At 73.7% G+C, this 57,671-nt stretch carries 43 protein-coding genes (1 of these 43 only partly in view); 20 read left to right on the forward strand and 23 right to left on the reverse strand.

Annotated features, from left to right (window positions below):
- Positions 1-518: the 5' portion of an anchored repeat ABC transporter, substrate-binding protein gene (locus ACZ7GX_RS19945; RefSeq protein ID WP_498778532.1), read on the reverse strand. Its footprint begins 1,009 nt before the window's first position; the window shows 518 of its 1,527 coding nt (coding positions 1-518); the start codon lies at positions 516-518; the stop codon falls past the left edge of the window.
- Positions 519-712: 194 nt separating this feature from the next.
- Here ACZ7GX_RS19945 and ACZ7GX_RS19950 point away from each other — a divergent pair, with 194 nt between their 5' ends.
- Together ACZ7GX_RS19950 and ACZ7GX_RS19955 are read left to right on the forward strand one after the other, a co-directional pair.
- Positions 713-1,363, forward strand: coding sequence for a choice-of-anchor M domain-containing protein (locus ACZ7GX_RS19950; RefSeq protein ID WP_498778533.1), 651 nt, complete (start codon positions 713-715; stop codon positions 1,361-1,363).
- The gene (locus ACZ7GX_RS19955; RefSeq protein ID WP_498778534.1) at positions 1,360-1,992 is read left to right on the forward strand and encodes a choice-of-anchor M domain-containing protein; all 633 of its coding nucleotides are present in this window, start codon (positions 1,360-1,362) and stop codon (positions 1,990-1,992) included. Before ACZ7GX_RS19950 ends, ACZ7GX_RS19955 begins: the two co-directional genes overlap by 4 nt.
- Before the next feature lie 128 nt (positions 1,993-2,120).
- On the opposite strand, the gene ACZ7GX_RS19960 is transcribed toward ACZ7GX_RS19955, so the two are convergent.
- Positions 2,121-4,130: an APC family permease gene (locus tag ACZ7GX_RS19960; RefSeq protein ID WP_498778535.1), complete on the reverse strand. Its 2,010-nt coding sequence runs from the start codon at positions 4,128-4,130 to the stop codon at positions 2,121-2,123.
- Positions 4,131-4,509: 379 nt separating this feature from the next.
- On the opposite strand from ACZ7GX_RS19960, the gene ACZ7GX_RS19965 reads away from it, so the two are divergent.
- Positions 4,510-5,877 carry a TrkH family potassium uptake protein gene (locus ACZ7GX_RS19965; RefSeq protein ID WP_498778536.1) on the forward strand — a complete coding sequence of 456 codons (1,368 nt, stop codon included), beginning with the start codon at positions 4,510-4,512 and terminating at the stop codon, positions 5,875-5,877.
- Complete coding sequence (locus ACZ7GX_RS19970; RefSeq protein ID WP_498778537.1) at positions 5,870-6,541, forward strand: potassium channel family protein; 672 nt, start codon at positions 5,870-5,872, stop codon at positions 6,539-6,541. Before ACZ7GX_RS19965 ends, ACZ7GX_RS19970 begins: the two co-directional genes overlap by 8 nt.
- 143 nt (positions 6,542-6,684) lie before the next feature.
- On the opposite strand, the gene ACZ7GX_RS19975 is transcribed toward ACZ7GX_RS19970, so the two are convergent.
- Positions 6,685-7,083, reverse strand: coding sequence for a hypothetical protein (locus tag ACZ7GX_RS19975; protein WP_498778538.1), 399 nt, complete (start codon positions 7,081-7,083; stop codon positions 6,685-6,687).
- Between the two features lie 167 nt (positions 7,084-7,250).
- On the opposite strand from ACZ7GX_RS19975, the gene ACZ7GX_RS19980 reads away from it, so the two are divergent.
- Entirely contained in the window at positions 7,251-8,360 is a 1,110-nt protein-coding gene (locus ACZ7GX_RS19980) for a glycoside hydrolase family 53 protein (protein ID WP_498778539.1), read from the forward strand.
- Positions 8,361-8,381: 21 nt separating this feature from the next.
- Here the strand turns inward: ACZ7GX_RS19980 and ACZ7GX_RS19985 are convergent, their stop codons facing one another.
- Positions 8,382-9,257, reverse strand: a complete 876-nt coding sequence (locus tag ACZ7GX_RS19985; protein WP_498778540.1) for a hypothetical protein — start codon at positions 9,255-9,257, stop codon at positions 8,382-8,384.
- A gap of 257 nt (positions 9,258-9,514) precedes the next feature.
- On the opposite strand from ACZ7GX_RS19985, the gene ACZ7GX_RS19990 reads away from it, so the two are divergent.
- Positions 9,515-11,023 carry an IMP dehydrogenase gene (locus tag ACZ7GX_RS19990; RefSeq protein WP_498778541.1) on the forward strand — a complete coding sequence of 503 codons (1,509 nt, stop codon included), beginning with the start codon at positions 9,515-9,517 and terminating at the stop codon, positions 11,021-11,023.
- A 40-nt stretch (positions 11,024-11,063) separates the two neighbouring features.
- On the opposite strand, the gene ACZ7GX_RS19995 is transcribed toward ACZ7GX_RS19990, so the two are convergent.
- Entirely contained in the window at positions 11,064-11,807 is a 744-nt protein-coding gene (locus ACZ7GX_RS19995) for a carbonic anhydrase family protein (protein WP_498778542.1), read from the reverse strand.
- Between the two features lie 364 nt (positions 11,808-12,171).
- Here ACZ7GX_RS19995 and ACZ7GX_RS20000 point away from each other — a divergent pair, with 364 nt between their 5' ends.
- Entirely contained in the window at positions 12,172-16,263 is a 4,092-nt protein-coding gene (locus tag ACZ7GX_RS20000; protein WP_498778543.1) for a WD40 repeat domain-containing serine/threonine protein kinase, read from the forward strand.
- Between the two features lie 200 nt (positions 16,264-16,463).
- Positions 16,464-17,567, forward strand: coding sequence for a polysaccharide deacetylase family protein (locus ACZ7GX_RS20005; protein ID WP_498778544.1), 1,104 nt, complete (start codon positions 16,464-16,466; stop codon positions 17,565-17,567).
- A 56-nt stretch (positions 17,568-17,623) separates the two neighbouring features.
- On the opposite strand, the gene ACZ7GX_RS20010 is transcribed toward ACZ7GX_RS20005, so the two are convergent.
- Entirely contained in the window at positions 17,624-18,229 is a 606-nt protein-coding gene (locus tag ACZ7GX_RS20010; protein ID WP_498778545.1) for a hypothetical protein, read from the reverse strand.
- A 128-nt stretch (positions 18,230-18,357) separates the two neighbouring features.
- Positions 18,358-19,269 (reverse strand): DUF1152 domain-containing protein, encoded by a 912-nt coding sequence (locus tag ACZ7GX_RS20015; protein WP_498778546.1) that lies wholly within the window; start codon positions 19,267-19,269, stop codon positions 18,358-18,360.
- Between the two features lie 102 nt (positions 19,270-19,371).
- Between ACZ7GX_RS20015 and ACZ7GX_RS20020 the strand changes: the two genes are divergently transcribed.
- Positions 19,372-19,896 carry an SUKH-4 family immunity protein gene (locus ACZ7GX_RS20020; RefSeq protein ID WP_498778547.1) on the forward strand — a complete coding sequence of 175 codons (525 nt, stop codon included), beginning with the start codon at positions 19,372-19,374 and terminating at the stop codon, positions 19,894-19,896.
- Between the two features lie 24 nt (positions 19,897-19,920).
- Here the strand turns inward: ACZ7GX_RS20020 and ACZ7GX_RS20025 are convergent, their stop codons facing one another.
- Positions 19,921-23,052, reverse strand: a complete 3,132-nt coding sequence (locus ACZ7GX_RS20025; RefSeq protein WP_498778548.1) for a TIR domain-containing protein — start codon at positions 23,050-23,052, stop codon at positions 19,921-19,923.
- A gap of 143 nt (positions 23,053-23,195) precedes the next feature.
- Between ACZ7GX_RS20025 and ACZ7GX_RS20030 the strand changes: the two genes are divergently transcribed.
- Positions 23,196-23,822: a ClpP family protease gene (locus tag ACZ7GX_RS20030; RefSeq protein WP_498778549.1), complete on the forward strand. Its 627-nt coding sequence runs from the start codon at positions 23,196-23,198 to the stop codon at positions 23,820-23,822.
- Complete coding sequence (locus ACZ7GX_RS20035; RefSeq protein ID WP_498778550.1) at positions 23,819-24,409, forward strand: ClpP family protease; 591 nt, start codon at positions 23,819-23,821, stop codon at positions 24,407-24,409. Before ACZ7GX_RS20030 ends, ACZ7GX_RS20035 begins: the two co-directional genes overlap by 4 nt.
- Positions 24,410-24,419: 10 nt before the next feature.
- Here the strand turns inward: ACZ7GX_RS20035 and ACZ7GX_RS20040 are convergent, their stop codons facing one another.
- A complete protein-coding gene (locus tag ACZ7GX_RS20040) occupies positions 24,420-24,773 on the reverse strand; it encodes a helix-turn-helix domain-containing protein (RefSeq protein WP_498778551.1) in 354 nt (117 codons plus the stop codon).
- Positions 24,774-24,955: 182 nt separating this feature from the next.
- Here ACZ7GX_RS20040 and ACZ7GX_RS20045 point away from each other — a divergent pair, with 182 nt between their 5' ends.
- Both ACZ7GX_RS20045 and ACZ7GX_RS20050 read left to right on the forward strand, forming a co-directional pair.
- Positions 24,956-26,377, forward strand: a complete 1,422-nt coding sequence (locus tag ACZ7GX_RS20045) for a hypothetical protein (RefSeq protein ID WP_498778552.1) — start codon at positions 24,956-24,958, stop codon at positions 26,375-26,377.
- 77 nt (positions 26,378-26,454) lie between these two features.
- Positions 26,455-28,803 carry a hypothetical protein gene (locus tag ACZ7GX_RS20050; RefSeq protein WP_498778553.1) on the forward strand — a complete coding sequence of 783 codons (2,349 nt, stop codon included), beginning with the start codon at positions 26,455-26,457 and terminating at the stop codon, positions 28,801-28,803.
- A 71-nt stretch (positions 28,804-28,874) separates the two neighbouring features.
- Here ACZ7GX_RS20050 and ACZ7GX_RS20055 read toward each other — a convergent pair whose 3' ends face one another.
- Genes ACZ7GX_RS20055 through ACZ7GX_RS20070 form a run of 4 tightly spaced genes read right to left on the reverse strand, consistent with a single transcriptional unit; the run spans position 28,875 to position 31,793 of the window.
- Positions 28,875-29,984, reverse strand: coding sequence for a Gfo/Idh/MocA family protein (locus ACZ7GX_RS20055; RefSeq protein WP_498778554.1), 1,110 nt, complete (start codon positions 29,982-29,984; stop codon positions 28,875-28,877).
- Positions 29,981-30,727, reverse strand: coding sequence for a cupin domain-containing protein (locus ACZ7GX_RS20060; RefSeq protein ID WP_498778555.1), 747 nt, complete (start codon positions 30,725-30,727; stop codon positions 29,981-29,983). Before ACZ7GX_RS20060 ends, ACZ7GX_RS20055 begins: the two co-directional genes overlap by 4 nt.
- Positions 30,724-31,635 carry a DUF6807 domain-containing protein gene (locus ACZ7GX_RS20065; protein ID WP_498778556.1) on the reverse strand — a complete coding sequence of 304 codons (912 nt, stop codon included), beginning with the start codon at positions 31,633-31,635 and terminating at the stop codon, positions 30,724-30,726. Before ACZ7GX_RS20065 ends, ACZ7GX_RS20060 begins: the two co-directional genes overlap by 4 nt.
- A complete protein-coding gene (locus ACZ7GX_RS20070) occupies positions 31,632-31,793 on the reverse strand; it encodes a hypothetical protein (RefSeq protein ID WP_498778557.1) in 162 nt (53 codons plus the stop codon). Before ACZ7GX_RS20070 ends, ACZ7GX_RS20065 begins: the two co-directional genes overlap by 4 nt.
- 114 nt (positions 31,794-31,907) lie before the next feature.
- Here ACZ7GX_RS20070 and ACZ7GX_RS20075 point away from each other — a divergent pair, with 114 nt between their 5' ends.
- Positions 31,908-33,062, forward strand: coding sequence for a glycerate kinase (locus ACZ7GX_RS20075; protein ID WP_498778558.1), 1,155 nt, complete (start codon positions 31,908-31,910; stop codon positions 33,060-33,062).
- Between the two features lie 106 nt (positions 33,063-33,168).
- Here ACZ7GX_RS20075 and ACZ7GX_RS20080 read toward each other — a convergent pair whose 3' ends face one another.
- The 3 genes from ACZ7GX_RS20080 to ACZ7GX_RS20090 form a co-directional block, all read right to left on the reverse strand.
- Entirely contained in the window at positions 33,169-33,951 is a 783-nt protein-coding gene (locus ACZ7GX_RS20080) for a sugar phosphate isomerase/epimerase family protein (protein WP_498778559.1), read from the reverse strand.
- Complete coding sequence (locus tag ACZ7GX_RS20085) at positions 33,948-35,807, reverse strand: DUF2264 domain-containing protein (protein ID WP_498778560.1); 1,860 nt, start codon at positions 35,805-35,807, stop codon at positions 33,948-33,950. The genes ACZ7GX_RS20080 and ACZ7GX_RS20085 overlap by 4 nt, the downstream gene beginning before the upstream one ends.
- Before the next feature lie 64 nt (positions 35,808-35,871).
- Positions 35,872-36,885 carry a hydroxyacid dehydrogenase gene (locus tag ACZ7GX_RS20090; protein ID WP_498778561.1) on the reverse strand — a complete coding sequence of 338 codons (1,014 nt, stop codon included), beginning with the start codon at positions 36,883-36,885 and terminating at the stop codon, positions 35,872-35,874.
- 194 nt (positions 36,886-37,079) lie between these two features.
- Here ACZ7GX_RS20090 and ACZ7GX_RS20095 point away from each other — a divergent pair, with 194 nt between their 5' ends.
- From ACZ7GX_RS20095 to ACZ7GX_RS20105, 3 genes are read left to right on the forward strand one after another with little or no spacing between them, the layout of a single operon-like run.
- On the forward strand, positions 37,080-38,111 hold the full coding sequence (locus ACZ7GX_RS20095) for an ABC transporter permease (RefSeq protein ID WP_498778562.1): 1,032 nt from the start codon (positions 37,080-37,082) through the stop codon (positions 38,109-38,111).
- Complete coding sequence (locus ACZ7GX_RS20100; RefSeq protein WP_498778563.1) at positions 38,108-38,995, forward strand: carbohydrate ABC transporter permease; 888 nt, start codon at positions 38,108-38,110, stop codon at positions 38,993-38,995. Before ACZ7GX_RS20095 ends, ACZ7GX_RS20100 begins: the two co-directional genes overlap by 4 nt.
- Positions 38,996-39,050: 55 nt before the next feature.
- Positions 39,051-40,694 (forward strand): extracellular solute-binding protein, encoded by a 1,644-nt coding sequence (locus tag ACZ7GX_RS20105; protein WP_498778564.1) that lies wholly within the window; start codon positions 39,051-39,053, stop codon positions 40,692-40,694.
- A gap of 64 nt (positions 40,695-40,758) precedes the next feature.
- Here the strand turns inward: ACZ7GX_RS20105 and ACZ7GX_RS20110 are convergent, their stop codons facing one another.
- The gene (locus ACZ7GX_RS20110) at positions 40,759-43,494 is read right to left on the reverse strand and encodes an exo-rhamnogalacturonan lyase family protein (RefSeq protein WP_498778565.1); all 2,736 of its coding nucleotides are present in this window, start codon (positions 43,492-43,494) and stop codon (positions 40,759-40,761) included.
- Positions 43,495-43,748: 254 nt separating this feature from the next.
- On the opposite strand from ACZ7GX_RS20110, the gene ACZ7GX_RS20115 reads away from it, so the two are divergent.
- Positions 43,749-44,834, forward strand: coding sequence for a LacI family DNA-binding transcriptional regulator (locus ACZ7GX_RS20115; RefSeq protein ID WP_498778566.1), 1,086 nt, complete (start codon positions 43,749-43,751; stop codon positions 44,832-44,834).
- Positions 44,831-46,501 (forward strand): acyltransferase, encoded by a 1,671-nt coding sequence (locus ACZ7GX_RS20120; protein WP_498778567.1) that lies wholly within the window; start codon positions 44,831-44,833, stop codon positions 46,499-46,501. Before ACZ7GX_RS20115 ends, ACZ7GX_RS20120 begins: the two co-directional genes overlap by 4 nt.
- Here the strand turns inward: ACZ7GX_RS20120 and ACZ7GX_RS20125 are convergent.
- Together ACZ7GX_RS20125 and ACZ7GX_RS20130 are read right to left on the reverse strand one after the other, a co-directional pair.
- Positions 46,488-47,729 carry an MFS transporter gene (locus tag ACZ7GX_RS20125; protein ID WP_498778568.1) on the reverse strand — a complete coding sequence of 414 codons (1,242 nt, stop codon included), beginning with the start codon at positions 47,727-47,729 and terminating at the stop codon, positions 46,488-46,490. The genes ACZ7GX_RS20120 and ACZ7GX_RS20125 overlap by 14 nt on opposite strands.
- 94 nt (positions 47,730-47,823) lie before the next feature.
- The gene (locus ACZ7GX_RS20130) at positions 47,824-48,681 is read right to left on the reverse strand and encodes a universal stress protein (protein WP_498778569.1); all 858 of its coding nucleotides are present in this window, start codon (positions 48,679-48,681) and stop codon (positions 47,824-47,826) included.
- Between the two features lie 136 nt (positions 48,682-48,817).
- On the opposite strand from ACZ7GX_RS20130, the gene ACZ7GX_RS20135 reads away from it, so the two are divergent.
- Positions 48,818-50,422, forward strand: a complete 1,605-nt coding sequence (locus ACZ7GX_RS20135) for a protein kinase domain-containing protein (protein ID WP_498778570.1) — start codon at positions 48,818-48,820, stop codon at positions 50,420-50,422.
- Positions 50,423-50,510: 88 nt separating this feature from the next.
- On the opposite strand, the gene ACZ7GX_RS20140 is transcribed toward ACZ7GX_RS20135, so the two are convergent.
- From ACZ7GX_RS20140 to ACZ7GX_RS20155, 4 genes are all read right to left on the reverse strand, one after another.
- Complete coding sequence (locus ACZ7GX_RS20140; RefSeq protein WP_498778571.1) at positions 50,511-52,691, reverse strand: transglutaminaseTgpA domain-containing protein; 2,181 nt, start codon at positions 52,689-52,691, stop codon at positions 50,511-50,513.
- 586 nt (positions 52,692-53,277) lie between these two features.
- A complete protein-coding gene (locus tag ACZ7GX_RS20145; RefSeq protein ID WP_498778572.1) occupies positions 53,278-54,426 on the reverse strand; it encodes a DUF58 domain-containing protein in 1,149 nt (382 codons plus the stop codon).
- A complete protein-coding gene (locus ACZ7GX_RS20150) occupies positions 54,423-55,409 on the reverse strand; it encodes an AAA family ATPase (protein ID WP_498778573.1) in 987 nt (328 codons plus the stop codon). Before ACZ7GX_RS20150 ends, ACZ7GX_RS20145 begins: the two co-directional genes overlap by 4 nt.
- 10 nt (positions 55,410-55,419) lie before the next feature.
- Positions 55,420-57,597: a hypothetical protein gene (locus ACZ7GX_RS20155; RefSeq protein WP_498778574.1), complete on the reverse strand. Its 2,178-nt coding sequence runs from the start codon at positions 57,595-57,597 to the stop codon at positions 55,420-55,422.
- Between the last annotated feature and the right edge of the window lie 74 nt (positions 57,598-57,671).

A 57,671-nucleotide genomic window follows, 5' to 3' on the forward strand; every position in this document is an offset into this window, starting at 1 on the left:
TACAGGACCAGCTCGCCCGGCCCGTCCAGCGCGGTCGCCGCCAGGCGGACCTCCGAGGAGCGGGTGGCGCCCTTGTCCTTGCCGTCGCCGCGCACCCGCAGCCCCAGCCAGAGCACGTCCAGGCCGATGTTCTCCACCAGCGGGATCACGTGCGCGCCGTAGGTCTCCGACACCTCGGCCAGCGAGACGTTGGGCGTGCCTTCCCGCACGTTGGCGTCGATGGCCTTGATCAGGCGCTGCTCCTCCAGCAGGAGGTGGTTGGTGAACGTGACGTCGGCCCGCGTGACCTTCTTGGCGTCGGCGGGCACGGGCTCGTAGGAGTGCGGGTCGCCGCCGGGCGGCACGAGCGAGTCGACCCGGACGCGCTCGCCGCCGACGTTGCGCACGAGGTCGGCCAGGATCTCGGTGGTCGTGACCACCGACACCCCGTCCGCCGCACCGCCGCCGGCGGCCGAGCAGGCGGTCAGCACGGCGACCGAGAACGCCGCGATGGCGCGCGGGAACGCACGCACGTGCATGGGTTTTTCCTCCAGACGGACGCCGGTCGACCGGCGTGGCACCGCGAACCTAATACGAACGACAACCGTTTTCAATAGGCCGGGCGGCCCAGTCGATCACCGACCGTTCAGCCCTAACGGAAATGATTATCGTCTGCAACACTGCGGTCGCGGCCCGATCGGGCCCATCCACCCCACGAACGGAGCACTCCACCGTGCGCACCTCAGCACGCCTCGCTCTGCTGCCCTTGGCGGTGGCGGCCCTCCTGGGCGCCGTCGTCGCACCGGCCACCGCGTCCACCACCGCGGTCGTCCTCGACAGCGGGCACGTCGACGTCATCGGCATCGCCTTCGAGGACGGGCAGTTCGACGTCCACGTCCACGACGAGACCAACGACGTCGAGTACGCGCCGTCCGACGTGAAGATCGTCGCCAAGTCGGCGGCCCGCACCACCGTGCCCGCCGATCCCGCCTACTCGTTCCTCGGCGCGGCGGGCAGCCCGGTCTGGGTGCTGCCCGAGGTCGAGGACCCGGCGTTGCTGTGGCCCGGCATCGCCACCGAGGAGATCGAGCCCGGCGTGTTCGTCGGCGACGCCCTGACCCTGCGGTTCGAGTGGGTCTACGGCCCCGCCGGGTTCAGCGTCTTCACCACCGACGCCGTCGGCGCGCCCACCGTGCTCGTGGACAGCGGCAACGGCCTGCCCGACGCGGTCGGCCTCACCGCCGGCAACCACCAGCACGCCAACTGGGCGTTCGAGGCGGCCGGCAACTACGCCGTCGTGGTCCGGGTCAGCGGCGTGCTCGCCGCCACCGGCCAGAAGGTCACCTCCGCGCCCGCCCTCTACCGGTTCAAGGTGAACGCATGAGATCCCGAGTCCTCGCCGCCGCGGCCTTCGCCGCGACCGCCGCCCTGCTCCTGCCCGGCACCGCGCACGCCGCCACCATCTCCCAGGGCCACGTCGACGTCCTCGACGTGGACTGGACCGGCAGCACGTTGACGCTGGACGTCCACGACGCCACCGTCTCCCCCGCCGTCGACCGCGACCCGTCCACCGTCGTGCTCGACGCCGTGCCGGCGAGCAAGACCACCGTGCCGGCCAACTCCGCGTACTCGTTCCTCGGCACGCCCGGCTCCACGGTGTGGGTGCTCCCGCAGGCCCAGGTCACCGGCATCCTGTGGCCCGGGATCAACACGCAGGGCGTGCCGTCCGGCGTGCTGCTGAACAACACCGTGACCGCCAAGCTCGTCTCGGTCTCCGGCCCCGCGGACGTCAGCGTGTACACGACGAGCCTCGGCACGCCCACCGTGTGGTTCGACAGCGGCAACGGCCTGCCCGACAGCCGGACCATCGCGGTCAACACCCACGCGCACGCCAACTGGGCGTTCGAGGCGGCGGGCACCTACACCGTGGTCTTCGAAGCCACCGCCACCAAGGCCGCCGGCGGCGCCGTGACCACCGGGCAGAAGAGCTACACCTTCACCGTCCAGCCCTGACACCCCAGAGCCGACCACGCTGCCGCCCGGTCGAACGGGCGGCAGCGGTGGCGGGCGCGCGGGCGATCGCGCGGCGGCCCAGCGGCAGCGGTGCCGGGCGCGCGGGCGGCGGCGGTCGAGCGGGTGGCTCAGCGGTCGAGTTCCTCGTTCTTGGCGTCGAGGCCGCGGCGGATCGCGCCCGGCGCGGGCGTGAGGCGGTCGCGGACCTTGGCCGAGGAGGCCAGTTGCCACGGCACGCTGGTCACCATGACGCCGGGCTGGAACAGGAGCCTGCCCTTGAGGCGCAGCGCGCTCTGGTTGTGCAGCAGTTGCTCCCACCAGTGCCCGACGACGTACTCGGGGAGGAAGACGGTGACGACGTCGCGGGGGTTGTCGGTGCGCACCCGCTTGACGTAGTCCAGAACCGGTTTGGTGATCTCGCGGTACGGCGACTCGATCACCTTGAGCGGGATGGAGAAGTCCTGCTCGTTCCAGAGGGCGACGAGCTCCCTGGTGTCCTTGTCGTCCACGTTGACCGTGACCGCTTCGAGCCGGTCCGGCCGCACCGCCTTGGCGTAGGCCAGCGCGCGCTTGGTGGGACGGTGCACTTTGGACACCAGCACGATCGCGTGGTTGCGGGACGGCAGCCCGATCGGTGACTCGTCGTCGTCCTCCCGCAGCTCGTCGGCGACCCGCTGGTAGTGGCGGCGGATCGCGGCCATCAACGCGTAGATGGCCGCCATCGCGGCGAGCGAGATCCAGGCGCCCTGGGTGAACTTGGTGATCAGGATGACGGCCAGCACCAGGGCGGTCATCGCGAAGCCGAACGCGTTGACCGCCTGGGCGCGCCGCATCCGCCGCCGCGCCGCCGGGTCGGTCTCCGTGCGCAGCAACCGGGTCCAGTGGCGGATCATCCCGCTCTGGCTGATCACGAACGACATGAACACGCCGACGATGTAGAGCTGGATCAGCCGCGTCACCTCGGCGTCGAACGCCACCACGAGCACGATCGCGAACCCGGCGAGGAAGACGATGCCGTTGGAGAACACCAGCCGGTCGCCGCGGGTGTGCAGCTGGCGCGGCAGGTAGCGGTCCTGGGCCAGGATCGAGCCGAGCACCGGGAACCCGTTGAACGCGGTGTTCGCGGCCAGCACCAGGATCAGGCCGGTGAAGAAGATGACGTACCAGGTCGCCGGCGGGAACCCGGCGAACACGGCGTTGGCGAGCTGGGCGACCAGGGTCTTCTGCTCGTAGCCCGCGGGCGCGCCGATCAGCTGGTGCGCGGGGTCCTCGGCGACCTGGGCGCCGGTGAGCCGGGCCAGCATGATCAGGCCGAGGAACATGGTGACGGCCAGCACGCCCATCATCAGCAGGGTCATGGCGGCGTTGCGGCCCTTTGGCTTGCGGAACGCGGGCACGCCGTTGCTGATCGCCTCGACCCCGGTCAGCGCGGCGCTGCCGGAGGAGAACGCGCGCAGGACCAGGAACGCGAGCCCGAGTCCGGCCAGACCACCGTGCTCCTCGACCAGCCGGAAGTCGGCGCTCTCCGCTCGCACGTCGTCCCCCAGCACGTACACGCGGACCAGCGACCACGCGATCATGGCCAGGATGCCGGCGACGAAGGCGTAGGTGGGGATGGCGAACGCGGTGCCGGACTCGCGCACGCCGCGCAGGTTCATCGCGGTGAGCACGACGATGGCGCCGACCGCGAACTCGACCTTGTGGGTCGCCACGAACGGCACGGCCGAGCCGATGTTGGCCGCGGCGGACGCGATCGACACCGCCACCGTCAGCACGTAGTCGACCAGCAGGGCGCTGCCGACCACCAGGCCCCACTTCGGGCCGTGGTTGACGGTGGCCACCTCGTAGTCGCCGCCGCCGGAGGTGTAGGTGCGGACGTTCTGCCGGTAGGAGGCCACCACGGCGGCCATCACCACCGCGACCAGCAGCGCGATCCACGGGCTGAACGCGTACGCCGACGCGCCGGCGACCGACAGGACCAGCAGGATCTCCTCCGGCGCGTACGCCACGCTCGACATCGGGTCGGAGGCGAACACCGGCAGCGCGATCCGCTTGGGCAGCAGGGTGTGCGACAGGCGGTCGCTGCGGAACGGCCGCCCGACCAAGAGCCGCTTGGCGACGGTCGCGAGCTTGGACATGGAGGCAGGGCCTAGGGGGTCTCGGTCCGGCCTGGTGTGGTCCGGAGTTGCCGGCACGGCGTGCGGTCGACGGCGACCGGTGGCGGGCGGGTCGGGTCGCTCCCGGCGCGCCGGACCTCCACCCGGGCTCCGGGTCGGCCCGGCAGGCGTGTCCCCCGACCACCGCGGGTGACCCTAAAGGGTGAACCGGGCCGTCGGACCCCGGTGCGCGGTTCCTTACGGGATCTTGACGTCGCCCGCGGCCTCACGCCGGTGAGATGCGGCTCAGCAGCGTCAAGGAAGCGTCAATGAGCGGGGCGGCCCGACTTCCGGTGTGATCGGGTGCACGTGTTCCGGGTGGTGCGTCCGAGTGCACCGCCCTCGTCCGGACGGGGTGGATGTGCGCACGACGTGGCTCGCGCCTCGACGACGGGTGACCGCGGGCACGGCTCATCCGGCGCGGACGGTGGTCTTCGGGTTCGGCGCGGCCGTGCTGCTGGGCACGGTGCTGCTGGCGCTGCCCGTGGCGGCCGAGTCGGGGTCGTCGGCGGGCGTGGTCACGGCGTTGTTCACCGCGACGTCGGCGGTGTGCGTGACCGGTCTGGTGGTGGTGGACACCGCGACGCACTGGTCGACGTTCGGCGAGGTGGTCGTGCTGGGCCTGATCCAGGCCGGCGGGCTGGGGATCATGACGCTGGCCACGCTGCTCGGGATGCTGGTGGCCCGCCGGCTGGGGCTGCGGATGCAGCTGACCGCGCAGGCGGAGACCAAGGCGGGCGGGTTGGGCGAGGTCCGCGGCGTCGTGCGGCGGGTCATCGCGGTCAGCCTCGCGGTCGAGGCGGTGACCGCGGTCGTGCTGACCCTCCGGTTCGCCACCGGTTACGGCATGCCGTGGGGACGCGCGGTGTACGAGGGGGTGTTCCACGGCGTCTCGGCGTTCAACAACGCGGGCTTCGCCCTCTACGCGACGAGCATGACCCCCTACGCCACCGACCCGTGGATCACGGTGCCGGTGATGCTGGCGATCATCACCGGCGGCCTGGGCTTCCCGGTGCTGTTCGAGCTGGGCCGCAGGCTGCGGGGCACGCTGCGCCGCTGGACCCTGCACGCCCGCATCACCCTGCTCACCTACGCCGCGCTGCTGGTGTTCGGCGTCGTCGCCATCACCGCGATCGAGTGGTCCAACCCGGCCACGCTCGGTCCGCTGAGCGTGCCCGGCAAGCTGCTGGTGGGCGCGTTCCACGGGGTCAACCCGCGCACGGCCGGGTTCAACTCGCTCGACGTCGCGCAGATGTCGCCGGCGTCGCTGCTGGTCACGGACCTGCTGATGTTCATCGGAGGCGGCAGCGCGGGCACCGCGGGCGGGATCAAGGTGACCACGTTCGCGCTGCTGGCGTTCGTCATCGCGGCCGAGATCCGCGGCGAGCCGAGCGTGCACGTGCTGGGCCGGCGGCTGTCGGCCGAGGTGCAGCGCCAGGCGCTCACGGTGGCGCTGCTCGGCGTCGGCGCGGTGGCCGCCTCGACGTTCGCCCTGCTGCTGATCACGGGTTTCCCGCTGGACGCGGTGTTGTTCGAGACCATCTCCGCGTTCGGCACCGTCGGCCTGTCCACCGGCATCACCGCCGCCATCCCACCGGCGGGGCAGGTGCTGCTGGTGGTCCTGATGTTCATCGGTCGGCTCGGCCCGATCACCCTGGCCGCCGCGCTCGCCCTGCGCGAGCGCGCCCGCCGCTACGAACTACCCGAGGAGCGACCCGTCGTTGGCTAGCAGCAGCGCACCCCGTCCCGGACGCGTCGTCGTCATCGGCCTCGGCCGCTTCGGCAGCTCCCTGGCCCGCGAACTCGTCGCGCACGGCTCGCAGGTGCTGGGCATCGACTCCCGGCCCGCGATCGTGCAGCGCTACGCCGACGACCTCACCCACACCGCCGTGGCCGACACCACCGACGAGACCGCGCTGCGGCAGCTCGGCGTGCCGGACTTCCGGCGTGCCGTGGTGGCCATCGGCACCGAGCTGGAAGCCAGCATCCTCACCACGGCGCTGCTGGTCGACTTCGCCATCCCCCACATCTGGGCCAAGGCGACCAGCCGCCAGCACGGCCGCATCCTCGAACGCGTGGGCGCGCACCACGTCGTGCTGCCCGAGCACGACATGGGCGAACGCGTCGCCCACCTCGTCACCGGCCGGATGCTGGACTACATCGAGTTCGAGGACGACTACGCGATGGTCAAGACCGTCGCGCCCGCCGGTGCCGTCGGCGTCCCGTTGGGGCAGAGCAGGCTGCGCACCCACCACGGCGTCACCGTGGTCGCGATCAAGCGCCCAGGCCACGACTTCACCTACGCCACCGCCGACACCGTCGTGCGGGACGGGGACATCCTCATCGTCGCCGGCCGCACCAACCAGGTGGAGACCTTCGCCGACCTCGTCTGAACGGCGTCGGCACCGTCCTGCGCGAGGACGACGGAGAGGTGGCGAACGTGGTCGTCGACGACGTCCCGCGCGGCCGGTGAGACGTTGTCCGGTCGGCAGGCGTCGTGCGCCGGATCGCAGCCGGCCCGGGGCTGCGCGCGCGCTCAGCCGGCCCGCCGCAGTCGCACCCGGGCGAAGAGCAGCGCGGTCGCGGCGGCCACCCCGGCGAGCGCGGCCACCGCGGCGTGCCACGGCTTGCCGTCGCCGTGGAACATGCCGTTCGCGACGACGACCACGTGGATCGCGCCGAACACGAGCGTGAGGGTCAGCAGTGCCGTGGCCGCACCGGCGCCGCGCCCGCGTCCCCGCGGCGTGCCGACCGGCACGCCCGCCAGCCCGACGGCCAGCACGGCGACGGACACCGCCAGGTAGCCGTACCAACCGAACCGGCCGAGTTCGACGAACATCTCGTTGCCGTGCCGCGCCCCGCGCACGTCCGGCCGGACGAGCAGCCCGGTCACCGGCGTCCCCAACGCTCCCAGCACGAGCAGCACCGGCACCATGGCAGCACGCTACCCACCCGCCGATCCCCAGGCGCGAACCCGCACTGTGCACGTTCCCAGTCAACTGAGCCCCGTGATGGCTTGAGCTACACATCGATCTGCGCTTTCATTTTGTGCACGTACACAGCCCACCGCCGCCGCGCCGCACCTCGATCAAAGGAGATCGGATGTCCGGACCCACCCGGGCGGCCAAGGCCGTCCTCGCCCTGGCGACCGCCGTGCTCCCGCTGGCCGCGCTCACCCCGGCGGTCTCCGCGGCCGGTTCGCTGAGCATGCTCGGAGCCGACGTCTCGACCGCGCAACGCGCCCTCGACCTCGGCGCGAAGTACTACGACGCGTCCGGCACGGCGCGGGATCCGCTCGACATCCTCAAGGGCGCGGGCGTCAACTACGTCCGCCTGCGCGTCTGGAACAACCCGCGCAGCGGCTACAACAACAAGGCGAAGGTCCTCGCCTACGCCAAGACCGTGAAGGCCAAGGGGCTCAAGCTGCTGGTCGACTTCCACTACTCCGACACGTGGGCCGATCCCGGCAAGCAGTACAAGCCGGCCGCCTGGTCGAGCCACGGCATCGGCCAGCTGCAGACCGACGTCTACAACTACACCCACGACGTCTGCACCAGCCTCAAGGCCCAGGGCACCACGCCGGACAGCGTGCAGATCGGCAACGAGATCAACGTCGGCATGCTCTGGAACGACGGCAAGGTCGTCAACAACGACTTCACCAACCTCAGCCTGCTGCTGAAGGCCGGCTACAACGCCACCAAGGCGTGCAACAGCGGCACCAAGGTCATGGTCCACACGGCCAACGCCGACAGCCTGGCCCACGCCCGCTGGTTCTACGACGGCATCAGGTCCAAGGGCGTGGCGTGGGACATCACCGCGTTGTCGTACTACTGCATGTGGCACGGCACGCTGGCCAACCTCTACAACGTCATCACCGACGTGCGCTCCCGCTACGGCAAGGACGTCGTGCTCGCCGAGACGGCCTACCCGTTCACCACCGGGAACGCCGACAGCACCGGCAACTCCATCACCTCCGGCTGCACGGACTACCCGCTGACGTGGGCGGGCCAGGCGAAGAACTTCGCCCACGTCCAGAACACCGCGCGCAACGCGGGCGCCATCGGCGTCTTCTACTGGGAGCCGACCTGGTACGCGGTGCCCGGCAACGGCTGGGACCCCGCCGACATCGAGCACAGCGGCAACGGCTGGGACAACATGGCGACCTTCGACTGGAGCGGCCGCATCAACCCCGAGGTCCGCTGGACCCCGTGACCCGACGGCGCCGGGCGACCGTCACGCCTCAGGTCCCCCGGCGCCCTCGGCCAACTCCTCGAGACCGGACCGGTCGAGCACGTCGAGCCGCTGCTCGTCCGGCGTGCCGGAGCGCTTGACCAGGCCCTTGCGCTCCAAGTGGCCCAGGGTCTTGCGGAGCTTCTCGGTCACCAACGAGCCCTTGCCCTTGGCCGCGAACTCGGTCTTCTGCTCGACGGCCAGCATCGGCGCGACCTCCCTCTTCCACGCGGTCAGCAGCGCGGCGCGCGGCACCGACGCCTCGTCGCCCGCCACGTCCAGGATGATCCCGGCCAGCACGCGCCCGAAGTCGTCCTGCCGCGTCGAGTGCCGCCGCACCAGCTCCTCCACCGACGTGCGCCCCTCGCCGTCGGAGGTGTCGGGCACGTCGAGCGTGGCCAGCCGCGCCCACAACGCCAGGTCGGCCTCGGTCGGCTCGGTCCCGCCGGCGAGCACGGCGGTCCGGTGGGCGTCGACCGCGGAACCCAGGGCGAGCACGAGGTCGGTCAGCTCGTCCCGGACGTCGTCGCCCCGCAGCCGCCGGGCCGCCGCCGCGATGAGCCGGTGGTGCTCGCGCACCAACGTCTCGAAGTGGGCGGTCTTCGTGGCGCGGTTGGCGTCCTCGGCCGCGTCGCGCTGGTACTCGGCCTGGCTGATCTCACCGTCGAGCGCACGTGCCCGTGCGGCGGCGCGATCGGCCGCGCGGTGCGCGCGCGTCGCCGCGATCCGGTCCAGCATCGCCCGCAGCACCCGGTCGGTCTGCTCGACGTAGGCGTCGGAGGCCAGCAGCCGCCAGGTCTCCTCGTCACGGCTGCGCAGCGCGTTGTTGACGAAGCGGTCGGCGGCGTGGTCGTCGTCCGACCCGTAGGGCAAGGTCACGTGTTCCGGTCCTCGATAGTGGGGGGTGAGGTCCCCCGACCGGGGGACAAGTGAGCCGGCTCGGGCGGCCCGTCGCGGGGTGGTGCGCGCGGCACGACGAGCAGGTACGGCCCGGCGGGGATCCGCCCAGCATAGGCGGCGAGCGGCTCGCTCGCGACACGGCGTGCCCTCCGCGGTGTGGGAGGCTGCGCGGACAAGGTGGAGCCGGGACCGCCCGGCGAGGTGCGGCCGGGACTGCCCGGCGTGGTGATTCGGAGATGCTGCTCGTGGTCGAGATCGTGCCCGGTGTGTCGCGGACGTTCAACGAGTTCCTGTTGCTGCCCAACCGGACCACCGCGGAGTGCACGCCCGCGAAGGTCGACCTCGGCACGCCGCTCGTGCGGCACGCCGTCGGGGAGTCGTCGCCGATCCGGCTGTCGGCGCCGTTCACGTCGGCGATCATGCAGGCGGTCAGCTCGCCGCGGTTGGCGGTGGCCCTGGCCCGGTCCGGTGGCCTGAGCTTCCTGCACCACAACCAGTCCGTGGAGCACCAGGCGGACGCGGTGCGGTTCGTGAAGAACTTCAAGGCGGGGTTCGTGGTCAGCGACACGACGGTCCGCCCGACCGACCCGCTGCGGCACCTCGTCGGCTTGATGAAGACCACCGGCCACAACACCGCCGCCGTCACCGAGGACGGCACGCCGCACGGCCGGTTCGTCGGCCTGGTCACGTCCCGCGACTTCCACTCCGACCGGCACGACCTGGACCTCCCGGTCGCCGACCGGATGCGCGCCGCCGACACCCTGACCTGCGGCAAGGAGGGCATCACCCTGTCGGAGGCCAACACGCTGCTGTGGGAGGACCGCCTCGACTGCCTGCCGGTCGTCGACGGCGCCGGGCACCTCCAGCACCTCGTGTTCCGCTCGGACTACGCCGACCACAAGCAGTTCCCCGGCGCGGTGGTGGACGCGGCCAAGCGGTTCCGGGTCGGCGCGGGCGTGAACACGCACGACTACCGCGACCGCGTGCCCGCGCTGGTCGCCGCCGGCGCGGACGTGCTGTGCCTGGACTCGTCCGACGGCTACAGCGACTGGCAGGCCGAGGCGCTGCGGTGGGTCAAGCGCGAGTTCCCGCAGGTGCCGATCGGCGGTGGCAACGTCGTGGACGGCGAGGCGTTCCGGTTCCTGGCCGACGCGGGCGCGGACTTCGTGAAGGTCGGCATCGGCGGCGGCTCGATCTGCATCACCCGCGACCAGAAGGGCATCGGCCGCGGCCAGGCCAGCGCGGTCATGGACGTCGCCGAGGCCCGTGACGCCTACGCGCGGCGCACCGGCGAGTACGTGCCGATCTGCTCCGACGGCGGCCTGCTGCACGACTACCACATGGCCCTGGCCCTGGCGATGGGCGCGGACTTCGTGATGATGGGCCGCTACTTCGCGCGGTTCGACCAGTCGCCGGGCAAGAAGGTGCGCATCGGCGGCTCGGTCTTCAAGGAGTACTGGGGCGAGGGCTCCAGCCGGGCCCGCAACTGGCAGCGCTACGACCAGGGCGAGGACAAGCTGCACTTCGAGGAGGGCGTGGACGGCTACGTGCCGTACGTCGGCGACCTCGGCGACGCGCTCGCCCTGACCGTGGCCAAGATCAAGGCCACGATGGCGTCCTGCGGCGCGGCGACCATCCCGGTCTTCCAGTCCACCGCGCGGGTGACCCTGGTGTCGGAGCAGAGCTACCAGGAGAACGCCGCCGCGGTCGCCGTGCGCGACAGCGCCGACACCACGCTGGACTGAGTCGGTGGTGGCGGCGCGGGCGGCGCCGCCACCACCGGTGTCAGATGTGCGGCAGCTCGACCTGGACGGTGCGGCCGTTCAACGGCTGCACGGGGCGCGCGTTGCCCTCGTAGAACAGGCTCTGGAAGCGGGAGACGGTCGCCTGGGTGACCGTCTTCTCCCCCATCAGGAACCACTGCACGCCCTCGGTGAACGGCGCGGTGGTGAGCGAGCCGGTGTAGCGGGCCGTGGCGCGGTTCACCGGCAGCAGGGTGTTCAGGTCGATGTCGGCGAGGTGCACCTCGTCGCCGCACTCGGGCGCGAGGCGCGACAGCACCTTGTCCACAGTGGACGGCGCGCCGACGCGCAGCGGCACGCCGATCACCAGCAGGGCGCCCGCCGCGCTGCGGTGCACCAGGTGCATCTCCAGCGGGTCGGCGTGCCCGGCGAAGCGGTGCTCCGACGGGGTGTGGAAGTGGAACTGCACGAGGTCGTACCGGACGCCGGAGAGCGTGACGTGGCCGGCGCCGGGCTCGACCTCGAACTCCTCGGTCTCCTCGTGGTCGCGCACGGCGCAGCCGTCGGCCGCCGCCGCGTCCTTGCGGACGTAGTGCAGGTCGCCGGCGGCGTGGTGCCCGTAGGAGATCAGCAGCGGGGGCAGGTGCGGGTCCAAGCGGATCGACGACGGCGTGAGGTCGATCGGGCTCTGCGACGGCACCTGCGACTGGGCCGGTGCGACGCCGGCGGTCAACAACGCGCTGAGGACGACCGGTACGGCGACGGCGACGATGCCTTTTCTTGCCACGTGGCGCAGCCCTTCGGGGACAGGGACCGGGCGGGGGTCGACCCGCTCGGCGGGACCGCACCATCATTGACCCGTTCGAGTGATAATCAATAGGTCAACAAATCACCCGAAAACGCCGGAAACGACATAACAACCTGTGCCATTCGTCACAGAGCGCCATTTCGGACAATTTTCCGCGGTCACCGGAACAGCCGAAATCGCCCAATTCGAAGAAATCGTTCGAGGTGCCGCCCGCCCGTGGCCGGTCCGGCCCCGACGGCGCGGGCCGCCCGGTCCGGGAACCGGAAAGTTCCGCGTCCTCCGGCGAACCCGGTCCAGCGCGGCGCCGAGCGCGGTTGACTTCCGGGAGGACGCGAGGAGGGGCATGGCGGAGCGATTCGGGCCGTACCGGGTGGGCGAGCTGCTCGGCCGCGGCGGCATGGGGGTGGTGCACCGCGCTTTCGACACCGCCCACCGCCGCACGGTCGCGCTGAAGCGGCTGCTGACCCGTGACGAGGAGTACGAGGCGCGGTTCCGCCGTGAGTCGCGGATCGCCGCCGCGCTCACCCACCCGCACGTGGTGCCGGTGCACGCCTACGGCGAGATCGACGGGACGCTGTACCTGGACATGATGCTCGTCGACGGCGTCGACCTGCACCGGCTGCTGGCCGACGGCACGGCCCCGGACGACCTGCTCGTCCTGCTGGGCCAGGTCGCCGAGGCGCTCGACGCCGCGCACGCGGCCGGGCTGGTGCACCGCGACGTCAAACCGTCCAACATCATGGTCGACCGGGCGGGCCACGCGTACCTGGCCGACTTCGGCATCGCCCGCCCGGTGTCCGCGGCGGCGACCGCGATCACCCGCACCGGCCACTTCATCGGCTCGCTGGACTACCTCGCGCCCGAGCGCCTCGGCGGTGAGGCCGACGGCCGTGCCGACGTGTACTCGCTGGCGTGCGTGCTCTACGAGGGCCTGACCGGGCGGGTGCCGTTCGGCCGCGCGGAACCGGCCGCGAAGCTGGCCGCGCACCTGCTGGAACCGCCGCCCGCGCCGTCACGGCTGGACCCGCGCATCGGTCCCGCCCTGGACGCGGTGCTGGCCCGCGGCCTGGCCAAGGACCCCGGCCACCGCTACCCCACGGCGACGGCGTTGATCACCGCGGCCGTCGACGCCTTACGCGCCAACGGCACCGCGACGGTCGCCGCGGACACCGCCGACCAGGAGCGGTTCGTCGAGGCGATCATCCGGTCGGCCGCCGGCACGGCCGTGGTCGCCGGCGGCGAGGGCTGCCCGTACCCCGGGTTGCGGGGGTTCGCCACCGAGGAGGCGGGCTGGTTCCACGGTCGCGGGCACGTGGTCACCGACCTGCTGGTGCGCCTGGCCGACCAGCTCGTCCGGCCGGAGCCGACGGTGCTGGTGGGCGCGTCGGGCTCGGGCAAGTCGTCGCTGGTGCGGGCAGGGCTGTTACCCGCGGCGGCGGACTGGCCGGCGGTGGTCCTCACCCCCGGCCCGGACCCGGTCGGCGCGCTGGCCGCCGCGGTCGCCGCGCGGACCGGGCAGGACACCGCCGCGCTCGTCCGGCAGATCCGCGCGGGCAGGCTCGATCCGGCCGCCCGCGTGCTGGTCGTGGTCGACCAGTTCGAGGAGCTGTTCACCCACGACGTCGACGAGTCCGACCGCGCGGCCTTCGCCGCCGCCCTGGCCGATCCGGGCCTGGGCCTGGTGGTGCTGGCCGTGCGCGCCGACTTCGTCGAGCATTGCATCGGCCTGCCGCCGCTGCGCCGCGCGCTGGCCCGGTCGGTGATCCTGGGACCGCTCGGCGTCGACGAGCTCAGCGAGGCGATCACCGCGCCCGCCGCGGCGGTGGGCACGGCGGTCGAGCCGGGCCTGCCCGCCAGGCTGATCGCCGACCTCGGCGGGCCCGACTACGACCCGGGCGCGCTGCCCCGCCTCGCGCACGCGCTGCGCGAGACCTGGCACCACCGGCAGGGCGACACGCTCACGTTGGCGGCGTACCTGGCCACCGGCGGGATCGACGGCGCGGTCGCGCGCACCGCCGAGCAGGTCCACGCCAAGCTGTCCGGGGCCGACCGCGCGGTCCTGCGCGCCACCGTGCTGGGCATGGTGAGCGTGCACGACGGCGGCGCGGTCACCCGGCGCCGTGCGGTGGCGCCGCCGGGACCGGTGCTCGACGAGCTGGTCGCCGCCCGGCTCGTCACCGTCGACCGGGACGGCGCCCAGCTCAGCCACGAGGCACTGCTGTCGGCCTGGCCGCGGCTGCGGGCGTGGGTCGACGAGGACCGCGACGCCCTGCTGGCCCGTCGCCGCCTCGCCGACGCCGCGCAGCGGTGGGCCGACGCGGGCCGCGACCCCGGCGACCTGCCTCGTGGACCGCGCCTGGCCGCGACCTTGAGCCTGGCCGACGGGCGCACCGACCTGACCCTCGTCGAACGGGACTACGTCGACGCGGGCCGACGGGCGCTCAACCGCTCCCGGGCCGGGCGGGTGGCGGTGACCGCCGGGGCGTTGGCGGTGGTCGTGGTCGTCGCGATCGCCGCCACCGTGGCCGTGCTGGCGCGCGGCGAGTCGGCCCAGCGGCTGTCCCGGCAGCTGGCCACCGAGTCGCTGACCACCGAGGACCCGGTCGCGGGGGTGCGCGACGCGCTGCGCGCCTGGCACGCGGACACCACCCCGGAGGCGCGGTCGGCGCTGCTGTCGGCGGTGAGCCGCGTGCCTCCCGTGGCCCTCGGCCAAGGGGACCACCCCGCGTTCGCCGGCGCGCTCACGATCGACGTCGACCCCACGGGCCGCCGCGTCGCCGTGGGCGGGCACGACGGCGAGATGCTGGTGTGGGACGTCGCCGAACGGCGCGCGCTCCTGGCGGCCGAACGCGGTTCGGGCCATGGCGTCACGGCGGTCCGGTTCTCGCCCGACGGCGCCCGGCTCGCCGTCTCGAACCGGGGCACCAGGGTCTGGCACATCGCGACCGCCTCGGTGGAACGGACCGTCGACGGGGGCAACACCGCCGCGTGGAGCCCGGACGGCACGCTCGCGGTCGCGGTGTCGGGCGGCGTCGAGCTGTGGCGCGACGGCGTCCGCGTGCGGGCGTTCGCGCCCGGTGAGTGGATCTCAGCCCTGCGGTTCCGCCCCGACGGGCGCAGGCTCGCCATCGGGCGGTCCGACGGCGCCGTCGAGCTGTGGGAGCCGGCGGGCGAGCGGGTCGGCCTGCGCACCGAGCACCGCGACGAGCTGCCCGGCTCGGAGAACCTCGTCCACCTCGCCTACGCCGCGTCGTACCTGGTGTCCTCGCGCGTGGACGAGGCGATCCGGCTCTGGGACCCGGACACCGCCGAACCGCTGCGCGAACTCGGCCGTGCCCGCAGCCAGGTGGCCGTCCTCGACGGGGGCGAGCGGGTGCTCACCAGCAACGGCGCCGACCTGTTCGCCCTCTCCCCCGCCACCGGGGAGGTCATGGCCGAGTACGCGGGCAACCCGCACACCGTCCACGCGCTGGCCTCGGCGGGCGGCACCGTCGCGGCGAACACGTCGTCGGGCGACACGGTGGTCGTGTGGCGGCCGAACCCGGCCCGCTCCGACCGGCTGCTCGGCCCCGCCGCGGGCCTGGGCGTCGATCCGGCCGACGGCACGGTGTGGGTCGCCGGCGCGCGCGGCGTCGTGCACGCCGGGGACGGCCGGTCGGTCGCCGGGGAGGACGTGCGGATCGGGCCACGGGGGCACCACGCCGTGCTCGCGGACGAGCAGATCACCGTGACCGCGCCCGACGGCGCGCGGCGGACGGTGCCGCTGCCGCGCGACGCCGACGTCCGGAGGTTCGCGGTGTCGGCGGACCTGATCGCGGTCTGCCTGAAGACCGCCACCGGCTACGAGATGGGTGTGTGGGAGCTGGACACCTTCGCCGAGCGCAAGCGGTTCGAACTCCCCTACCAGGTGCGCGACCTCGTCTTCTCGCCCGACGGTGCGTGGTTGGCCGGTGAGGTGCTCGGCGACGTGAGCGTGTGGTCGCGGGTGTGGGACACCGCGTCGTTCACCCAGCAGGAAGGGCGCGTCGAGGACCGGCTCGACGTCGCCATCGGCTTCCACGACGGCTCGCTGGTCGTCGCGGCGGGCGGCGTCGCCAAGTTCGTCGACCCGAGCACCGCGCACGTGCGGCGGGAGTTCCCGGTGGGCGCCGAGATCACCGCCCTGGCGTTCGCCCCCGACGGCGCGACCCTGGCCACGGTCTCCGCCGACCGGCCCGACGTGCGCCTGTGGGACGTCGCCGCCGGCGAACCGCTGGCCTCGATCCAGGGCCACCGCTCGCCACCGACGCGCCTGGCCTTCACCGCCGACGGGGTGGTCAGCGCCGGTGACGAAGTGCTGCGGATCCCGACGGACCCGGCCGAGGCGGTGTCCCGGCTGTGCGCGGTCCTCGCCGAACACCCCGATCCCGACCCCGACGACACCGGGTGTGCCTGAGCCGACACTTTCGAAACCCCGGACCGCTAGTGCTATCAGCCGTGCCAGCGCATCTACCTGCGGACACGCGTCTCTATAGGTGAGTCCGAGGCTTGACTCCGGCGATCATCCGGCCTTGACTGTCCGAAATAGCTTAGTCCAGGTATCGCAACTTTCGGTCGCTACGTCCCGTAGCCCGGTCCGACCCCTTGGAGGAAGTGATGTCCAGAACTGCCGCCACCGATGCCGGCAGGCCGGTGGCACGTGGCGTGGGGGGACGCGTCGCCGCGCTGGCCGGCGCGGTCGGGTTGCTCGGCGCGTTGGCCGTCGTGCTGCCGAACGCGGCCAGCGCCGCCGACTGCTCCAGCGGCTACGTCGCCCTGACCTACGACGACGGCCCCAAGGCCGGTACCACCACCCAGCTGCTCAACGCGCTGCGGTCGGCCGGGCTGCGGGCCACGTTCTTCAACCAGGGCAACAACGTCCAGGCGAACCCGGCCCTCACCCGCAGCCAGCGCGACGCCGGCATGTGGGTGGAGAACCACAGCTGGTCGCACCCGCACATGACGCAGCTCAGCCAGGCCCAGATGACCTCGGAGATCTCCCAGACCCAGCAGGCCATCCAGTCCGCCACCGGCGTCGCGCCCAAGCTGTTCCGCCCGCCCTACGGCGAGACCAACAGCACCCTCAAGGCCGTCGAAGCGCAGTTCGGCCTGACCGAGGTGCTGTGGAACGTGGACTCGCGGGACTGGAACAACGCCAGCACCGCCCAGATCGTGCAGGCCGCGTCCACGCTGCAGAACGGCGGCGTGATCCTGATGCACGACGGCTACCAGACCACCATCAACGCCGTCCCGCAGATCGCCGCGAACCTGGCGAGCCGCAACCTGTGCGCGGGCATGATCTCGCCGTCGACCGGTCGGGCCGTCGCACCCTCGGACACCCCGCCGACCAGCACCACGACCACCACCACGACGACAACCACCACTTCGACCACGACGACGACCACCACCAGCACCACCACACCGCCGACCGGGGCGTGCACCGCCTCGTACCGCACGGTCAACTCGTGGCAGGGCGGCTTCCAGGCCGACGTCACGGTGACGGCGGGCTCCGCGATCACCGGCTGGACCGTGCGGTGGACGTTGGCCTCCGGCCAGACGATCACCCAGGTCTGGGGCGGCGTGTCCGTCGGCTCCGGCAGCCAGGCCGCGATCCGCAACGCCGCGTGGAACGGGTCGCTGGGCGCCAACGCCTCGACCACGTTCGGGTTCATCGCCACCGGCGCCCCGTCGGCCACGACCCTGAGCTGCACCAGTCCCTGACCCGGTGACGCACGCCGGTGCGCCCCGCACACCCGCCGCGGTGCGCACCGGCGACGTCAGCTCGTCAGGTGCCGCACCGCCCTGGGCAGGACGCCGTGCAGGTCGTCCAGCGTCCCCGGCGGGTAGTCCGCCCGGACCGTGTAGACGCACGACAGCAGGTGCCCGTGCGAGAAGAACGCCGCGCACAGCCAGTACGTCTTGGTGTCGTCCGTGGTCGTGGCGCAGTACCCGAGGAACGGGTCGACCCCCTCTGGGGCATCCACGACGACGTCCTCGAGCACGGTGAACTGCTGCGGGTCCGGCTCGATCGTCCAGGTGGTGCACTGCCTGGTTGCCTCGACGACCTGCCGCAGGACCTCGGCGCCGGTGGCCTCGGCATACCCGGTCACGACCTGGCGCAGCACGATGTCGTCGTTGATCCACTCGCGGTACAGCGTGGGCATGTAGCCCCGTTCGGCGGCGACCTCCACCTCGCACGGCTTCGGCTGCCACTGGAAGGCGTACTCCTCCGCCGACGGGCCGGTGAAGCCGTAGTCCGCCATCCCGTCCTCGGGAATGGCCGCCTGCTCGACCATCGTGGGCAACCGGTCGGTCAACGACGGCACACCGGACGTCGGCACCGCGGTGGCGTTCGTCCGCTCCGCGACCGCCGAACCCGACACCGGAGTGCTGCACGCACCTAACAAGCACACGCCGACGAGTAATCCCCCCAAGGACCTCATACCCACGTGATCGCCCTCGTGGCCGGCGGTGTTTCAAGCGCAGGCGACAAAGCGCGGCGGCCGGAGCCTCAATGCGGGAACGCGCGCTGTGCCCGTCGCGTGAGGTCTTCGCGGTGGTCCTCGATCGCCAGCCCGATGTCGATCATGGTCTCGGTGTCCCGGATCCGGTCCAGGTAGCCGACCGACGCGGCGAGGGCGGGCAGGTCGACCGCGAAGTACACGCCCATCAACGGGTTGACGAACAGCTCGCTGCCCGCGGTGCGCGAGGTGACCGGCACGTTGCCGAACTCGCCGCGCAACGCCGCCGCGATCTGCCCGTTCACGATGCTCGGCCGCAGCGGGGTGGCGGCTTGGGCGTGCGCGACGGCGTCCAGGTAAGCCCGTGCCTCGGCGGAGGCGGAGGGGATGGACAGCGCGCCCAGGTAGCCGCCGGCCCGGTCCAACGCGGCCAGGTTCTCCAGCACGTGCGCGTGGCACACGCCGTGGAAGGAGTCGACGCCGAAACCCAGGCACACCACCAGTCGCTCCACGCCGTCGAGCGCGTCGACCGCGGCGAGGCTCGCCACGTCCTCCTCGGGCGTGCCGAGCCCGGACTCGTCGCCGCGCATCAGGATGTCCGTGCCGCCGTCGACCAGGACGACCGCGTCCACGCCCAGCCGGTCGACCAACGTCCGGTAGGCCGCGGTCAACGGCAGCACCCCGGTGCGCGGGAACGCGTGCACGGTGGAAGGCAGCGCGCGGGCGGCCAGCCACCGGGCCAAGGTGCGCTCGGGGAAGTAGTCGTCGCTGCCCGCGCTGTCCGGCCCGACCGCCGCCACGTCGGGCGCGATCCAGTCGTCGAGGTCGAGCCGGTCCAGCGGGCTGAACGAGAGGTTCGCCAGGTGCACCCGCTTGCCCGACGCGCGCAACGCGAACGCCAGCGGCAAACCCGCGTACACGTCGAACCCGCCGCCCGCGCCCGCGACCAGCACGCTCGACACGGACTTCAACCGGTGAACAACGGGGGCTCGGACAACGTGAACACCCCGTGATCATAGGGAGGGCGGCCCCGCGACCGAGCGCCTCGGCTAGCGTCGTCGAGCGTGACGGCACGTGATCTCCCGACCCCGCCGGCCTTCACCGCGCTCGAAGCCTGGGCCGGACCGGGGCGGGTCGTCCGCGCCGCCGAGCCGGACCTGGCCGCCTGGCGACTGCCGCGACCGCAGAAGGCGTCGCTGGTCTCGAGTGGCGTGCCGGTGCTCGAAGGTGTCGTCGACGTGGTGTCGTTCGCGGCCGAGCCGACGGGGTACCGGCTCGCGGGCCGCGACCCGGGCACGACCTACGCCGCCGAACCCGGGACCGGGCGGGTGCTGGAGCGGGCGTCGGGCGGCACGAGGCTGGTCAACTCCTCGATCGACCACTGGCTGTGCTCGCTGCACCTCGTCGGGACCTGGCTGGCCGGCTCGACCGCGATCCACCAGTGGGACGAGGACGCGGCGATGGAGGAGCGGGCGCTCGCCGAGCTCGCCGACCTGGTGGAGCGGATCGCCCGCCTCGACCCGGCCGCGCGGGGCGACGACCACCGGACGCACTTCTGGCCCGCCGTCCTCGACCGGTGGCTGTACTGACCGACGCGGCGGACGCCGTCCGGTTCACGCGCCCAGCGCCCGCCGGTCCGTCGGTTCCCGGCCGAGGTCGTGCAGCCAGTGCTCGTGGCCGGCTGGCTCGTAGACCATCGGCGACTCCGCGAACCGGCGCAGGGCGGCCTTGTCGGGCTTCGCCCGGCGCAGGGCGGCCACGACCCGGTCGAGCCGGCGGGTCCGCTCGTCGGGGTCGGCGGGAACGGCGGGCAGCTGGTCCGGCCCCGGGCGGGAGCCGTCGGCCAGGTAGGACAGCACGACGACGCGGAGGCCGACCTCCGCGACCACGCCGGGGTGCCACGCCCCGCTCGGGAGGTCGTCCAGTTCCGCCAGGAGGTCCCGGGCTCGCGCGTGCTCGCCGATCTCCGCGTGCGTGGCGGCCAGCTCGACCGTCGCGCACAACGCGCGGGCGTGGTCCTTCGCCGCGCGGTGCAGGTGGGTGGCGGCGAGGAACAGCTCGGCGGCCTCGGCGTGGGACGACTGGCGGCGCGCCGCGCGGGCGCCGAAGAACGCGGCCAGCCCGGCGTTGCCGAAGTTCCGGTCCTCCTCGAAGAGGTCCGCGGCCTTGCGCCACAAGGCGGTCGCGCCGGGGCCGGTCGCCACCCTGGCCTCCTCGTAGAACGCGTCGGCACGCAGCCGCACCGGCGTCCGGGCGTCCATCAGGGCGCGGGTCACGGCCACCCAGCGCCGGGCCGCGGCGAAGTCCGACAGGCGCAGGGCGAGCCTGGTGTTGTTGATCGCCACCGGCAGCGCGGTGGCGTTCAGGCCGACGGTCCGGAACGCGTCGACCGACCGCTCTCCCGCCGCCAGCGCGCCGGCCGGGTCGGACCGGCCCGCGAGGTGCCTGGCCAGCTCGAACGTGACGCGCCCGACCAGCTCGCCGAGCCCGGCGTCGGCGGCGACGCGCTCGGCGGTGGCGAACGCGGCCGCCGCGGCCTCCCCGTCGAGGGTGCGCGCCAGGTCCAGGTACTCGCGCACGGCCGCGTCGACGTCGCCGGCGCGGTGGCGCAGCCGGGCCGCGTGCTCGCGGTCGCGGCGGACGGACTCGTCGTCGGACTCCGCCTCGTGCACGGCGCGCAGCCCGTCGGTGAGGTCGCCGGCCAGGTCGAACCACTCCTCCCGTTCGGCGAGGTCGCGGGCGGCGACCAGCGGGGTCGGGTCGAGCCGGAGGACGAGGTCGGGTTCGGCACCGGCCCGCAGGTCGTCGCGCAGCCTGGTCAGCAGGAGCTTGCGGAAGCGGGCCACGGCGTCCGGCGACTCCTCCGCCTCCAGCCGCTCCCGCGCGTACAGGCGCACGAGTTCGAACAGCCGGAACACCGGTTCGGGCGGGTCGCCGAGCTCCTCGTACCCGGCCACGCTGCGGTCGGCCAGGCGGTAGAGGGTGAGCCGGGTGGCGTCCGGGTCGCGGCCCAGCCCCCGGCCGAGGTCCTCGGCGGTCGCGGCCGAGCCCGGCGCGGCGGGCAGGTACCGGAACGCCGTGCGCGCGTCGTCGTCCAGGTGCCGGTAGCTCAGCTCGATGGCCAGCCGCATCGGCAGCACGTCGTCGTCGAGGAACGCGAGCCTGGTCCGCTCGCGGGCCACCAGCCTGGCCACGCCCTCGGCGCCGGTCTCCGGGTGGTTGGTCATCCACGACGCGATCAGCCGCAGCGCCATCGGCAGGTCGGCGCACGCCGCCGCGATCCGGTCCAACGCCCCGGCCGGCGCGCCGGCGCGCACCCCGGCCAGCAGCTCGACCGACGCCGCGCGGTCCAGCGGCGGCACGCGCAGCACCACGTCGGCGTAGCCCTGCGTGCGGTTGCGGGAGGTGACGACGACCGCGCACGTCGGCGGCGCGGGCACCAGGGGCGCGACGTGCTTGGCGTCCAACGCGTTGTCCAGCACCAGGAGCACCCCGCGCCCGTCCAAGGCGGCACGCAGGTGCGCCGCCTCCGCGCCGGGCTCGGGCGTCACGCCGACGCTGTGGCACACCAGCCTCGCCACGTCCGACGCCGTCCGCCGCGCGTCGAGGCCGAGCAGGTCCACGTACCGGACGCCGCCGGGGAACCGGTCGGCCAGCACGTGGGCCGCCTCGACCGCCACGGCCGAGACGCCCGCCCCGAGCTGACCGGTGAGGAACGCCGTGGCCCGGCCCCGTTCGGCGAGCCGGGCGGTGACCCGCGCGACCAGGTCGGCCACCAGCGCGCCCCGACCGGCCAACGCGGGCTCGCGCGGCGGCAGCGCCGTCATGCCCAACGCCGTGCGGTGCAACGGCGTGGGCGCGACGGGCAGGCCGGCGGCCTCACCCGGCCGCACCAGCACCGCCTGGGTCGAGGCCGACCGGACCGGCGGCAGGGCGGCGGCCAGGGCGTTGGCGAGTCGTCGCGCGTCCGGGGTGGCGGCCCGGCCGGACAACACCTCGCGCCGCAGCTCGACCGAGGCCGCATCGAGGTCGGTGCGCTCGTCGGCGAGCCGGCGCACCAGCTGCCGCCGCACCGCCGCCGGCAGGTCGCGCGCGCCCGGCACGGCCTCGGCGCCGAGCACCCAGCGGGCCAGCGCCTCGTCGTGACCGGGCAGCGACGGCAGCAGCACCCGCGGGTCCAGGCCGCGCCGGGCCAGGTGCGGCCACAGCGCGTCGGAACCGCCGACCTCGGTCACGGCCGCGGCCAGCAGCTCGGAGGCGACGCCGCCCAGCGCGTCCAGGTCGAGCCGGCGCAGCAGGGGCCCGAGCTGCGCCGCGACCTCGTGCGGTCCCTCGCCGCGCGGCAGGCGCGAGTCGCGCAACGACTCCAGCAGCTTCGCCGCCGCACCCGCCAGGTCCAGGCCGTCACCCAGCCGCAGGGGCGTCCGCAGTTCCAGCCCGTACGGCAGGGCGTCCACCTGCTCCAGCACCAGCGGCACGACGCGCCGCCGACCGTCCGCGCGGGCCAGCGTGATCGCGCGGGCGATCTCCTCACGCAGGTAGACGGCGTTCTCCGTGCGTCGCGACACCAGCACCACGGTGATCCGCGACGCCCGCAGGTGCCGGTCGAGGACGAGGTCCCACTCCTCGCCCGCGCGCAGCATCGAGTCCTCGTAGACCGTCGCGTGCGGTTCCAGCAGGGACCGCAGCCGTTCGGCGGTGGGGCTGTCCGCGCCGGCGTGCGCCAGGAAGAAGTCCCACTCCACCCGTTCCTCCCCACGCGCGGCGATCCCCACTGCCACTGTGTCGGCCGAACCCGCCCGAGCGCTACCTCGCCCCCTGCCGAGGGCTGATCTGCCCACAGCAGCACGTGCCGCGAGACGCGCCCGTGCCCGGGCATGGTCGGGGCATGACCGACAACGCCAAGCAGCCCTTGTTCGACCACCGACTGCGAGACCGGTTCTTCAGCCAGCGGGTGCTCGTCCTCGACGGCCCGCTCGACGACGACAACGGCACCGTGCTCGCCACCCAGTTGCTGTCCCTGGCCGCCGAGGACCCCGACAAGGACGTCGCGCTGTGGATCCACTCGCCGGGCGGCTCGGTGCCGGCGATGCTCGCGATCCGCGACGTGATGCGGCTCGTGCCGTGCGACGTGGCCACCCTCGCGTTGGGGCTGGCGTGCAGCGCCGGGCAGTTCCTGCTGTCCGCGGGCACGCCGGGCAAGCGCTTCGCCCTGCCCCACGCCCGCATCCTGATGCACCAGGGCTCGGCCGGGATCGGCGGGTCGGCCGTCGAGGTGCAGGTGCAGGCGGACGACCTGCGGCACACCCGCGACACCGTGCTCGGGCTCATCGCGGAGGACACGGGCCAGCCGATCGACCGGATCTTCACCGACTCCCTGCACGACCGCTGGTTCACCACCGGTGAGGCGCTCGACTACGGCTTCATCGACCAGGTCGTCGAACGCCTGGACCAGGTCGTGCCCGTGCGCACGCACGAGCTGGGGCTGGGCCCGCGGACGGGGGCGCGCGCATGAGCACGTACACCATCCCCAACGTCATCACCCGCGCCCCGGGCGGCGAGCGGATCATGGACGTCTACTCGCACCTGCTGTCCGAGCGGATCGTCTACCTCGGCACCGCGATCGACTCCGGGGTGGCCAACGCCCTGATCGCGCAGCTGCTGTACCTGGAGGCGGACAACCCGGACCGCGAGATCAACCTCTACATCAACAACGAGGGCGGCGACCCGTCCGCGATGCTCGCGCTCTACGACACCATCCGCTACATCAAGGCGCCGGTGTCGACGACGTGCGTCGGCCAGGCGGTGGCGACCGGCGCCGTGCTGCTGGCGGCGGGCGCGGCCGGGCACCGGTTCGTGCTGCCGCACACCAGGGTGGTGCTGCACCAGCCCGCGGCGCAGGGGCGCGGCACCATCCCGGACCTCATCCTGCAGGCCGACGAGGTGGTGCGAGTGCGTGCTCAGCTGGAGGCGATCCTGTCGCTGCACACCGGTCGCGACGTCGCGGAACTGCGGCACGACACCGACCGCGACCGGGTGTTCTCCGCGGCGGACGCGGTCCGCTACGGGCTCGCCGACCGCGTCCTCGAACACCGGGACTGAGGCCGGGGCCTCACGCGGCCAGGAGCACGGGTCCCGCCGGGCGACGTCCGGCCGCGGGGCCCGTGCGGCGGTGCCGGCGGACGTCGCTCGCGATGTCGGCGAGCAGGTCGAACAGGTCGACGCCGAGCGCGCCGGTGACGGCGGCGATCATCTCGCTGGACGGTTCCTTGCGGCCGCGTTCGATCTCGGAGAGGTACTGCGGTGAGATGCCGGCCCGTTCCGCGACGTCGACGAGGCGGCTGCCCCGTTCCTCCCGCGCCGCGCGCAGGGACCGGCCGAGCACGTCCCGCCACAGCGGGTCCGGCTCGCGATCCGGCGTGCGATCCGGTGTGTGCTTCTGGTGGAAAGGGAGGATGTCCGCCATCCCGCCATCGTGACGCAGGCCGGGCGCACAAGGGCAGCGGTTCCGCTCCCGGCGGACACGGCGGGTGGGGCGTTGATCGTTAGCACAACGTTGGCGCGGCGTTGGCGGCGATCACTTGACTGCCAGGGTCTCCGCGTCCCCGTCCCGGCTCGAACCCAGCGCTTGTGAGGAAGGTCCGGCTCATGGCAACAGGCACCGCCGAGGTGGTCCCCGCGCGAACCGTGCTCAGGAAGACCGCGGCCAGGGCCGACGTCCAGCAGCGGATCGAGGCGATCGGCAAGGAGGCGGAGGCCGAGCCGGACTCCGTGGTCGGCAGGCCGACCGGCGGTCGGTTCCCCGACGACCCGTTCGCGAGCCTGCGGGGCGTCGCGGGGTGGGCGGTCGACTACGTGACCTTCCTGCGCGAGCCGATCGACCAGTTGCAGGGCGACCCGCAGAGCGTGCAGGCCACCGCGGACGCGATCCGCTCCGCGGCGGAGCGGATGCGCGAGCTGGCCTCGACGCAGCGCGACACGCTGGCCAAGCCGCAGGGGTGGACCGGCAAGGCCCAGGAGGCCTACCAGACCAGCATGGACACCCTCGGCGAGGAGCTGGACTCGGTGGCCGGCGCGGTGGCGGTGAAGGGCGTGGTCGTCGAGAACAGCGGCGCGATGGTGCAGGCGCTGCGCGAGGCGTTGCTGCACACCGTCGGCCAGTACTCGAACTCGCTGGTGCCGGGCGCGATCACCGCCTACGTCTTCGCGCCGATCACGTTCGGCGCGTCCATCGCGATGTTCCTGGCCTCGGTGGTGGACAGCGCGTCGCAGCTCGGGACGAGCATCTCGGCCAAGATGGACGACCTGAACGCGGCGCTGACCCGCCAGGTCGACCGGGTCAAGCAGCTCGACGAGATCTCGGACGAGGTCGGCCGCGGCTGGGAGCGCTTCGAGGCCGCCACGAGCGGTGTTTCGGCGGCGAAACCGGCCCACAACGCGTCCAGGCGCATGCTGCGCGAGGGCGAGACCACCGAGGCCTCCCGGCCCATGGCGGCCAAGCGGATGTCGGCCACGGAAGAGACCGAAGCGCTGCGGCCCATGGAGGCTCGGCGGATGGTCGCCGTGGAGGAAACCGAAGCGCTGCGACCGATGGAAGCCACGCGGATGGTCGCCGCCGAAGAGAGGGAAGTGCTGCGACCCATGAACGCCGTGGCGGCCGAGCGGCTCGTCGGTCGGCTCGTGGACGAGCCCACCTACTCCGCGCGGGTGGCTGAGGAACCGGTCCAGGCGCGGCAGGCGCTCCAGGCCGAACCGATGATGCGGGCGTCCCGCGTGGAGGAACCGCTCCAGGCCCGGCACGCCGTGCACGCCGAGCCGCTGCAAGCAGCCCACGTGGCCGAGCCGCTGCAAGCCCGCCACGCCGTCCAAGCCGAACCGATGATGCGGGCGACCTACGCGCAGGCCGAGCCGATGGTGCAGGCAACCCGCGCCGACGCCCCCGTGCAGTACGAGCGGGCCGTCCACGCCACCGAGCCGGTCACCCACTACCGAGCCGCCGAGCAGGGGGAGCTGCGCGCGGTGCACGCCACCCGCGAGGCGACGGTCCGCAGGGTCGAGGAAACCGAGTAGGCCAGGGCGGTCCCCGACCGCCCGGCCGAGAACCTCCCCGTCCTTCCCACTTCCCTGCGTTCCGCGGAGGCAACGCCATGGTCACCCCCACCACGATCAGCACGCCGCCCCCTCCCGGCGGCGACTCCGGCTTCACGATGGACGCGTCCGCGATGGACACGCTCCAGCAGCAGGCCGACAACCTGCGCACCGGCTACGAGGAGGTGTCCTCGAAGCTGTCCGGCCAAGCGTTGGCGGGCAACGCCTTCGGCACCGCCGGCGCGTTCGCCGTCGAGGCGTTCAACGCCTCCACCACCAAGTCGGTCGAGCTGACGGGCAAGGCCGCCTCGACCTTGGGGCTCGTCGGCGACGGCCTGAAGGCCACCGCGCAGACGCAGCAGGAAGCCGACCGCGCCAGCGGCGAGCAGTTCGCCTCGGTCGAACCCGCCACGATCGCCGACGGCCCGCAAGGCGCACCGACCGGCGGCCCCAACGGCACCGCGACCACCCAGGGCCCGCCGGTCACCCCGACTGAGACGATCCCCGGCGGCGCCGGGAGCGGCGGCGCCGGAACCGCCTCCCAGCCCGGCGGGCCGCAGGTGCCGCCGACAAACGACGTCCCGGGCGCCGACGGCACCACGCAGGCCTCCAACTACACCAACCCGGAATCCCAGGGCGGCACACCAGGAGGTCAAGGCGGCGGCGCACCCGTTGGCCAGGCCGGCGGCACACCGGCCGGTCAGGGCGGCGGCGCACCGGCCGGCCAGTCCGCCGGGATCCCCACCGGCCAGATGCCCCCGACGCCCACGATGCCGGGCACTCCGGGAATGCCCACCGCCGACACCGCGACGAAGCCGTCCACCCCGGCCACAATGCCCACCGCCAACGGCGCAGGTTCTCCGGACGAGACCAAGACCGCCGCCGCCCGGACGTCGACCCCGCCCCCGCAGGCCACCACCCCTCAGCCCGCGCCGGTGCCCGACTTCCCCGAGATCCCGGACCCGCCGCCCGTCCCGAGTGGTTCCGGTGGCGGCGGCGCGAACCTCGCCGACGCCCTCAAGACCACGCCCACGACCGGCGGCGAGTCGGCCTCGGGCACCAAGACCCCGGCCGGCAGCACCACCCCCTCGGCCAACACCACACCGCCGCCGACGCCTCCCATCCCCGAGGTGCCGAAGGACCTGTTCAAGCAGCCCACCATCCCGGACCTCGGCACCAGCGGCGGTTCAGCCGGCGGTTCCGGCAGTTCGGCCGGCGGCTCCGGCGGACTCCCCGGCGGCTCCAGTGGGCTCCCCGGCAGTTCCGGCGGTCTGCCCGGTGGTTCGAGCGGCGGGCCGTCGGGAGGTGGCTCGGGTTCGACCAGCAGCGGTGCGGGATCGCCGACCGCTCCCGGCGCGACGACGCCGTCCGGCGGCATGACCCCTCCGCCGATGCCGCCGATCCCGGAAGTGCCCAAGGACCTCTTCAAGCAGCCGACGATCCCCGACCTCGACACGGGCGGCGGCACGGGCACTTCCGGCGGCTCGTCGGGCGCCGGCGCGGGAACGCCGGGCTCGTCCCTGCCGGGTGGCACGCTGCCCACGACCCCGCCCGTCCCGGACCTCGCCGATCCCCGTCCCGGTGAGCAGTCGCCAGGGGATCAGGGCGGTCGCGGCGGCCGTGACACCTCCGACCACGACCGCCCCGGCCAGGACCGCGAGCCCGGCAACCGCGAAGGACGCGACCGCGACGCCGGCGACCGCAATGACCGGGACGGCGAAGGCCGGGACCGCCACAGCAACGACCGCGAAGCCGGTGACCGCGAAGGCCGAGACCGCCACGGCAGCGACCGTGAAGGCAGCGACCGCGAAGGCCGGGACCGTGAAGCAGGCGAGCGCGACCGCGGCGATCGTGAAGCGGGCGACCGTGAAGGCCGGGATCGCGACAGCGGCGAGCACGGCGGCGGTGGGGCGGGTGGTGGTGGTGAGCAGGACGGCCGGTCCGAGCGCGACCAGCACGGCTTCCCGATCACCTCGGTGGACGGCAAGCCCTGCCTCGACCTGCGCGACCTCCCGGCGCAGGAAGGCGAGCGCTGGCAGGAGACCATCCGCGACATCCTCGCCACCAAGGGCGAGGGGTCCTTCTTCTGGGCCGGCGACACCATCGACGCCCAGGGCCGGCGGCACTCCCTCATGGACCTGGCCGAGTTCATGACCAACCTCGACGCCCGCGCCGAACCCGAGGCAGCCAAGCAGCCCGAACGCGCGGTGTCGGACGACGTCGCCGCCAGCCCGGCCCGCAGCGCCAACGGCGACGTCTACGTCCTGGTGGGCCCCAACCGCGCCGAGGGCGACCCGGTCGAGCTGACGGACTTCCCGACGCTCCAGGCCAACCCGAGGATCGAACGGGTCTTCGCGATCGACGCCCTCACCGGCCGGGAGACCCAGATCCACCCGAAGGTCTCGTGACCTTGCGGGCGCGGGAGCAATCCCGCGCCCGCTTCGGCAAACCCACGCCGTTCAACGCAACGGTGCAATTCTCACGAGCGCCGGAGACCGGACGTCGCGGTCAGCCAGGGCGCGCCGGTGCCCGCCATGCTCTCGTAGAACGGGTGGCCATCGGTGATCTCGCCCTGGTCGACCGTGCGGCCGGTGAACGCCGAGGCGTACACGGCGGCGACGAACTCCATGGTCACCCTGGTGTCGGCAGTGGACACCGGCGGTGTCCCGCCGGTGTCGAGGGCGTCGAGCACCGCCGCGAGCTGGGCGGTGTGGCCGCTGGGCGTGTCGGCCGGCCCGCCGTCCCACGCCGACACGACCTCGGGCGACGTGGGCGCGGCGGTGAACGTCCAGTGCGAGTCGTCGTACCCGTAGAGGTGCTCCAGGTCGACGGTCGCCCGTTCGAAGTCGAAGCGCAGTTGGCTGGTCTGGCGCGGCGAGACCACCGAGTTGACCACGGTCGCCACCGCGCCGGAGTCGAACCGCACCAGCGCCGCCGACACGTCCTCGGTGTCGGTCGGCCGGGCCTGGCGCGCGGCGATCGCGGTGACGCTGCGCCACTGCCCCAGGATCGACAGCAGCAGGTCGAACTGGTGGATCCCGTGCCCCATGGTCGGCCCGCCGCCCTCCAACTCCCACTTCCCCCGCCACGGCGCGGCGAAGTAGTCGTCGTCGCGGAACCACAACGTGCTCGCCGACGCCACCAGCGGCCGGCCCAGCGCGCCCTCGGCCACCAGCCGCCGCAACCGCACCGCGCCGGACCCGAACCGGTGCTGGAACACGGTCGCCATCGGCACCCCGGCCGCCTCCTCGGCCTCCCGCAACCGGTCGAGACCGGCCAACGACAGCACCGGCGGCTTCTCCACCACCGGCACCGCGCCCGCCGCCAGGCACTCCAACGCGAGCGGCAGGTGCGTCCCCGGCGGCGTGCACACGTGCACCAGATCGGGTCGTCGGGCCTCGATCAGCGCGGTCAGGGTCGGGTAGGCGGGCACGTCCCAGGTCGCGCCGAACGCGGCGGCCCGGTCGGGGTCGAGGTCGACCGCGCCGACGAGCCGCGCCCGCCCGGCCAGGTTCCTCATCGCCTCGGCGTGCGCGCCGGCGATCGCGCCCGTGCCGACGATCGCGCAGGTGTAGCTACGACTGGTCAAGACAAGTGCTCCTCGTCCGCTGCGACTTCCAGGTGGAGATCCACGTCGACCGGGCTCAGCCGCCCGCACATGCCGAACACCCGCTCCGGTTCCGGCGTCCGGAACACCGCCGCCCGCTCCAGGTGCGCGGTCACGCCCCGCGCCACGTCCCGCGTGATCGAGAGGGTGGCCTCGGCCTGGCCGAGCGGCCCGTCGCGCACGATGTCCGCCCACGCGCCGGCCCGACCCCGGACCAGCGCCGCCGCCGAGGCGTAGAACTCCCGCAGCGGACCCGGGTCACCGGCGCGGACCGCGTCCCGGATCCGGACGAAGCCCTCCACCGCCAGGTCACGGCGTCGGCGCGCGTCGGCGGCGCGTTCGGCCTCCGTCGCCCGGACCGGCAACGTCGCCGCGTCCCGGTAGCGGTAGCGGTCGGCGACGACCTCGGGCGGGAACGTCATCACCGCGTCACCCGCCTCCGGCAACCCCGCGTTGCCCATCAGCACGACCACCCGCAGGCCGCCGTGGTTGACCGCGCGGTGGATCGTGCCGGGGGTGAACCACACCACCGAACCGGCCACGAGCGGGATCTCGCGGCAGCCGTCGAGGGTCACCGCGTGCAGCTCGCCCTCACCGCCCACGACCACGTAGCACTCGGTCGACGCCAGGTGCACGTGCGGGCTCCCGCCCACCACGCCATCGGGCGCCGCGTCGTCGTAGACGTCCAGGAACGACAACGACGTCCCGCCGGGGAACGTGCTCACACCGACTCACCCAACACACCGCGCACCGAATCCGCCAGGGCCGCGGCGTCCTCCTCGCCGCCGTCGGCCACCCCGGCGCCGTAGCGGAACCGCACGGTCTCCCCGTCCGCGACGACGAGCTCCTCGCTGAAGAACGGGGCCGGGTTCAGGCAGGCGAAGTCCTCGGACCGGGTGAACCACCGCGGCGGGTGGTGCGGGTTGGCCCCGTGGTCGACCATCAGCACCAGGGACCGCGCGTCGTCGCCGTCGTGCCGGCCCGCGAAGGCCATCCACTCGGCACGCCGGCCGCGCACCTCGTCACCACCGGGGCCGTCGGGCGTCACGACGGTCCCGCCGGTGAACGAGCGCGGCCCGCGCCAGAACAGGCCCCCGTACCCGGCGTTCTCCCGGCCACGCGTGGTCGGCGAGCCGAACGCGATCCCGCCACCCGAGGTGTTCGTCATCGCCGTGTCGAACGTCAACGCCCACGCCTGTGCCGACAGCAGGGAGGCGCCGATCGTCCGACGCTCCGTGATCACCGTGTCGCCGGCCTGGGTGACCCAGTCCAACTCGTGGGTGAACCAGGCCCGCTCCCCGTCCACGCCGACGTCGACCACCCGCCGGTGCGCCTGGGTGCCGTTGTTGTCCAGCTGCACGTAGGACCGCCCGTGCACGTACGTCGGACCGCCCCAGAAGTTCTCCTCGCCGACGTTCGGCAACGACCACGCGATCCCCTTGTGCCACACGTGGTCGTGCGGGCGGAACAAGCTCACCACCCGCCCCGCCCGCGTCCGGACCGGGTGCAGGTACGGCTTGGGCGACTCCAGGCGCGGCGTGTCGGGCGCGTAGGTGTAGCGGACGAGGTCGACGTCACCGGCGCGAACGGTCAGCGCGGACCCGAGGTCGTGCCGCACGGCCAGGGCGCTCACCGCGACAGCTCCGGCACGTCGACCCGCCCACACGCACCCGCCGGCACGCCGCCGACCGGCCGGAAGGCGCTCCGGACCGGGAGGGCGGAGCCGGCCGGGCGCCGGCGGTGCTCCACCCCGCCGGTCACGCCGTCGAGCGCGATGACGACCTCGTCCACCCGTACCCCCTTGCTCGGAAAGCGCTTTCCAGTGAGTATTCAGGGTTGCCTCGCGCGCAGTCAAGGCCCGGCGGACCGCTTGACAGCACGTTGGAAAGCGCTTTCCATTGCCGGGTGACCGCACCTCCGCCGCAGGCGGGCCACGTCGTCGTGGCACTGGACTCGTTCAAGGGCTCGCTGTCCGCGCGCCGGGCCACGGCCGCCGTCGCCCGGGGCTTGCGCCGCCACGGCGCGGACGTGCACGAGCACCCGGTGGCCGACGGCGGCGAGGGCACGCTGGACGCCCTGCTCGCGGCCGGTTTCACGGCGGTGCCGGTGGGTTCGACCGATCCCCTGGGCCGTCCGGTCGAGGCGCGCTACGCGGTCCGTGACGGGGTCGCGGTCGTGGAACTGGCCGAGACGTCCGGTCTCGACCTGGTCGGGGACGTGCCGCCGACCCCGGAGCGCGCGGCGGCGGCGTCCACGTTCGGCGTCGGGCTGGTGATCGCCGCGGCGTTGGACGCGGGGTGCGCCACCGTCGTGGTCGGCCTGGGCGGCAGCGCCACCACCGACGGCGGCACGGGTCTGCTGGCCGGTCTCGGCGCACGGCTGCTCGACGCGGACGGGGTGGCCCTCGACGCGACGACCTCGCCGCTGCGCGCCGTCCGCGCGGTCGACCGGGCCGGGCTGCACCCCCGGCTGGGCGAGGTGGGGCTGGTCGTGGCGAGCGACGTGGACAACCCGCTGCTCGGCCCGCACGGCGCGGCGGCGGTGTACGGGCCGCAGAAGGGCGCGGACGCCGCGCTCGTCGCGTCCCTGGACGCCGACCTGGCCCGCTGGGCGGACCTGCTGGACGCCGATGCCGCCGCCGTGCCCGGCGCGGGGGCCGCGGGCGGGACGGGGTTCGCCCTGCTGGCGCTCGGGGCCCGGGTGCGACCGGGCATCGACCTGGTGCTGGAGCTCACCGGCCTGGCGGACCGGCTGCCCGGCGCACGGCTGGTCATCGCCGGTGAGGGCCGCCTCGACCACCAGACGCTGCGCGGCAAGGCGCCGGTCGGCGTCGCCGCGGCGGCGAAGCGTGCGGGCGCGACCGCGGTCGCCGCCACCGGGACCTGCGACCTCGACCGCGCCGAGCTGGCCGCCGCCGGGTTCGCCGCCGCGTTCGCGCTCACCGACCTGGAGCCCGACGTGCCCACCTGCCTGACCCACGCCGAGCCGCTGCTGGAACGCCTGGGAGAGCGCATCGCCGCCGCGTTCCCCGACGACCGGCCCCCGCACCATCACGGGTGAAGCCACCCCGCCGCACGCGCCCCATCCCGGACCAAGAGACCCGCACGACCGCCCAGCACGTCATCGCCGCGTCCCGCAAGCAACCGTGAGCACCGCGGGCGACGGGTCACGGCCGCCACCGGGCGTACCACTCGGCCGCCGCGCGCAGCGGCACCGGCAGGGGTGCGATGCCGGGGTACCAGGCGCGTTCCCACTCCAGCGACACCCACCCCGACCAGTCCGCCAGCAGCCTGCCGCACGCCGCCAGCGGCACGTCGCCGGCACCCGGCGGGACCGGGGTCGGGTCGTCGGCGGCCACGTCCTTGACCTGGAAGTACCCCAAGTACTCCCCCAGCACCGCGCGGGTGCGCTCCGGCGGCTCGCCCGCCCGCCACGGGTGCACCGCGTCCCACAGCACCGCCACCGGCCCCGGGTCGCCGAACGGCGCGACCAGTCGCCGCGCCGCCTCACCGGTCGGGTGGGAGTCGTGCGTCTCGACCAGCAGCCGGACGCCGGCGGAGCGCAGGTCGGGCAGCACGGCGGCGATCCGCCCCGACGCCCGCCCGTCCTCACCGGCGCTCCCACCGCCGGGGAACACCCGCACCGAAGGCGCACCGAGCAGCGCCGCCAACTCCACCAGGGCGCGCAGCTCGTCGACCACCGGTCCGTCCGGCCCCGGCCGGCACACCTTCGGGTACCCCGCGAGGCAGGCGACCTCCAAGCCGGCGTCGGTGATCCGGTCGCGCACCCGCGCCGCCCGCGTGGCCGACATCCCGAGGTGGACCTCCTCGTCGGGGTGCGCGCGGACCTCCAGGCCGTGGCAGCCGTGCTCGGCCGCCACGGCCGCGCTCCGCGCCACCGGCACGCCGGGCGCGCCGAGCGTGCTCACCGCGAACCGCCACCCGCTCACCCGTGCACCACCTCCAGCGGCGCGAACGACACCCTCGTCACCTGCCCGTCCGACCAGCGCACCTCGACGGCCTCCGGCCCGGCCGCCACGACCGACACCACCTCCGGGACGTCCACCGGTCCGCCGGCGAGCACGGCCAGCGCGACGTGGACCGACGTGCCGCCACCGACCCCGCGCAGCCTCGGCACGCGCGCCGACGGCGTGAACGCGGTGCCGCCCGGCGCGGTGACCTCGTCGGCGGACTCCCAGCCGTGCAGCGGGTGCAGCACCGAGGACAGGTCCGGCCCGGCGGCCCAGCCGGTCAGCTCCACCCCGGCCCCCGGCGGCGCGCCGACCACGCGGTGCACCCGCAGCTCGTGCGGTCCGCGGGCGACCACCACGCTCTCCACCCGCAACGCGGGCAGCAGCGGCGAGCCGCCGGGGAACACCGGCCGGTGCCACGAGGCGGCCCAGCCCCAGCCGTCGCCGTGGCCCGCGCCGAGCGGGTGGATGCGGCGGCGGGCGGCGCGCAGGCCGCGGAAGACCACGGTGAAGTGGTTGTCGGCCGGGTTGCGCGCCGGGGTGGGACCGGTGCGGGTGGAGTAGGCGAACCGGCTGTAGTGCGGGTCGTCGCCCTCGGCGGTCTCCGCGTGGGTCGGCCGCACGTGGTCGCTGCCGTGGTTGTGCAGCCGGGCGATCCCGTCGGCGGCCGTGGTCTGCACGAGGAAGCCCGGCGCGGGCAGGCCGAGCACGTGGTCGCGCTCCTCGACCGGCGCGTCCCGCTCGACCTCGGTCCACAGCGGGTCGTCGGGTCCGGCCAGCAGGCACACGAACGCCTTCGACGCCCAGTACGGCGAGGCCGGCCCGGAGTAGTGCTGGACCACCGGGGCGTACGGGCCGTGCCAGCCGAGGCTGAGCAGGCCGCAGTCGTCCACCGCGCCCCGGTCGAGGAAGTAGCGCAGGCAGCCGCTGAGCAGCCGGCGCGACGCGCCCGGCGCGAGCGGCGTGTGGCCGGTGACCGCGCCGAGGGCGACGGCCGCGCCGGCGGCGAACCGGTAGGTCAGCGACCGGCCGTGGTGGACGGGTGCGCCGTCGCCGCCGAAGAGCAGCGAGAACCCGGAGAGGTGCTCGCGCAGCCGCTCGCCGTGCGGGGTGCCCGTGCCGGCCAGGTGCGCGTCGAGCACCGGGTAGAGGTGCAGCGCCCAGCCGTTGTAGTGGTCGAAGGCCCGCCCGTCCCCGTCGGAGTACCAGCCCTGACCCCGGTACCACGCCTCCAGCAGGTCCAGGGCGCGCTCGCGGGCGCGGGCGGTGTCGGCGTCGCCGCGGCCGACCGACTCCAGGAACCCGGCCACGGCGTGCGGGAACAGGTACCAGTTGTTCGGCGCGGGCAGGGCGTGCAGGGCGTCGCGCAGCCAGGCCTCGACGCGGTCGCGCACGGCGTCGTCCAGCCGGTCCCACAGCCAGGGCCGGGTCACCCGCAGGGCGAGCGCGACCGACGCCGCCTCCACCATCGGCTGGCCCTGCACGTGGTGGTCGCGGATCACCGGCCACGACTCGGCGTCGTCGGCGCCGGGCGTGCGGGTGCCGGCGTCGAGGCCGTCGGCGTAGCGGGCCAGCCAGCCGTGCGGGTCGTCGCCGCCCGCGCCCGCGACCCGGTAGCCGGCGGCGAGCATCGTCCGGGCGAAGCCCTCCAGGCCGTCGCTGCGCACGCCGCTGCCCGACGCCGGGCCGGGCAGGTCCAGCCGGGCGCCGCCGGGGCTCGCCCACCGCCACGCGGCGTCCAGCAGCACGTCGGCGGTGGTCTCCCAGTGCGCGCGGGTGTACCCGGTGCGCGGGCTGAGCCGCCGGTCCTCCGCCAGGTCGGCCAAGGGGTTCACGCGATCCGTTCCTCTCCGCTCGCGGTGTGGCGGCGGGCTCGGGTCCATCCTCGGTCAAGGCTCGTCACGCGCTGTACGGGAGGCGTTCGGGCTCCACCCGCCCGAGCAGCGGCACGCCCCGGACGAACCGGCCCACCTCGGCGACCGCGAACTCGCCGATGCGCCGCAGCTCCCGGCCCTGGGCGCCGGCCAGGTGCGGGGTGATCAGCACGTTGGGCAGGGCGAACAGCGGGTGCCCGGCCGGCAGCGGCTCCGGCTCGGTCACGTCCAGGATCGCCGAGATCCGGCCGGTGGCGCACGCCGCGGTCAGCGCCTCGGTGTCGATCAGCGAGCCGCGGGCGGTGTTGATGACGAGCGCGCCCTCGGGCAGGAGGGCCAGCCGGCGGCCGTCGAGGAGGTGACGGGTCTCGGGCAGGGCGGGCGCGTGCACCGTGACGACGTCGCTGCGGCGGCAGAGCTCGTCCACCCCCACCGACTCCGCGCCGAGGCGGGCGGCTTCCGCGCGGGACACGTGCGGGTCGTGGAGCAGCACCTCGACGTCGAACGCCCGGAGCCGCCGCAGCACCAGGCGGCCGATCCGGGACGCGCCGACGACGCCGACGGTGCAGTCGTGCAGCCCGGTGCCGTCGCCGGACAGCCAGTCGCGCGGCGCGCCCTCGGCGGCGGTCGCGTACCGCCGGGCGCGGCCGAACGCCCGCTTGGCGCCCAGGACCAGCATGGCCATCGTGTAGTCGGCCACCGGGACGGCGTTGACGTCGGCCGAGGAGGAGACGACCACCCCGCGTTCGAACACGACGGGGTCGACGGTCGACTTCACCGTGCCGGCGGCGTGCACGATCGCGCGCAGCCCCGGCGCGGCGGCCAGCACGACGGCGTCGACGCGCGGGCTGCCCCACCCCGTGACCAGGACGTCCGCTCCCGCCAGGGCCGCCGCGGCGGCCGGCCCGTCGAACGAGGTGAACGTCGCCGCCGGGTCGATGTCGACCAGGTGCCGCAACCGGGTCACGAGGTCGGGCGGGAAGACGTCGGCGAGCGCCCAGGGGGCGAGGGCGAAGACCGCGACAGGTCGCCGTGACACGGAGTGGGCTCCTATCAGTGGGCCGGGCAGCGGCCGATCCATGTAAACGTTTGCATCCACACGTCACTCTACGCACAAGCCCTCCCGCCCACAATGCCCGCAGCTCAGTCCAAGTCAGAGCCACTACAGGCGAATACACCCTGGAACACCGGGCACGCAAGGCGTTGACGAACACGTGTAACCGTTTTATGTTCGTGAACATTCTGTTTCGGCTCGGCACCGCAAGAGAGGCGTTCGACGTGAGCATGACGCGGGTCCGCGGCGGCGCCAGTCCCCCGACCGGGACGGCGCCCGCCCCACCGGAGGTGGGTCGTCCGCGCCTCGGCCACCTGCGCCGCATCCGGGCCGATCGGGTGCTGCTGCTCGTCGCGGCGCCGGGTCTGGCGTACTTCCTGTTCTTCCACTACGGCGCGCTGTTCGGGAACGTGCTGGCGTTCCAGGACTACGTGCCGTTCCTGGGCGTCTCGGGCAGCGAGTGGGTCGGCCTGGCGCACTTCGAGCGCATGGTCACCGACCCGCTGTTCTGGAACGCGGTGAAGAACACGCTGCTGATCGCCGCGTTGCAGCTGGTGTTCTTCTTCCCCGCGCCGCTGGCGCTGGCGCTGCTGCTCAACAGCGTCGTCGGCGACACGCTGCGGCGGTTCGTGCAGAGCGTGGTGTACCTGCCGCACTTCCTGTCGTGGGTCATCGTGGTCGCGCTGTTCCAGCAGATGCTCGGCGGCGCGGGCGTGGTGAACGGCTGGCTGTCGACCCTGGGCCTGGGCGGCATCTCGGTAATCGGCAACCCCGACGCCTACGGCCCGCTGGTGATCGCGCAGCTGGTGTGGAAGGAGTGCGGCTGGGCCACGATCATCTTCCTGGCCGCGCTGTCCCAAGTGGACGAGCAGCAGTACGAGGCGGCGGCGCTGGACGGCGCGGGCTGGTGGCGGCGGCTGTGGCACGTGACGCTGCCCGCGATCAGGCCGGTGATCGTGCTGCTGCTGGTGCTGCGGCTGGGCGAGTTCCTGTCGATCGGGTTCGAGCAGTTCTTCCTGCAGCGCCAGTCGGTCGGCCCGGAGACGGGCGAGGTGCTGGAGACCTTCGTGTACTTCACCGGCTTCGCGAACGGCGACTTCGGCTACGCCGCCGCGGTAGGGCTGTTCAAGGGCGTGATCGGCGTGGTCCTGATCTACACGGCGAACAAGGTGGCCCACCGGCTGGGCGAACAGGGGGTCTACCGGTCATGAGCAGGACGAGCGCCCCGGCCTGGACGGGCCGGCCGACCCCGGCGGTGCGCGCCGCCAAGGCCGTGGCGCTGACCGTGGTGGTCGCGCTGGTGGTCTTCCCCTTGTGGACGGTGCTGGCGACCAGCCTGGCCGGCCCGCAGGACGTGATCTCGCACGGCGGCTGGGTGGTGTGGCCGGACGAGTTCACGTTCGACTCCTACGCCGAGATCCTCCAGGGCGGGATCATCAGCCGCGCGCTGCTGGTCAGCGCGGGCGTCACGGTCGTCGGCACGGCGCTGAGCCTGGTCTGCACGATCGGCCTGGCCTACACGTTGAGCCGGCCGCGGGTGTACGGCGGCAAACCGCTGCTGCTGCTCGTGCTGTTCACGTTCCTGTTCCCGCCGGGCATGGTGCCGCTGTTCCTGGTGGTGCAGGGGGCCGGGCTGTTCGACTCCTACGCCGCGCTGGTCCTGCCGTTCCTGGTCAACGTGTTCAACCTGGTCGTGATGCGCGGCTTCTTCCAGTCGATCCCGCCGGAGCTGATCGACGCCGCGCGCATCGACGGCGCGGGCGAGCTCGGCATCCTGCGCCAGGTCGTGCTGCCGCTGTCCAAGGCGGTCATCGCGGTGGTCGGCCTGTTCTACGCGGTCGCGTACTGGAACCGCTTCTTCGAGGCGATCATCTACTTCAACGACCAGGCCAAGTGGCCGATCGGCACCGTGCTGCGGCAGTACGTCACCGGCGGGGCGTCGCTGGCCGAGACCTCGGGCGAGCTGGCGGTCACGTCGCCGCAATCGGTGCAGATGGCCGTCGTGATGCTCGCGACGCTGCCCATCGTGTGCGTGTACCCGTTCCTGCAGCGCTACTTCGTCAAGGGCGTCGTCACCGGCGCGCTGAAGGCCTGAACCCCCTCCACCGCAACCACTCCTTTCGGCGTCCAGCCGGGAGAGGAACCTCGTCATGGACCACCGCATCGACCGCCGTTCCCTGCTCCGGCTGGCGGGCGTCGGCGCGCTCGGCCTCGCCGTCCCGTCCTTCCTCACGGCGTGCGGCGGCGGCGCGTCGGGTGGCGGCGTCTCCAACGCGGGCAAGGACCTGGCGCCGTGGCCGACGTACGTGCCGTTCGCCGGTCCCGCCCCGGACGCGCCCGGCGACGACTCCGGCGTGCAGCCGCTCTACCTCAAGTACCCCGAGCGGCTCGTGCGGTCGGTGGACGGCCCGGTGGGCGACGGGTCCGACGTCACGGTGATGGTGCTGTCCTACGGCGCGCCGCCCAAGCCGGTCGGCGAGAACCAGTACTGGCAGGCGATCAACCAGGCGCTGGGCGTCAACCTGAAGGTGATCGTGGTGCCCGACCCCGAGTACGGGCAGAAGATGGCCACGCTCATGGCGTCGGGCGGCGACCTGCCGGACCTGATCATGTTCTCGAACCTGGCCCTGCCGCACGCGGCCGAGTTCGTCCAGGCCCGGTGCGCCGACCTGTCGGAGTACGTCGGCGGCGACGCGGTCAAGGAGTTCCCGAACCTGGCCAACCTGCCCACCTACGCCTGGCAGGGCATGGGCCGCATCGGCGGCCGGATCCACGGCATCCCGCTGGAACGCCCGATGCCGGCCAACAGCCTGTTCGTCAACCGGTCGGCGCTGGACGCGGCGGGCATCCCGAAGGACTGGACGACCGAGCAGTACCTCGACGCCATGAAGGAGCTCACCGGCGACCGCAAGTGGGGCGTCGGCTGGTTCAAGACGCTGTTCGGCGGCCTCGGCGGCATCACCTACCACGCCGGCTCGCTCGGCGCGCCCAACACGTGGTCGGCGAACGGCGGCGCGTTCACGCACACCATCACCACACCGCAGTTCGAGCAGGCTTTGGAGGTCATGCGCAAGCTGGTCGAGGCGGGCACGCACTACCCCGACAGCCTCACCGTCAGCTCCACCGACATGCAGAGCCACTACCACAACGGCACGGTCGCCACGATGAACGACGGCTTCGGCTCGGTGAGCCTGTCGACCCTGAAGAAGATCAACGGCCGGTTCGCCCTCGACCTCGGCCGCCCGTACGGGCCGCAGGCCACGCCGTGGCAGGGTCCCGGCGTGTTCGGCTACGTCACGTTCAAGAAGGCCGAGTCGGCCCGGATCAAGCTCCTGCTGCGCATCGTCGACTACCTCAGCGCGCCGTTCGGCACGACGGAGTACGAACTCGCCAACTACGGCGTGGAGGGCAAGCACTTCACCAAGGACGCCGACGGCATCAAGACCACCGACCTCTACAGCCAGGAGAACAACTCGCTGCTGCCGACCAGGTACGTCGGCGCCGCGCCGGCCGTGCTGCACCTGCCCGGCTTCCCGGACGCGGCCAAGGCCGTGCACGAGTGGCAGAAGGCCACCCTGCCCCGCAGCGTGCGCAACCCCGCCACCGGGCTCCGCTCGGCCACCGAGGCGGGCAAGGGCGCCCAGCTCAGCCAGATCCTCGGTGACGGGATCGCCGCGATCGCCTTCGGCCGCAAGCCGCCGTCGGCCTGGCCGGACGTCGTCACCCAGTGGCGGCAGGCAGGCGGCGACCAGGTCGCCGAGGAACTGGCGAAGGAGCACGCGGCCAACCAGTGACGCCCCTGGAGCTCCAGCCCCGACCGACAACGCCGGTCGGGGCTGGGGCTTCGACGTCCTCCGGTCACGCGGGCAGGCGGTCGCCCACCAGGGCGAGGCACTGGATCGCGGCCAGGCCGTACTGGGCGGAGGCGTTGGTGCTCAGGTCGGCCTCGTCCACCGGCTTGAGCACGTTCGGCCCCTCGACCCGCCTCGACCGGAAGTCGTGGTCCTCCGGGTAGCCCGCGTGGCCCTTCGCGAACTCCGCCCACGCCCGGTCGGCGAGCTTCGGGTCGCCGAGCTTCGCGGCGGCGTAGGCGGTGAGCCGGGAGTGGGCCTGGCGCAGGTTCAGGCTGCCCCACGACTGGCCCGTCTCCGCCTGCTGCTCGGCGGCGGTGCCGTTGTAGAGGCGGCAGTACTGCAGCCACGCCCGGGTGAACGCCTCGTCGCCGGTGAGGGAGATCAGCTCGCTGCACAGCTCGACCAGGCCGAACACCGCGCCCAGCGAACCGACGCTCACGGCGGGCCCGGTCGGCTCGAACGTGCCGTCGTCGAGGTCGTACAGGCCGCTGCCGCGCGCGAACCCGTTGGGCATCGCGGCGATGGTGCGCATGCCGTTGAGCAGCTTCTCGCGGGCGACCGGGTCGCCGCCGCGCTCCCACTCGGTCAGCCAGCCGAGCGCGAGGCCGCTCCAGTCGGTGCCGGTGCTGACGCCGAGGGCGTGCGGATCGGGCTCGTACGGCCCCGTGCGGATCTTGCGGATGGGGTCGAGGGCCAGGAACGTCCGGTCGGCGTCCACGAGGTCGCGCATCAGGTCGCCGACGCGCTCGTCGGCGGTGAGGAAGTAGAGGAAGCGCCGGTAGCCCGCGTTGCTGATGCGCGCCTGCTTGGCGCTGTCGGCCCAGTGCTGCACGCCGTGCCGCGTGCCGAGGTCGCGCCACTTGCCGAGGTGGTAGACGTCGACCTCGCCGGTGTGCCGCGTCATCGCCTCGGCGAAGCGGAACGCCTCGGCCTTGCCGGTGCGCAGGTAGTGGTACCAGAGCCACAGGTCGGTGGACAGCTCGGAGTTGTCCCACGCGTAGCCGCCGACGTCGTAGCGCCACACGTGCCGGTCGCCGTCGTAGCTGTGCATGATGTCGCCGTAGTCCCAGAAGCCGTACCAGGACCGCTGCTCGACCTGCCCGCTGTGGTACTCGAACAGCAGGTCCAGCCGGTCTTCGATGCGGGCCTTCGCCGGGGTCGAGCGGTCGACCGGCGACCAGTCGCCGAACACGCCGGCGGCGTGCAGGTGGGCCGGCGGCGCGACGATCAGCGGCGGCGTGCGCACCGCGTCGGCCAGCTCGGCGATCCGCTCCGCCGCCGGCGTGGACTCCAGCGCCCAGAACACCAGCTCCGTCGTGCGCGCGATCCCGTACGGGGTGCCGAAACCGGGTTCGTAGTCCTCGTAGGTGATCTCCAGGCCTTCGAGCTGCTCCGGATAGGTGTCCTGGCCGAGGCCGTCGTGGTAGAAGCGCAGGTCCATCGGCTCGGCGTCGGGCGACCACAGCCACAGGGTGACCTCGGCCGTCTCGCCGGCCGCGCCCCGGACGTCGAGCTGGGTGGGGTGCAGCTGCCAGAAGTTGCGCATGCCGAAGGCGAAGCCGCCGCCGGGGCCGCCGACGTACCCGAGCCCGCCCGCCCGGCCGCCGGCGTCGACGGGGATCCAGCCGTGGCCCGCTCTGGTGCGCTTGCGGAGCTGGAACCCGTCGGCGGAGAGCTGGCGCAGCGAGTAGTCGCCGAAGGTGGGGATCAGGTGCAGCCGCGAGGAGACCCTGGTGTCCCACGTGGACACCGGAGGGGTCGCCTGGCCTGCCACCTGTGCCCGGCGGACCGCCGCGCCGGGGTCGCGGCGCAGGCCGGTGATGCCGCGCACGGCCTCGGCCAGCACGCCGTCACCGGGCCCGGCGAAGCGCACGTGCCGGTTGTGGGGCTCGTCGCGCATCGGCACCTCGAACCGGATCCCCAGGCCGCGCACGAAGTCCTTCTTCTCGTCGCCGTCGTAGGCGAAGCTGTGCACGGCGCGGACGCCGTCGCTGCCCGCGTAGAAGTACAGGCGCACGGTGAACGGCAGCCACGTCCGGTTGCCGTGCCGGTGCCCGCCGTCGATCCGGACGACGGCGCGGACCGGACCGGACTGCTCTACCGTGACCTTCTCCGTGCGGCCGGTGAACTTCTCCACCTTCGCCGCGCCGCCCTCCTCGTCGACCGGCCCGTCCTGCCGCAGGCACACCAGGCGGCCGTCGCGGGCGATCTCGCGGTCGCCCCGGAACAGGCCGCGCACGAGCCGGTCGCCCTTCTTGGGGATCACGCACCGGAGGACGCCGGTGCTCACCTCGACCTCGTCGCGACGGTCCGCGACCTTCACCGCCGCCGCGGGCACGGCGGGCGTGCCGGCGGTCAGCACGTACGCCTCGGCGGGCGGCGCCTCCGCGCCGATGGCGTGCGCGGTCCACTTCAGCGAACCGTCCGGCCAGTACGCGGTGGCCCACGTCTGCACGGGCACCGGCTGTCCGGCGCCGGTGCGCAACGCGAACGCCTGCCCGTTGGGCACCGCGCCCCTCGGCCACGGCACGCCCCAGGTGGACCCGGCGGCGAGCTGCTTCGGTGTGCCGCCTTCCAGCCACCTGAGCGGGACGCCGTCGGCCGGTGCGCCGCTCGCCGTCGCGGGCCGCGTGCCGACGGCGGGCGCCGCGTGCGCCGGCGTGGCGCCGCGGCCGACCTGCGCGACGGCGCCGACCGCCGCCGCGCCGAGGATGAGATCACGTCGGGAGATCATCGCCATGGGTGCTCCACTCCGGCGGGTCGAACTCCGGGCAAGGGTGATGAAAACGTTTACAGCCCCGTAATGCCAGCATGGGCCATCACCCCTGTCAAGATGTCCACGAACGGCGGTATACGGTTACAGGAAGGCGTCGCCGCACGCGCCCACACCGGGGCGAATCCGCCGGAATGGTGATTTGACACCGGGACAGTCCGCCGGAAACATCGCGTGCAAGCGTTTTACCAGCGAGTCGCACGACGGCAGACGGAGGCGGGATGGTTCGGCGAGCGGCGTCCGAGAACGAAGGGCCGCGGCCGACGACGATCCGCGACGTGGCCGCGCACGCCGGGGTGTCCGTCGCGACCGTCTCCCGGATCCTGTCGGGCACCTACCCCGGCGCGCCCGCGACGCGCACCAGGGTCCTGCGGGCGGTGCGCGAGCTGGACTACGTGGCCAACGCCAACGCGCGCGGGCTGGCGGGCGCGAGCAGCCGCAGCGTCGCCATCATCGTCAACTCGGTCGTCTCGCCGCACTACGCCCACGTCGCGCAGGGCGTGCAGACCCAGGCCGCGATCGAGGGCAAGCTCTGCATCGTCGGCACCACCGGGAGCGACCCCGAGCGGGAGCTCGCCACGGTCCAGCTGATGCGCGAGGAGCACGCCGAGTGCGTGATCCTCGTCGGCAACGTCGTGGCGGACCAGGCGTACCGCGACCGCATGGCCGAGTACGCCCGCGCGCTGGCGCTCGCCGGTTCCCAGCTGGTCCTGTGCGGACGGCCGCCGCTCGGCCCCGACGTGCCCGCCCTCGTCGTGGAGTACGACAACACCGGCGGCGCGTACGCCATCACCAGCCACCTGCTGTCCGCGGGCCACGACCGCATCCTGTTCCTGGGCAGGCGCGACAACTACACCACTCCGGAGAGCCGCGTCGCGGGCTACCGCAAGGCCCTCGCCGACCACCACGTGGAGCACGACCCCGGGTTGGAGGTCGAGGGCAGCATGGAGCGGCACGAGGGCTACCGGATGATCAGCGAGCGGCTCGCCGCCGGACCACCCGACTTCACCGCCGTCTTCGCCGGCAACGACCTCATCGCCGCGGGCGCCCGCCAGGCGTTGCGCGAGCACGGCCTGAGCATCCCCGACGACATCTCCATGGTGGGCTTCGACGACCTGCCGCCGGCCGCCGACATCGGCCTCACCACCGTCCACGTGCCGCACGAGGAGCTGGGCCGCACCGCCGTGCGCATGGCGCTGCAACGCGGACGGGACAAGTCGGGCACGCCCGAGCGGGTCATGCTCGGCACCCACATCGTCGTGCGCGACTCGGTGCGCCCCGTCGTGCGTTCCGGTTCCCGGCCGTGACCGGGGTCGGGCCGTTCGACCGCACGCGCTTCGACTACTCGCCCTGGTCGTTCTGGGACGAGGCCGACGAGCCGGCGCGGCAACGCCAGCGGGACCTCCGGCGGCGCCTCGTCGAGCAGCGCGGCTACGAGATCGGCGAGCGGTGCTTCCTCTCCGAGCTCGCCTCCGTGCAGAACGAGGAGCTCACCCTCGGCCACGGCGGCTACGTCGCCGCGGGCGCCTACCTGAGCGGGTCGCTGCGCGCCGGCCGTGACTGCTCGATCAACCCGTACGCGGTGGTGCGCGGCGACATCCGCCTGGGCGACGCCGTGCGCATCGGCGCGCACACCTCGATCCTCGCGTTCAACCACACCTTCGACGACCCCGACACGGAGGTGTTCCGGCAGCCGCTGCGCTCGGTCGGCATCACCGTCGGCGACGACGTCTGGATCGGCTCGCACGTCGTCGTCCTCGACGGGGTGACGGTCGGCGACCGGTCGGTGATCGCCGCCGGCGCCGTGGTCACCAAGGACGTCCCGGCCGGCGCGGTCGTCGGCGGCAACCCGGCCAAGGTCCTCCGCCGGCGCGTGCCCGCCCCCGCGCCACGACCCGACGACCTCGTCGGCCGGCTCACCGCGTTCGCCGAGACCGCCCGCGCCCAGGCCGAGCAGGTGCTGGAGCGCTGCTGGAACCCCGACCTCGGGCTGTTCGCCGACCGACCGGGGTCGACGCCGACCGTCCGCGCCCAGTGCGACGCGATCGAGGTCGCCGACCTGCTGCTCGGCCGCGCACCCGACCAACTGCCCGCCCGAGCCCAGGTCGACCGGCTGCGCGGCTGGCAGGACCCGGAGACCGGCCTGGTCGGCGTGCTCCCGGACGGCGGCACGCGGCCGACCGGGGCCGACCTGTCCGACCCGGACACCGCCTACCACGTCCTGTCCGTCGGCTACGCGCTCGACCTGCTGGGCAGCGGCTTCCCCGAGCCGATCCGCGCCGTGTCCCGGATGACCGCCGAAGAGCTGGTCACCGACCTGGAACGGCAGCCGTGGACCACCGACGCCTGGTCGGCGGGCGCCCGGGTGGACGCGCTGGGCACCGCCCTGCACTGGAACCGGCGGCGGGGGACCCCCAACGCGCCGGGCACGACCGAAGCCCTCTTCGGCCGGCTGGTCACCACCGCGGACCCCGACACCGGCATGTGGGGCAGGCCGTCGCCCGACGACGGCCTGCGCCGACTCGTCAACGGCTACTACCGGGCCTCACGCGGCACGTTCGCCCAGTTCGGCGTGCCCGTGCCCCACCCGGGACGCGTCGTCGACACCGTCCTGCGGCACGTCCGCGACCCCCGCTTCTTCCGCCCGGACCGGCAGGACGCGTGCAACGTCCTCGACGTCGCCCACCCGCTCTGGCTGACCCGCCACACCGGGCACCGCGCCGACGAGGTGCTGGAGGTCGCGCGCCGGCTGCTCGGCGACGCGCTGGGCCACTGGACCGGCGGCGCGGGCTTCGGCTTCCGGGCGCCGCACCCCACGACCGCCGGTCTCCCCGCCACCGCGCCGGTCCTGCAGGGCACCGAGATGTGGCTGGCGATCGCATGGCTGCTCGCCGACCTGCTCGGCCTGGCCGACGTCCTGCCCTACCGGCCGCGCGGCGTGCACCGACCCGAACCCGCGGTCAGCCCGTCCTGACCGACGCGCGGTCGACCTCGGCGGCGACGGAGGCGCGCAGGTGGTCGCGGCGCAGCACCGACAGCACCGCCATCAGGGCCGCCACCAGGGCGAAGCCCGACGCCGCGGTGAGCGCCGCCAACGGGCCCGCCGTGCCGACGACCACGCCCGCCACCAGGATGCCGACCACGCCCGAGCAGGTGGTGACCGCGCCGACGGTGGCCACCACGCGTCCCCGGACCGCGTCCGAGGTCCTGGCCTCGACCAGGCCGTTCAACGTCACGTTCTGCACCGAGCCGCACGCGCCCGCCACCAGCCACGCCACCGCGTTCACCACGAGGTGCGGCAGCTGCGCGGGTGCGGCCAACGCCAGCGCCAGCACCAGGTTCGCCGCGGCGAAGGCCGCGACCAACCCGCGCGTAGTGGTGACGCGGCGGGTCAGGTTCGCACCGAGCAGCAGGCCCGCGGTCCAGCACGCGAGCACGGCGCTGTAGGTGAACTCGTTGCCGCCGATCGGGCCGAAGACCAGGAACACCTGGTTGACCAGCGCGATCGCCACGGCCACGCCGACCACGGCCTGCGCGACGACGCGCCCCAGCAGCAGCCGGTCGCTGCGCAGCAGCACCCAGCCGCTCCACTGGCCGCCCGGCGTGGCCGCGCCGTCGTCCCGCCGGGGATCGCGGTCCGCCCGCAGCCACACCACGACCAGCGCGAGGTGCGTGAACGCCGACACCGCGTCGAGCATCACGGCCCACTCGACGCCCGGCCCGACCGCGATCACGCCGCCGAGCACGATGCCCGCCACGGACCCGGCGTTCTGCGCCGACGACAACGCCGCGTGGCCGCGGGCCGCGCCGTCCTCGCCGGTGGCCACCGGGATCAGCGCGGACGCGCACGTCCGCACGACGACGCCGCACACGCCGAGCAACGCCACCAGGCCGTGCAGCACGGGCAGCCGCACGTACCCGAACAGCAGCCCGACCAGCAGCAGCACCTGGGCGAACACCGCGACGACGAGCAGCAGCCGGTGGGGGAACCGGTCGACCGCCCACCCGGCGAGCGGTGTGCCGAGCACCACGCCCAGCGCGACGGCCACGAACAGCCCGGCCACCGCGGACGCGCCCGACCGGGCCAGCTCGGTGGTGAACCCGACCAGCGTGAGCTGCGCGCCGAGGGCGGCCACCCCGGACCCGCCCACCAGCACCGCCAGGTCCCGGTTGTCCCGCAGATCGCCGAGCACTGCGACCATTCCGCTCCCCCGCCGCGTCGCCGGTACGGACCGAGGCGTCCACCTCGCGGTGCCGATCATGCCCGAAGATCACCTCGGCCGGCGGCGCGGTGGGTCAGTCCGCCCGGACGACGGCCAGCGGGCACGGCGCGTGGTAGACCATCGCCTGGCTGGTGGAGCCCAGGAGCATGCCCGTGAAGCCACCGCGGCCGCGGCTGCCGACGACCAGCAGCTGCGCGTCCCGGCCCGCGTCGAGCAGGGCTTTCGTCGAGCGCTCGCGCACCACCCGCCGCTCGACCACCACGTCCGGGAACTTCTCCTGCCACCCGGCCAGCCGTTGGGCCAGCAACTGCCGCTGCTGCTCCTCCATCTCGTCCCACTGCACGCGCACCTTGTCGGCGTAGGGGGTGCCGGCGAGCAGCGGCGTCCAGGCGATCAGCGCGGTGAGCGTCGCGTCCCGCGCCGACGCCTCCTCGAACGCGAACCCGATCGCCGCCTCACCCGCCGGGGAGCCGTCCACGCCGAGCACGACCGGGCCGGTCTCCGGGTACGGGCCGCGGACGACGACCACGGGGCTGTGGCCGTGCGTGGCGACCGACACCGCCACCGACCCGACGATCATCCCGAGGAACCCGCCCAGCCCCTGGGAGCCGAGCACGACGAGCCGGGCGTCGCGGGACGCGGCGATCACCGCGGCGGCGGGCTGGGCGGCCACCACGGACGTGCGCACCTCCGGCACGAGGTCGCGCACGCTCGCGGCCGCCGCCCCCAGCCACTGCCTGCCCTGCTCCTCGAACGCCTCCCGCACGTCGCGACCGCTCAGCACGATGTCGGGGTAGCCGCGCTTGGGCAGCAGGTAGGCGTGCACGAGCTGGAGCGGCGCCCGGTGCCGTGCGGCGGCCCCGGCCGCCCACCGCACGGCCGTCAGCGCCGACTCCGAACCGTCCACCCCGACCACGATCGGGCCACTCATCACAGGTTCCCTCCAGCCGACGTCAGCGACACCCACACCATCCGACGGCGGGCGGCCGGCCGCACTTCGGCACCGGGCCGCACCCCCGTTCGGCGAACGCCTCCCGGTGTCGGGCCCGCCCGATACGATCGGCGCCGTGGACCCCGCCGACGACCTGCTGGCCTGGGCGCCCCCGCCCGGCTCGAGCGGTGCGGCGCCGGCCGTCGCGCTGCCCGGCTACAGCGACTTCCGGCTCGTCGCGCACGGCGGCGAGGGCACCGTGTACCGGGCCACGCAGGACGGGCTCGGCCGTGACGTCGCGGTGAAGGTGCTCGACGTGACCGACGCGGACACGGTCAGCCGGTTCCACCGCGAGCTGGAGATCACCGTCCGGCTCGGCCGCCAGCACCCGCACATCGTGACCGTGCTGGACACCGGGGTGATCGGCGGGCGGCCGTGCATCGTGATGGAGTACCACGACCTCGGTTCGCTGCACGACCGGTTGCGGCAGCGCGGGCCGCTGCCCGTGCACGAGGTGGTCGCGGCCGGGATCGCGGTGGCCGACGCGCTGTCGTTCGCGCACGGCCAGGGCATCCTGCACCGGGACGTGAAGCCGCAGAACATCCTGGTCCTGCCGACGTCCTACGTGCTGGCCGACTTCGGCATCGCGCGCGGCGCGGACGCGGCGCACACGGCGTCGTTGCAGCTGGTCAGCTACCGGCACGCGGCGCCGCAGATGGTGGACGGCCGACCACCCGCCGCGGCCGACGACCTGTGGTCGCTGGGTTCGACCCTGTTCACGCTGCTGGACGGCGAGCCGCCGTTCGCGTCGGCCAACCCCGGCGAGGACACCATGCTCGCCTACCTGGGGCGGGTGCGCGAGGCGCCGCCGAGGTCGCTGCTGCGCCGGGACGTGCCCGCCGAGCTGGTCGCGATCATCCTGCGGTGCCTGCGCAAGGAGCGGGAGGAGCGGTTCCCGGACGCGGCGGCGGTCCGCGCGGCGCTGGCGGCGGTGCCGACGTGGACGCCGCAGTCCACAGTGGACCCGGAGCACACGGCGGCGGTGCGGCGGGAGGTGCCGGAGCACTACCCGGAGGGTCCGACCGAGCTGCCGGACTTCGGTCCCAGGCCGGTGGTCGAGGCGGCGGCGGAACCGGTCGTCGCCGCGCCCGAGCCGGTGAGGACGTGGACCGAGGACCTGGCCGACCTGACCGTCCGGCACAACGCCGAGCGCCGCCCACCCGTGCCGCCGCCACCGCCGCCGTTGGTGGAACTGCCGGAGCCGCCGCCGTCCCGGCCGCGCCGGTCGTGGAAGCTGGCCGGGGTGAGCGCGGTGTTCGCCGGAGTGGTGGTCGGCGTGGCGCTGAACCTGCCCGGCCGGTCGGAGCAGGCCGCCGCGCCGCCGTCCACGGTGGCCACGACCACCACCACGACGGCGGTGACCACCACGACCGCCAGCCTGCCCGAGGGCGGCGATCCGCGGTTCACGCCGGTGCTCAAGCGGCTGGAGGACGGCGGTGACCGGATCGAGCTGTTCTGGACGGATCCGAGCGAGGGCAACGCGCAGTTCGTCGTGGTCGACGTGACGGGCTCCGCGGCGCGGCCGCTGGTGACCGTGGCGGCCGGTGCGACGTCGCACGTGCTGGAGGGCTTGGAGCCGAAGGCGCCGCAGTACTGCTTCCAGGTGCTCGCCATCGGTCTCGACGACCCGGCCACGCAACGCGGCGCGTCAGCCCGCACGTGCGCCGTGCGCAACGGCTGACACCCCGCCCCGCCCAACGGCTGAGACCTCAGCCCCAACCGCTGACGCCGCACGCTAACGCCGCAGTCGCCCTGCCCACGCCTGCCCGCTAACGCCGCCGCAGCGGCCGCGGGTCGACCGCCCAGAACATTCTGCGGTACCAAGGCACCCCACGCCGCAGCCCACCGCGCACCTGCCGCGCCAACGACCACGCCGACGTCCCGCCAGCGCGCCCCGCGGCTCCCGTCGTCATCGCCCCGCGTCCCATCTCCCCGGAGTGACCGGCCGCCGCTCCCGTGGCCACCGGGTGACCGGCCGTCGGTCCCATCTTCAGGGGCTGACCGGCCGTCGGTCCCGCCGCCACCGGGTATCCGACCCGGGGCCGACCGGGGTCCGGGGCGAAGGCCGCGTAATCCGCCAACCGGGCCAACTCCAGCGCCGGCGCCGACCCCAGACCCGCCGCGATGTCCGGCGCGGTCCGATCCGGGGACGGTGTCCGGCCGGCCAGCAACAACCCGTCCAGCACGTAGGCCCAGGCGCCGGTCGCGCCTTCGGCCCGCAGCCGGTTGCGCCGCACCAGCCGTGCCAACCCGAGCACCAGCAGGATCAGCACCGGCACCCCGCCGAGCACCGCGTACCCGATCCACCGCTGCGAACCGGCCGACGTCGCCTGCGCGGCGACCGCGCTCGACGGCGTCACCAACGGCGGCGGCGCGGACAGCGGCGTGCTGGTCGGCGTGGCCGTGACGGACGCCAACCGGTCGAGCACCTCGCGCTTCTGCGCGGCGCTCGACCCACCCGACGACACACCCGACACCGGGTCGAACGGCACCCAGCCCCACCCGGCGAAGTACACCTCGGGCCACGCCGTCGCGTCGCTGCCGCGCACCACGCGTTCCTCGCCGTCCGCCGGCTGGAAGCCGACGACCAACCGGGTCGGCAGCCCCACCGCCCGCGCCAGCACCGCGAACGCCGACGCGAACTGCTCGGCCGTCCCCGCGTTCGCGCCGGGCTCGCCGGGACCGCCGAACAGGAACCGCTCCAGCCGCGCGTACGACGACCCGACGGGCGCCTGCGCGTCCGGCGTCCGTCCCTGCTTCACCACCTGCTCGATGGCCACCGCCCGCTCGTACGGCGACCGGGCGTTCTGCACGATCTGCCGCGCGTACTCCGCCAACGAGTACGGCAGCCCCGGCAGCTCCAGGTAGCGGCCCGCGTTCGTCGGCACGGTGGCGTCCAGCAGGTCCGCGTCGTCGGGCACGTCCACCACGCCCCGCACCCGGTACGACAGACCGGGCGTCAACTCGTGGCGCAGCACCAAGGACCCCGAGTCCGGGTCGACCATCGCGCCGTCCAGCGTCACCGCCGTCGGCCGACCGACCGTCGGCAGCCAACGACCGCCCAGCTCGCCGACGGTGATCTCCACCTCGGCCTCGTCCACCCGCGCGCCCGACGGCAGGTCCGGCTCCGCCACGGCCCCGATCGGCCCGTACAACGACGCCGCCCGCCACGCCGCGCCCGAGTAGTCCGACAACGCCACCAACCGCACCGCCCGTTCCGGACCGCGCACCCGGAACAGCTCGGTGTCGCCCAGGTTCGCCCACGACGCCAATTGCGGCAACGGGCTCGCCACCCCCAGATCGGCCACCGGCGGCTCCACCAGCTCACGCGGCTCGAACGCCTCACCGGACGGCAGGAACACCGCCAGCGCCGCGACCACCGCCACCGGCACGGCGGGCAACCCGAGCAACATCCGGCCACCGGCCTCCAGCCGGTCCACCACCAACCACCCGACCGCCACGAGCGCGATCAACACCACCGCGACCACCCCGTGCCGATCCGCCCGCCCGGCCGTCAACAGCGCCGCGCACGTGTAGAGCACCGCCGCGCCGACCACAGGCGCCAACAACGCCCGCCCCCGCCCCACCACCGCCAGCACCACGACCAGCGACACCCCGAACACCAGCAACGCGCCCGGCACCAGCAGCTCGGGCGTGGCGGGCGCGGGCCGTGCGGCGGTCAGCAGGCGCGGCACCAGGTCCAGCAGCACGGGCACCGGGTCGGTCGAGTCGATCGCCGAGCCCTTCGCCACCCAGTACCCGCCGACCAACGCCAACACGACCAGCGAGAACGCCACCAACCCCGAAGGCATCCGCCGCCACCGCAACAGGGGCAGGCACGCGAACGCCACGACGGCCGCGCCCGCGAACACCAGCGAAGCCGTGAACCCCTGCCACCCCGAGCCGAGGTGCAACGCGGCCACCACGACCAGCAGCGCCGCCCAAGCCACCCGAGCACTGCCCACCCGGGCATTACCCACACGGACACCGCCCACACCGCGGGCCGCAGCCGCCGCACTGCCCGCCCGGGCAGCGCTCACGCCTCGGCCACTCGCACCTCGGGCGGCACTGCCCACTCCGGCGGCACCCACACCTGCTCCAGCGGCGCTGCCCACGCGGTCGGCGCTCACACCCTCGGCACCCGCACCTCCACCCGCAGCACCCACACCTCCACCGGCGGCACTCGCACCTGGGGCACTCGCACCTGCTCCGGCGGCACTCGCGCCTCGGGCGCTCACACCCGGGGCACCTCGGGGGCTCAGACCGTCATCCGCACCTCCACCGTGGGCGCTCACTCCGTCATCCGCAGGCCCGCGCGCGTTCACGCGCCCACCGCCCCGACACACCCGAGGCCGGGGCGCCGCGCCTCCATACTTCCGGCAACAAAATCGGCGATTCCATTCATCCCCGGAGCCCATGACGCTATCGGGTGATCTTCCAAGGGTCGGCCGGGCAAGGGTCGGCCGGGCAGGGCAGGTCGGATAGGCGCGCCAGGTGGGGTGGGGAGGTGATCGGGTACCTGCGACAGCTGCACGCTCACCGCGACACCGCCGTGTTCCAGGCGTCCAACAGCCCTTCTGCCTTCGCGTCACGCAGCAACAACACCGACCCGACCGCCGAGATCGGCCGCACCACCTCCGGATCGACCACCAGCACCACCCCCACCGACGCCCGCCCCGCCTCCAGCATCAACGCCGACAGCTCGGCCTTCGCCCCGCACACCACCGCCACCACGTCCAAGTCCCGGATCGGCAACGAACGCACCACCGCGCCACGATCAGCCGCCTTCAGATCCGCCAACGCCGCCAGCACCACCGACGCGTCCGTGTCCACCGCACCCGGCGGCAACTCCACGTCCACCGCACCCGACGACGACACCAGCCGCACGGGATGCCCCTCGGCGATCGCCACCGCCACCAGCGACGCCGCCACCTCCACGGCGTCCTCGAGGTCCTTGGCCTCCGCATACCCGTCCGCGTGATCGTCGAGCACCACCGCCAGGTGCGGACGAGCCGGATCGGCGTCCTCCCGGATCATCAACGTCCCGGTCCGCGCGGACGTCGCCCAGTGCAGCCGCCGCAAGTCGTCACCCGGCACGTACTCCCTCAACCCCACCAGGTCCGTCCCACCGCGCTCCACCCGCTCGTCGGCGCCGACGTGCCCACGCCGCACCCCACCGGGCAGACCGCGCACCGGCAGCACGCGCGGCACCACGCGGACCTCCACCACGTCACCCACCACCGTCCGGGCGTGCGCCAACCCGGCCAACCCCCGACGGCTCAACGTCAACGGCCCGACCTTCAGCAAACCCCGCGCGTGCGTCGGGATCGGGTACTCCACCTTCACCTTCTGCCCCGGCGCGAGCAGCGGGAGGTCCACCGCCACCGCCTCGCCCGCCACCTCGTCGGTCGCGTCGAACACCACCGGGAAACGCCGGCTCGTGCCCGTCAGCTCCACCACACCCGTGCACACGCCCAACCGCTGCACGGTCCTCGGCCGCACGACCCGCTTCGGCGCGACCTGGGCCCGCGACAACACCGACACCACACCCGCCGCCACGAGCACCAGCAACGCGATGCCCAACCCCGCCACACCCGGATAACGCCACCACAACCCCAAACCCGCCAACGGCACGCCCGACAGCACCGCGCCCAGCCCCCGCGCGGTCAGCCGCACCCTGGTCATCGCGCGGCCGGTCTCGGCACCGCCACGCCCGCCAGGACGTCGGCCAGGACCTCCTCGGTCGTCGTGCCCGCCAACTGCGCCTCGCGGGTCAGCACCAACCGGTGCGCCAACACGGGCACGGCCAGCGCCTGCACGTCACCCGGCACCACGAAGTGCCTGCCCTGCGCCGCCGCGTGCACCTGCACGCACCGCACCAGCGAACGCAGACCACGCGTGCTCGCACCCAACCGCAACCGGCCGTCCCCGCGCGACGCGACACCGATGTCGCTGATGTAGCGCAACAACGGGTCCGCCACGTGCAGCGTCGCCAGCCGACGCCCCTGCTCCGCGACGACGTGCGGGTTGGTCACCGTCGGCACCGCGCCCACCTGCCCCGCGCCGCTCCCGGGCCGCAGCACGTCGATCTCGTGCTCCACCGACGGGTAGCCGATGGACGTGCGCAGCATGAACCGGTCCAACTGCGCCTCGGGCAGCCGGTACGTGCCGTCCAGGTCGATCGGGTTCTGCGTGGCCACCACCAGGAACGGCGCCGGCACCGCGTGCGCCACCCCGTCCACGGTGACCGTCCGCTCCTCCATCACCTCCAGCAGCGCCGACTGCGTCTTGGCGGCGGCGCGGTTGATCTCGTCCGCCAGCACGACGTTCGCGAACACGGGCCCCGGCCGGAACCGCACCTCACCGGTCTGCGGGTCGTACACCGACGTGCCGGTGACGTCCGAGGGCAGCAGGTCGGGCGTGAACTGCACCCGGCGCGACACACCGCCCAACGCCCCCGCCACCGCCCGCGCCAACGTCGTCTTGCCCGTGCCCGGCACGTCCTCCAGCAGCACGTGCCCACCGGCGAACATCGCGACCAGCACGAGGTCGACCACGTCCCGCTTGCCCCGCACCGCCGACTCGACCGCGTCACCGAGCCTCGCGTGCAGGGCGCGGAACTCCGCGATCTCGTCCTCGCCGATCACCGGCACCGCCGTACTCGTCACTTCTCGCCCCTCATCGCTCCGACTCGTCGCGCCGCATCCGCCGGTTGCGCAAGGTCAACAACCACGCCGTCGCCAACAACCCGATCCCGCCGCCGACCAACTGGTTGCTCTCGTCCGACTCGGGCACGCTCAACGGCCGGCAGATCCGCCCGCCGCCGCAGTTCTGGGGCGGTTCCTGCACGAACGCGTTGTACGCCTTCGAGTCCACCGAGCCCGACACGCCGTACGCCCGCACCACGAGCACGTTCGACCCGAGGTCCACGTCGATCGTCACCACACCACCGGAACACGCGATCGGCACACTGCTGCCATACGTCGTGTTGACGACCTCGCACGTGCCGCTGTGGCTCGCCCAGTCCGCCGGCGGCGCCGTGGTCACCCTCTTCACATACTGGTGACTGCCCGCACCGACCGTGCTGATCACCTGGACACCCGCGGTCGGCAACGGTGGCGGCGGTGGCGGCGTGGTCGTCGTCGTAGTGGTGACAACCACGGGCGGTTGGGTCGTCGTGGTGACCACCGGCGGCTGAGTCGTCGTCGTCACCACCGGCGGCGGCTGAGTGGTCGTCGTCGTCCCGGCCGCCGGCCGAATCGTCCACGACGCCGTGCCCGCTTCACCCACCCCGAACCGGTTGTAGGCCGCCACCGACACGTCCAGCTTCCCGCTCGCGCAGAACGTCGACCCCGCGCACGGCAGCACCAGCTCGGCCGACGTGCCCGCCACCCGCGTCTCCCGGGAACCACCCGAGAACCCGCCGGTCCCCGTCACCTCGTACCCCGTGATCGGCTCACCGCCGTCCGGCACCGCGCTCCAGCTCACCGCCACGATCACCGACGTGCCGTTGTTGCTGCTCTGCGACACCGTCACACCCGCCGGACGCCCCGGCGCCGCACCCGGCACACCGGCACTCGGCGTCGTCGTCGTCACCGGCGCGACAGTCGTCTCCCGGCCCTGCGTGTTCTGGCCGTTGCCCCGGTTGTCCCGCGCCGGCGGCTCCGGGCGCGGCGGCGGAGGGCTCGGCACACTCGGGATCGGCGACCGCTCCGGGTCCATCACCGGCAGCTCGGGACTGCGGATCACCACGTCCCGCGTGCGGCCATCGGAGTCCACGATCACACCCGAATCGGCACCCGGCGCGTTGATGAACAGCTTGCCGTCGTCGAACACCAGCGCCGGGTCGCCCGACCCGCCCGTCCGCACGTCGTCCGCGCCACGCTTGCCCATCCGGTCCAGCACCACGACCTTGCCCGAACCCAGGCACGGCACGTAGACCCGGTCGCGGAACACCGCCGGCCGCCCGGGCTTGGGACAGCCGAACTGCCGCATGTCCACCCGGACCACCTCGTCACCGCTCACCAGCACGACCACCGACGCGTCCGGCACCGACGCCGGCACCAGGCCCGTCGGGCTCGTCTGCGCGGCCAGCACCTCGCCCGTGAACGACGCCGTGCTCGCGGTGAGGTCGCGGCCGGTGCCGTCGCGCACCACCACGCCGCCCTCCAACCCGAGCAACGTCACGCCACGCTCGTGCGGCACCAACGCCGTGCGCGGCCCGGCCCCCGACACCGCCTTGTTGGTCCGCTCCAAGAACTTCAGGTCTTCGTCGGACCACTCCAACGAGTGCAGGTTCCCACCGTGGTCGACGGCCCAGATCACACCACCGTCGTCCGCGACCACGTCCGCCAACGGCTGCCCGGCGAGCCACGGCGAGCCGATGTCGGCCAACGTCACGGGGTCCGCGTTGTGCACCGAACCGGCCGCTCGGTCGACCACGAACACCCGGTCGGACGCGATGAGCACCTTCGCCGACGGCCCGGGAGGCGCCTGCCTGCGACCGGAGGAGAGCAACGTGGCCAGGTCGATCACGGTGATCTGGCCGGTGCGGCGGTCGAGCACGATCAGCTTGTCGTCGGACTGCGCGATCTCCAACTGCGCGTCCGCCCCGCTGACCTGCAACCGCGTCTGCGGCTTCCCGGAACTGGGGTTGACCTGCACGACCTCGCCGCGCTGGTCGTCGTTCAGCCAGGTGAGCCCGTCGGAAACCTCGACGGCCGTGCGCGAGATGCCGTCGCCGAGAGCGGCTCCGACCAGCAACAACAACCCTAACGCGGCGGCGCTGACACTGGCCGACTCCCGCCGGCCCGCGCCGATGGCCCGACGCGCGATCCTGCCCAGCTTGGCTCCCACGGGCGGGATGTTAACGGCCCTGTATGACAATTCTGAGACAACTCACCAGCCTGCTCCGCTCGGCCCACGCCCCA

This window comes from Actinosynnema sp. NPDC037264 (assembly GCF_055603705.1).

What these genes read in the sequence shown, in the direction of transcription:
- ACZ7GX_RS19955 (WP_498778534.1), top strand. Translation starts at nt 1,360, where the DNA reads ATGAGATCCCGAGTCCTCGCCGCCGCGGCCTTCGCCGCGACCGCCGCC.
- ACZ7GX_RS19960 (WP_498778535.1), bottom strand. Translation starts at nt 4,130, where the DNA reads ATGTCCAAGCTCGCGACCGTCGCCAAGCGGCTCTTGGTCGGGCGGCCG.
- ACZ7GX_RS19975 (WP_498778538.1), bottom strand. Translation starts at nt 7,083, where the DNA reads ATGGTGCCGGTGCTGCTCGTGCTGGGAGCGTTGGGGACGCCGGTGACC.
- ACZ7GX_RS19980 (WP_498778539.1), top strand. Translation starts at nt 7,251, where the DNA reads ATGTCCGGACCCACCCGGGCGGCCAAGGCCGTCCTCGCCCTGGCGACC.
- ACZ7GX_RS19990 (WP_498778541.1), top strand. Translation starts at nt 9,515, where the DNA reads ATGCTGCTCGTGGTCGAGATCGTGCCCGGTGTGTCGCGGACGTTCAAC.
- ACZ7GX_RS20000 (WP_498778543.1), top strand. Translation starts at nt 12,172, where the DNA reads ATGGCGGAGCGATTCGGGCCGTACCGGGTGGGCGAGCTGCTCGGCCGC.
- ACZ7GX_RS20005 (WP_498778544.1), top strand. Translation starts at nt 16,464, where the DNA reads ATGTCCAGAACTGCCGCCACCGATGCCGGCAGGCCGGTGGCACGTGGC.
- ACZ7GX_RS20030 (WP_498778549.1), top strand. Translation starts at nt 23,196, where the DNA reads ATGACCGACAACGCCAAGCAGCCCTTGTTCGACCACCGACTGCGAGAC.
- ACZ7GX_RS20035 (WP_498778550.1), top strand. Translation starts at nt 23,819, where the DNA reads ATGAGCACGTACACCATCCCCAACGTCATCACCCGCGCCCCGGGCGGC.
- ACZ7GX_RS20040 (WP_498778551.1), bottom strand. Translation starts at nt 24,773, where the DNA reads ATGGCGGACATCCTCCCTTTCCACCAGAAGCACACACCGGATCGCACG.
- ACZ7GX_RS20045 (WP_498778552.1), top strand. Translation starts at nt 24,956, where the DNA reads ATGGCAACAGGCACCGCCGAGGTGGTCCCCGCGCGAACCGTGCTCAGG.
- ACZ7GX_RS20050 (WP_498778553.1), top strand. Translation starts at nt 26,455, where the DNA reads ATGGTCACCCCCACCACGATCAGCACGCCGCCCCCTCCCGGCGGCGAC.
- ACZ7GX_RS20100 (WP_498778563.1), top strand. Translation starts at nt 38,108, where the DNA reads ATGAGCAGGACGAGCGCCCCGGCCTGGACGGGCCGGCCGACCCCGGCG.
- ACZ7GX_RS20105 (WP_498778564.1), top strand. Translation starts at nt 39,051, where the DNA reads ATGGACCACCGCATCGACCGCCGTTCCCTGCTCCGGCTGGCGGGCGTC.
- ACZ7GX_RS20110 (WP_498778565.1), bottom strand. Translation starts at nt 43,494, where the DNA reads ATGGCGATGATCTCCCGACGTGATCTCATCCTCGGCGCGGCGGCGGTC.
- ACZ7GX_RS20115 (WP_498778566.1), top strand. Translation starts at nt 43,749, where the DNA reads ATGGTTCGGCGAGCGGCGTCCGAGAACGAAGGGCCGCGGCCGACGACG.
- ACZ7GX_RS20125 (WP_498778568.1), bottom strand. Translation starts at nt 47,729, where the DNA reads ATGGTCGCAGTGCTCGGCGATCTGCGGGACAACCGGGACCTGGCGGTG.
- ACZ7GX_RS20130 (WP_498778569.1), bottom strand. Translation starts at nt 48,681, where the DNA reads ATGAGTGGCCCGATCGTGGTCGGGGTGGACGGTTCGGAGTCGGCGCTG.
- ACZ7GX_RS20145 (WP_498778572.1), bottom strand. Translation starts at nt 54,426, where the DNA reads ATGACCAGGGTGCGGCTGACCGCGCGGGGGCTGGGCGCGGTGCTGTCG.